Consider the following 53,776-nt stretch of genomic DNA (forward strand, 5'->3'; position numbering starts at 1 on the left):
AGCAGACCGATGCCGACGAGCTGATCTTCACCGGCGACCTCTACGACTTCGACGATCGCCTGCGCTCCTTCGAGCTGCTGGCCGAACTGCACCGGCGCGGGTGATCCGGGCTAGAACACCCCGCAGCGCAGTACCCGGCCGCGGGCCAGGACATTGCGCTGATCGTCGTACAGCCAGGCCTGGGCGCTGGTCACCATGGATCGGGCCTCCAGCAGATAGCGTTGGCCGGCGGCGAAGTCGGCGTAGCGCACGCGAATCTCGCAGGTGCGCTGGATCGGCTCGGCCATGACGTTGATGCCGCCACCACCGGGCACCTCGAACTGGAAGCGGCTGATCAACTCGTGGGCGCCGGGCGTCACCTGGAAGTAGCGGCCGTCGTCGAGGCGTTTGCCGTCCAGTTTGTCGGCCATCAGCAGGTCGCTGGGCGGGGTGTACAGCTCGACCCAGGCCAGTCCCGGATCGTGGGCCGGCAACGGCGAGGCGCAGGCACCGAGGAGGGACAGGCTGGCGATCAGGGCGAGACGACGCATGAGGGGCTCCGCAATCGAATGGTGGGATGCAGCCTACGCCGATCCCGGGGTGGAGGCAGCCGCCGCGATGCGCTAGCGTGGACGCCATGACCCAAGGCCGCACTCCCTACTCTATCGACTCCCCGGCCTGGCGCTGGGTTCCGCTGCTGGCGGCCCTGCTGTTGGGGGGGTGCAGCACCCTGGACTACTACGGCCAGCTGGCCGCCGGCCAGTTCGAGCTGCTGCGGGCGCGCCAGCCCGTCGAGGATCTGCTGGCCGATCCCGCCACCGCCGCGCCGCTGCGTCAGCGCCTGGCCCTGGCGCTGCAGGCGCGGTCTTTCGCCAGCGCCGAGTTGGCCCTGCCGGACAACCGCAGCTATCGCCTGTACGCCGATCTGGGGCGACCCTATGTGCTGTGGAACCTGTTCGCCGCCGCCGAGTTCTCGGTGGAACCCGAGACCCACTGCTTCCCCATCGCCGGTTGCGTGGCCTACCGCGGCTACTACCGCCAGGGCCGCGCCCGCGGCGCGGCGGCGCTGTTGCAGCAACGGGGCTTGGATACCTACATCGGCGGCGTCGAGGCCTACTCGACCCTGGGCTGGTTCGACGACCCGCTGCTCAACACCATGCTGGCCTGGAGCGACGAGCGTCTGGCGGCGGTGATCTTCCACGAGCTGGCCCACCAGCGGCTGTATGTGCCCGGCGACACGGCCTTCAACGAGTCCTTCGCCACCTTCGTCGAGCGCGAGGGGCTGCGCCGTTGGCGCGCGGCCCGCGGGCTGCCCGAGGCCGAGGCGGCGCTGCTGCGCCAGCGCGAACAGTTCAGCGCCCTGGTACTGGCCAGCCGCGAGCGCCTGCGCGCCTTGTATGCCCGCGACCTGCCGGCGCCGGCCATGCGCGCCGCCAAGCAGGCCGAGTTCGCTCGCTTACGCCGCGACTACCGGGCGCTGCGCGATCGCCAGTGGGGCGGCGTCGGCCGCTACGACGCCTGGATCGAGGCGCCGCTGAACAACGCCAAGCTGCTGCCGTTCGGCCTGTACGACAGCTGGGTGCCGGCCTTCGCTGCGCTGTACGCCGAGGTGGGCGGCGACTGGCCGGCCTTCTACCGCCGCGCCGCCGCCCTCGGTCGCCTGCCGGCGCCGCAGCGAGGCGCGGCGCTGCAGGCCTTGCAGGGCGCCGAGCAGAACTTGCCCGCCACGCCATGGGTCCAACCCTAGGAGTCTCGCGACCAGAGGCGATGGACCATGAACAGATGGATGCTGCTAGCCGTACTGGGCCTGCTGAGCGCCGCCGCGCTGGCGCAGCCCAAGCCCTGCGAGGAGTTGAAGCGGGAGATCGAGGTGAAGATCCAGGCCGCCGGGGTGATCAGCTACACCCTGGAGATCGTGGCGAACGACGAGGTGCACGACCCGAGCATGGTGGTCGGCAGCTGCGACAACGGCACCAAGAAGATCATCTACCAGAAGAACGGTTGAGCCCGGCTCTTCCTGACGCACCGGGCATTGCGGCGCCGACCCCGTCCTAGGCGGCGAAGGCCCGGCGCAAGTCGCCCAGGGTGGCGAAGTGGTAGGTCGGCGCCTCGGCCTGCAGCTCCTCGGCGCTGCCGAAGCCATAGCCCACCGCCGCCGCGTCCAGGCCGTTGCGCCGGGCGCCGATCAGGTCGTGCTTGCGGTCGCCGATCATCAGCGTGTCCCGCGCCGCGAGGCCTTCCTCCGCCAGCAGATGGCCGATCAGCTCGGCCTTGTCGGTGCGGGTGCCGTCCAGCTCGCTGCCGTGGATCGCCTGGAAGTGCCGGGCGAAGTCGAAGTGCGCGGCGATCCGCTCGGCGAACAGGGTCGGCTTGCTGGTGGCGATATACAGCCTGCGGCCCTGGCCATTGAGGGTCTCCAGCAGCGCTTGGATGCCGTCGAACACCCGGTTCTCGTACAGCCCGACCGCGGCGAAGCGCTCGCGGTAGTGGCCGACCGCCTGCCAGGCCGTGGCCTCATCCAGGTCATAGCTGTGCATAAAGCACTGCAGCAAGGGCGGGCCGATGAAGTGTTCCAGGCTGGCAGGGTCCGGTGCCTCGATGCCCAGGCGGACCAGGGCGTGTTGCACCGAGCGGGTGATGCCCTCGCGCGGGTCGGTGAGGGTGCCGTCGAGGTCGAAGAGGAGGTTCTGGTAGTGCATGGACAACCTTGTGCGGGGCGGGATCAGTTGGAGGAGAAGCCTTCCATCAGGTGCTGGTCCTTCAGGCGCACGTAGTTGTCGGCGCTGTAGCGGAAGTAGCTGCGTTCCTCCTCGGTCAGCGCGCGGGCCTGCCTGGCCGGGCTGCCGACATAGAGGTAGCCGCTCTGCAGGCGCTTGCCCGGCGGCACCAGGCTGCCGGCGCCGAGTACCACCTCGTCCTCGATCACCACGCCGTCCATGACGATGCTGCCCATGCCGACCAGCACCCGGTTGCCGATGCTGCAGCCGTGCAGGATGACCTTGTGCCCGACGGTCACATCGTCGCCGATGTTCAGCGGGTAGCCGCCGGGGTTGAAGGGGCCGGCGTGGGTGATGTGCAGCACGCTGCCGTCCTGCACGCTGGAGCGCTCGCCGATGCGGATGCTGTGCATGTCGCCGCGGATCACCGTCAGCGGCCAGACCGAGCTGTCGTCGCCGATCTCCACGTCGCCGAGGACCACGGCGGAGGCGTCGACGAACACCCGCTCGCCGAGTTGCGGGGTGAACTGCTGATAACTGCGAATCGCCACGATAGAAACCTCTTAAGCTGCGGTGAGCGGTGATTGTAATTAAGATAGCCGGCAAATCCGCTGAAACCCGTCTTTGCAGGCTATTTGCCAGCGCCGGGCCAGCATGAAACTCCCTTGGTTACAGGTGCCTCAGTCGTGACTGCGAACAACCCCCTGCTGCAAGACTTCGACCTGCCACCCTATTCCGCCATCCGCCCGGAGCATGTCGAGCCGGCCATCGACGCCATCCTCGCCGACAGCCGCGCGGCCATCGCCGAACTCCTCAAGCAACAGTCTGGCACACCGAGCTGGGACGGCCTGGTGCTGGCCCTCGACGAGCTGCACGCGCGCCTGGGCCGCGCCTGGGGCCCGGTCAGCCACCTCAACGCGGTGTGCAACAGCGCCGAGCTGCGCCAGGCCTACGAGGCCTGCCTGCCCAAGCTGTCCGAGTATTGGACCGAGCTGGGCCACAACCGCGCGCTGTACCAGGCCTACCAGGCTCTGGCCGACAGCCCCGCGGCCGCCGGCTTCGAGGTGGCGCAGAAGACCATCCTCGAGCACGCCCTGCGCGACTTCCACCTGTCCGGCATCGACCTGGCGGAGGCCGACAAGCAGCGTTTCGGCGCCATCCAGAGCAAGCTCGCCGAGCTCGGCAGCCGCTTCTCCAACCAGCTGCTGGATGCCACCCAGGCCTGGACCAAGCACGTCACCGACGAGACCCAGCTGGCCGGCTTGACCGAGTCGGCCAAGGCGCAGATGCAGCAGGCCGCCGAAGCCAAGGGCCTGGATGGCTGGCTGATCAGCCTGGAGTTCCCCAGCTACTACGCGGTGATGACCTACGCCGACCACCGCGCGCTGCGCGAGGAGGTCTACGCCGCCTACTGCACCCGCGCCTCCGACCAGGGGCCGAACGCCGGCCAGCACGACAACGGCCCGGTGATGCAGGAAATCCTCGACCTGCGCCAGGAGCTGGCCAGGCTGCTGGGTTATGCCAACTACGCCGAGCTGAGCCTGGCGACCAAGATGGCCGAGTCCGGCGAGCAGGTGCTGAGCTTCCTGCGCGACCTGGCGGTGCGCAGCAAGCCGTTCGCCGCCCAGGATCTGGACGAGCTGCGCGCCTTCGCCCTTGAACAGGGCTGTGCGGACCTGCAGAGCTGGGACGTCGGCTACTACGCCGAGAAGCTGCGCGAGCAGCGCTACAGCATCTCCCAGGAGATCCTGCGGCCCTACTTCCCCATCGACAAGGTGCTAAGCGGCCTGTTCGCCATCGTCGAGCAGCTCTACGGCATCCAGATCGAGGAGCTCTCCGGCTTCGACACCTGGCACCCGGACGTGCGCCTGTTCGAGATCAAGGAGAACGGTGCGCACGTCGGGCGCTTCTTCTTCGACCTCTACGCCCGCGCCCACAAGCGCGGCGGCGCCTGGATGGACGGCGCCCGCGACAAGCGCCGCAGCGCCAGCGGCGAGCTGATCAGCCCGGTGGCCAACCTGGTGTGCAACTTCACCCCGGCAGTCAACGGCAAGCCGGCACTGCTGACCCACGACGAGGTCACCACCCTGTTCCACGAGTTCGGCCACGGCCTGCACCACCTGCTGACCCGGGTCGAGCAGGCCGGCGCCTCGGGCATCAACGGCGTGGCCTGGGACGCCGTCGAGTTGCCCAGTCAGTTCATGGAGAACTGGTGTTGGGAGCCCCAGGGCCTGGCGCTGATCTCCGGCCATTTCGAGAGCGGCGAGCCGCTGCCCCAGGACCTGCTGGACAAGATGCTGGCGGCGAAGAACTTCCAGTCCGGGCTGATGATGGTGCGCCAGCTGGAGTTCAGCCTGTTCGACTTCGAGCTGCACGCCCACCATGGCGACGGCCGCAGCGTGCTGCAGGTGCTCGAGGGCGTGCGCGACGAGGTCTCGGTGCTGCGTCCGCCGGCCTACAACCGTTTCGCCAACGGTTTCGCGCACATCTTCGCCGGCGGTTACGCGGCCGGCTACTACAGTTACAAGTGGGCCGAGGTGCTGTCCGCCGACGCCTTCTCCCGCTTCGAGGAGGAGGGTGTGCTCAATGGCGACACCGGCCGTGCCTTCCGCGAGGCGATCCTCGCCCGCGGCGGTTCCCAGGAGCCGATGGTGCTGTTCGTCGATTTCCGCGGCCGCGAGCCGCGTATCGACGCCCTGCTCCGTCACCTCGGCCTGAGTCAGGAGGCCGCTTAAGCGGATCGCCTATGAGCCATGCCAAGAAACGCTTTATCGCCGGTGCCGTGTGCCCGGCCTGCAGCGAGATGGACAGCATCAAGATGTGGGACGAGGACGGCGTGCCGCACCGCGAGTGCGTGCGCTGCGGCTATGCCGACACCCTGGATGCGCGCGGCAATTCGATGGTCAAGGAGCTGCCGACCCGGGTCAATGTCGGCGCCCTCAAGCCCAAGGCCGCCGACCCCAAGGTCAAGTCGGTGCAGTTCTTCCCCAATCCCAAGTTGCACAAGCCCGGCGAGTAAGGCGTAGGCCGAGGAGGGAGCATGTGGCACCTGGTATGCGGCGATGCGGCGGTGCCAGGTGTCACCCTGGTCCTCGGCCGGGCCCGGGCCGACGATGCGCTGCGGGTGTTGCGCGACGACCTGGCGGTGGGACCTCTGGCGGATATCGAGCAGCCCCCGTGCGCCGCCCGCGTGGCCTACTGGCAGGCGCTCTGGCCCCAGGCCATGCTGGTGCCGGATTTTCACGGCGGCCTGAATGACGATGCCCGCTGGCTCGCCGCCCTGGCGCAGCAGGAGCGTCCGGTCACGGTCTGGCACGGCGACAGCGCTTGCGAGCAGCTGCTGCTGGCGCGGGTGGCCGCGGCGCTGGAGGGCACGGGCCTGGGCTTGTGGGAGGTGTCCTGCGGCACGGGCGACAGCGGCGTGGCCAGTCGCCGCTCGGTGACCATGGTCGAGCCCGCAGACCTGCCCGCGCTCTATCGACCGCAACCGATCGAGGCGCAACGGCGGCGGCAGCTGGCCGCCCAGTGGCGGGCGACGCTGGCGGAAAGCGCGCCGATCCGCCGCTGGCGCGACGGCGCCTTCCAGGGCGAGGACCACGACGCCATCGACGCCAGTCTGGTGCAATGGTGCTCGGTCCAGTGGCAGCCGTTGCTGCGCGTGCTGGCCGAGGTCATGGCCCGTTGCGACGGTTTCTTCCCCACCGACATGTTCCTGTTCTGGCGCGTGCGCGAGCTGGCCGCCAGCGGCCTGCTCGAACTGGCCGGCGGGACCCATGTCAGCGATACCGGCGAGCTGCGGGTCAGGCGCCGCTACGGTGCCTGACCCGGGACGCCGGCGACGGCTGGCCGAGGCATGGCCGGACAGTGAACGGCAGGAGGTCGTGCATGCAGGGACCCGATCCGCGTAATCCCTTCCCCATGGCCGGGTTTCCCCAGGTCTGCTTCATCAAGAATGTGGTGAGCAACCCGCAGATCGAGATCGGCGATTACAGCTACTACGACGACCCGGACGGTGCCGAGAACTTCGAGCGCAACGTGCTCTACCTCTTCCCCTTCATCGGCGATCGTCTGGTGATCGGCAAGTTCTGCGCCCTGGCCCGCGGGGTCAAGTTCATCATGAACGGCGCCAACCACAAGCTCTCCGGCTTCTCCACCTACCCCTTCCAGATCTTCGGCGGTGGCTGGGAGCGCCACGCGCCGGCGGCGGACGAATTCCCCTACAAGGGCGACACGCGGATCGGCCACGACGTGTGGATCGGCTACGACAGCCTGATCATGCCGGGTGTGCAGATCGGCCACGGCGCCATCGTCTCCGCGCGCTCGGTGGTCACCCGCGACGTGCCGCCCTACTGCATAGTCGGCGGCAACCCGGCCGCGCCGCTTAAGCGGCGTTTCGCCGACGAAGTGGTCGTGCGCCTGCTGCGAGTCGCCTGGTGGGACTGGCCGGTGGAAAAGATCGGTCGTCACCTCGCCGCCATCATGGCCGCCGACATCGACGCGCTGGAGCGCTGCGCCGCCGAGGATTGAGAGCGCCATCCGGCGGAAGGCGAACGATGGCGGGAAAAGCCGCATATACTGTATATAAATACAGTTAATGGAGCCCCGCCATGCCTGCATCCCTCCCGCCCCGCGGTCGCGGCACTGCCAGCAATCCGCACAACCGCTTCGCGCCGACCCGCGCGGTGGCCGAGGACGACGGCTGGTTCCAGGAGGTGCCGCCCAGCCGCGCCACCGAGGTGCGCGCGGAAACCGCCAAGAGCATCATCACCCGCAACCAGTCGCCGGACCTGCCGTTCGACCGCTCGCTCAACCCCTACCGTGGCTGCGAACACGGCTGCATCTACTGTTACGCGCGGCCCAGTCACGCCTACTGGGATCTGTCGCCGGGCCTCGACTTCGAGACCCGGCTGATCGCCAAGACCAACGCCCCGGCGCTGCTCGAGCAGCAGCTGAGCCGGCCCGGCTATGTCTGCGCGCCGATCAACCTGGGCTCCAACACCGACCCCTACCAGCCGATCGAGCGCCAGCAGCAACTGACCCGACGCACCCTGCAGGTACTGCTGGACTACCGCCACCCCGTGACCATCGTCACCAAGGGCGCGCTGATCCTACGCGACCTCGACCTGCTCGCGGAGTTGGCGCGCCAGCGCCTGGTGGCGGTGATGATCAGCCTGACCACCCTGGACGACGAACTCAAACGCATCATGGAGCCGCGCGCGGCGGCCCCGGCGGCGCGCCTGCGGGCGATCCGCGTACTGCGCGGCCACGGCATCCCGGTGGGGGTGCTCTGCTCGCCGATGATTCCGATGATCAACGACATGGAACTCGAGCGTCTGCTCGAGGCTGCCGGGGACGCCGGGGCGCAGAGCGCCGCCTATATGTTCCTGCGCTTGCCCCGGGAGGTTGCGCCGCTGTTCGAGGAGTGGCTGCGGGCGCATTATCCGCAGCGTGCCGAGCACGTCCTCAGCCTGGTGCGCCAGAGCCGCGGCGGCGCCCTGTACGACAGCCGCTTCGTTACGCGCTTTCGCGGCGAGGGCGCCTTCGCCGAATTACTGGCGCGGCGCTTCGCCGTGGCCAGCAAGCGCCTCGGCCTGCAGCGCCGGGAGGGTTTCGAACTGGATTGCTCGCGCTTCTGCCCGCCGGGCGGTCAGCTGGCATTGCTGTAAATTGTGACTCGTCGAGGCTGGCGGCTGTCCGCATGGCAGACCGATAATCTTCACCTTCGCCACCGCGCGACCGTTTCCGCAGGAGGTAGCTGCAATGCCCTACAAGCACAACGCCATTCCCTTGAAAGCACGTACCGCGCCGGAGAGCGCCGACGAGGCGCTGAATGCCATAGTCGGCGGTTTCAAGCGCTTCCGCCACGAGGTCTTTCCGCAGCAGGAGGAGCTGTTCAAGGCACTGGCCACCGCGCAGAACCCGCGCGCCATGTTCATCACCTGCGCCGACTCGCGCATCGTTCCCGAGCTGATCACCCAGAGCGCCCCGGGCGACCTGTTCGTCAGCCGCAACGTCGGCAACGTGGTGCCGCCCTACGGGCAGATGATGGGCGGGGTTTCCACCGCCATCGAGTACGCCGTGCTGGCGCTGGGCGTGCAGCACATCATCGTCTGCGGCCACTCCGACTGTGGCGCGATGAAGGCGGTGCTGGCGCCCGAGAGTCTGGAGCGCATGCCGACGGTCAAGGCCTGGTTGCGCCACAGCGAGGTGGCGTTGCGGGTGGTCGAGGAGAACTGCGGCTGCGGCGGCCATGAGACCCTCGGCATCCTCACCGAGGAGAACGTGGTGGCCCAGCTCAACCACCTGTCCACCCACCCCTCGGTGGCGGCCAAGCTGGCCAGCGGTCAGCTGTTCATCCACGGCTGGGTCTATGACATCGAGACCTGCGCCATCCGCGCCTACGACGCCGAGCAGGGCGAGTTCCGCCCGATCGACGATGGCCCCCTGCCGATGGCCACGCCGCGCGCCCGTTACCCCCAGGGCTGAACTGCGGCGGCGTGCTAGGCGGAGGTCAGCTGGCGGCGCGGGAGGGGTCCAGCACCAGCTCGACCCCCAGTTGCCCGGACAGGCAGGGCCAGCGCTGCCAGGCCGCCTCGGTCTGCGGGTCGCTCAGGCGCTCGCGGTAGGCGCGCACCGAGGCCTGGCTGAAGCTGTCCGCGTCGAGCATGCCCTCCACGGCATGGTGCACGGCTCCGTCCAGCTGGTTGGCGAAGGGCTCGCCGATCAGCTGGTGGGCGATCAGGTTGGCCACCGTGGTATCCAGCGGAATCAGCGGCCGGCCCAGGTGGGCGCTATAGCGGTCGTTGACCTCCTCGACCAGGCGATGGGCCAGGTAGGCCTCGTCCAGCAGGCCGTCGAGGCCCTCGTGCCCCTGCATCAGCGCCGGCGGCTGCAGGAAGAACTCTTCGGCGACCTTCAGTACCGGCTTGATCCGCTCCTCGATACCGGCTTCGCGGGCCACCTGTTGGGCGGCGTCCAGCACGTCCGGCACCTGCTCGATATAGGCCGCCACGAAGCGCGTGAGAACGCCCAGGGCATCCTGGCTCGGCAGGCGAATGGAGGGGTGCAGACGGTCGAGTTGGGCTTGCAGCTGACGTGCCAGCTGGCCGCTGGCGGCTTCGTGTTGGTGGGCGCGTTGTATCAGGTCGCGCAAGGCGGCTGTGTTCATGACTGCTCCTGATGTGAGGACATGGACGTGAACCTTAGCTGGCCGGAAGCGGCAGCTCAGATGCAATTGTCATAATTTTTTAATCCTTATGCGAGCGAGCTATATCCGCTCGGGGCCGATTGCGCCCGGCCATTGGCCGCCCGTGGCGTTTAGCACAAGGCTTCGGACATTTTCCTCGGCGCGTTGCGAGCTAGAAGTCGCCGTCTATACTCGAACCCGAAAGGCTGTATCTGATGGAACCGGACGGGCTTCGGCACGGAGAGGTTTCGACAGTTGTCGCCAGCAGTTATGGCAGTCGATCCCTTTGCCGCAGGCTTTGCCGGCGGGATAACAAGAACCATAAGGGGAACCCGCAATGATGCGACATCCACGAGTCTGGATGGGCCTCCTGCTGTGGTTGGCGATGGGCTCGGCGCAGGCCGAGTGGGGCGTGAACATAGCGCCCGGTGCCACCGAGGTCAGCCGCTCAGTCTTCGATCTGCACATGACCATCTTCTGGATCTGCGTCGTCATCGGCGTGTTGGTGTTCGGCGCCATGTTCTGGTCGATGCTGGTGCACCGCCGTGCCGCGGGACAGAAGCCCGCGCACTTCCACGAGAGCACCACGGTGGAGATTCTCTGGACCGTGGTGCCGCTGGTGATCCTGGTGCTGATGGCCATTCCGGCGACCAAGACCCTGATCGACATCTACGACAGCAGCGAGTCCGAGCTGGATGTCCAGGTCACCGGCTACCAGTGGAAATGGCACTACAAGTACCTGGGCCAGGACGTGGAGTTCTTCAGCAACCTGACCACGCCGGCCGAGCAGATCAACAACCAGGCCGAGAAGGGACCGCACTACCTGCTGGAGGTCGACGAGCCGCTGGTGGTGCCGGTCGGAGCCAAGGTGCGCTTCCTCATCACCTCCGCCGACGTCATCCACTCCTGGTGGGTGCCGGCGCTGGCGGTGAAGAAGGACGCCATCCCCGGCTTCGTCAACGAGTCCTGGACGCGCATCGACGAGCCCGGCATCTTCCGCGGCCAGTGCACCGAGTTGTGCGGCAAGGATCACGGCTTCATGCCGGTGGTGGTCGAGGCCAAGTCCAAGGAAGACTTCGCAATCTGGCTGGCCGAGCGCCAGCAGGCCGCCGCCGCCGAGAAGGAGCTGACCAGCAAGCAGTGGACCCTCGAGGAGCTGATGGCCCGCGGCGAGAAGGCCTACGCCACCAGCTGCGCGGCCTGTCACCAGGCCAGCGGCGAGGGCCTGCCGCCGATGTTCCCGGCCCTCAAGGGCTCGGCCATCGCCACCGGTCCCGCCGACGGCCATATCGGCATAGTGGTCAACGGCAAGCCCGGCACCTCCATGGCCGCCTTCGGCAAGCAACTGTCGGAAGTCGATCTCGCCGCCATCATCACCTACGAGCGCAATGCCTGGGGCAACAAGCTCGGTGACATGGTCACCCCGCAGGACATCGTCGCGTTCAAAAAGGCTCAGGAGTAAGGACATGAGTGCAGTGATCGACCAGGGTCATGCCGCGCATGACCACCACCATGGCCCGGCCAAGGGCCTGATGCGCTGGGTACTGACCACCAACCACAAGGACATCGGCACGATGTACCTGTGGTTCAGCTTCGCCATGTTCCTGCTGGGCGGGTCGATGGCCATGGTGATCCGTGCCGAGCTGTTCCAGCCCGGCCTGCAGATCGTGCAGCCGGAGTTCTTCAACCAGATGACCACCATGCACGGCCTGATCATGGTCTTCGGCGCGGTGATGCCGGCCTTCGTCGGCCTGGCCAACTGGATGATCCCGCTGATGATCGGCGCGCCGGACATGGCCTTACCAAGGATGAACAACTTCAGCTTCTGGCTGCTGCCGGCGGCCTTCGGCCTGCTGGTCAGCACCCTGTTCAGCGCCGGCGGCGGACCCAACTTCGGCTGGACCTTCTACGCGCCGCTGTCCACCACCTATGCGCCGGAGAGCGTCACCTACTTCATCTTCGCCATCCACCTGATGGGCATCAGCTCGATCATGGGGGCGATCAACGTCGTCGCCACCATCCTCAACCTGCGCGCCCCCGGCATGACCCTGATGAAGATGCCGCTGTTCGTCTGGACCTGGCTGATCACCGCCTTCCTGCTGATCGCGGTGATGCCGGTGCTGGCCGGCTGCGTGACCATGATGCTGATGGACGTGCACTTCGGCACCAGCTTCTTCAGCGCCGCCGGTGGCGGCGACCCGGTGCTGTTCCAGCATGTGTTCTGGTTCTTCGGCCATCCGGAGGTGTACATCATGATCCTGCCGGCCTTCGGCGCGGTCAGCTCGATCATCCCGGCCTTCGCCCGCAAGCCGCTGTTCGGTTACACCTCGATGGTCTACGCCACGGCGTCCATCGCCTTCCTGTCGTTCATCGTCTGGGCCCACCACATGTTCACCGTGGGCATCCCGCTGACCGGCGAGCTGTTCTTCATGTACGCCACCATGCTGATCGCCGTGCCCACGGGGGTGAAGGTGTTCAACTGGGCCAGCACCATGTGGCAGGGCGCGATGACCTTCGAGACGCCGATGCTGTTCTCGGTGGCCTTCGTCATCCTCTTCACCATCGGCGGCTTCTCCGGGCTGATGCTGGCCATCGCCCCGGCGGACTTCCAGTACCACGACACCTACTTCGTGGTGGCCCACTTCCACTACGTGCTGGTGCCCGGGGCGATCTTCGGCATCTTCGCCTCGGTCTACTACTGGTTGCCCAAGTGGACCGGGCGCCTGTACGACGAGACCCTCGGCAAGCTGCACTTCTGGATGAGCTTCATCGGCATGAACCTGGCGTTCTTCCCCATGCACTTCGTCGGCCTGGCCGGCATGCCGCGGCGCATTCCCGACTACAACATGATGTTCGCCAACTTCAACATGGTCTCCTCGATCGGCGCCTTCATGTTCGGCGCGACCCAGTTGCTGTTCCTGTTCATCGTCATCAAGTGCATCAGAAGCGGCGCACCGGCGGCGGCCAAACCCTGGGATGGCGCCGAGGGGCTGGAGTGGAGCGTGCCGTCGCCGGCGCCCTATCACACCTTCCAGACCCCGCCGGACGTGAAGTAGGAGCAGACGCATGAGCGAAGCCATGGGAACCCGTCGCCTGGTCCAGCGCCTGCTGCTGGTGGTGTTGGCCATGTTCGGCTTCGGCTTCGCCCTGGTGCCGATCTACGACGTCATGTGCCAGGCCTTCGGCATCAACGGCAAGACCGCCGGCGCCTACCAGGGCGCCCAGGTGGTGGACGAGCGGCGCCAGGTGCGCCTGCAGTTCCTCGCCACCAACGCCGCCGGCATGTCCTGGGAGTTCCGCCCGCTGGCCGATGAGCTCACGGTGCACCCGGGAGCGAGCAACGAGATGCGCTTCGTCGCCCACAACCCCACCGACCGGCCCATGACCGCCCAGGCCGTACCCAGTGTGGCGCCGTCCAAGGCGGCGGCCTATTTCCACAAGACCGAGTGCTTCTGCTTCACCCAGCAGGTGCTGCAGCCCGGCGAGCGCATCGAGATGCCGGTGCGTTTCATCGTCGACCGGGACCTGCCCGAGGACGTCAAGCACCTGACTTTGGCCTACACCCTGTTCGATATCACTGCGCGTAAATCGCCTGTCGCCCAGGCGACCCTTGTCCGGGCGACTCCATAAGGAGCACAACAATGTCGAGTCACGAGCAGTACTACGTTCCGGCCCAGAGCAAGTGGCCGATCATCGCGACCCTCGGCCTGCTGATCACCGTCTATGGTGTCGGCACCTGGTTCAACGACCTCAAGGCCGAGCGAGCGGACTCCAACGGCCCGCTGATCTTCTTCATCGGCAGCCTGTTCCTGGCCTACATGCTGTTCGGCTGGTTCGGCAACGTGATCAAGGAGAGCCGCGCCGGCCTGTACAGCGCGCAGATGGACCGCTCCTTCCGCTGGGGCATGAGCTGGTTCATCTTCTCCGAGGTGATGTTCTTCGCCGCCTTCTTCGGCGTGCTGTTCTATGTGCGCACCTTCGCCGGGCCCTGGCTCGGCGGCGAGGGCGACAAGGGCATCGCCAACATGCTGTGGCCGGGTTTCGAGTACACCTGGCCGCTGCTCAACAATCCGGACCCCAAGCTCTATCCCGCGCCCAGCGACATCATCAGCCCCTGGCAACTGCCGCTGCTCAACACCGTGCTGCTGGTCACCTCCAGCTTCACCCTGACCTTCGCCCACCATGCCCTGCGCAAGAACCAGCGCAAGCCGCTGAAGCTGTGGCTGGCGCTGACCATCCTGCTCGGCGCGGCCTTTCTGGTGTTCCAGGCCGAGGAGTACATCCATGCCTACAACGAGCTGGGTCTGACCCTGGGCTCGGGCATCTACGGCGCGACCTTCTTCATGCTCACCGGCTTTCACGGCGCCCACGTGACCCTGGGTGCCCTGATGCTGACGGTCATGCTGGTACGCATCCTGCGTGGGCACTTCAGCCCCGACCAGCACTTCGCTTTCGAGGCGGCGGCCTGGTACTGGCACTTCGTCGACGTGGTGTGGATCGGCCTGTTCACCTTCGTCTATGTGCTGTGAACCGGCTACCAGGTGACCTGGGAGCCCAGCTGGCCGCTGTAGAAGCCCCAGGCGATCAGGCCGATTGTCAGCGCGGTGAGCGTCACCCGTACGGTCAGGGCGTTGACCAGGCGCGAACTGCGCCCCTCGTCCTTGACCAGAAAGAACAGGCCGCTGAACAGGCTGACCAGGGTGGCCAGCAGCAGGATGACGATCGCGACCTTGAGCATAGGGAACTCCGGGGAAGGGCAATGCGCGGTAGAGGCAGTATACCCAGCTTGATCGGTACATTTGCGGGGTGGCCATGAACGCCTTTCGCCCCGGCCTGCTGCCCAGCCTGCTGGTTCTGGCACTGCTACCGTCGCTGCTGGGATTGGGCTTTTGGCAGCTGGCGCGAGCCGAGCAGAAGCGCGAGCTGCTGGCCGTGCATCAGGCTCGCCGGCTCGCCGTACCCATCGAGGTAAACCAGTTGGAGCGCCGGGCAGACTGGGCCTATACCCGGGTCCGTCTGAACGGGCGCTTCGATGCGCGGCACATCCTGCTGCTGGATAACCGCATCCGCGACGGCCGGGCCGGGGTGGAGGTGCTGCAACCCTTCTACGACCAGCCCAGCGGCCTGTGGCTGCTGCTCAACCGCGGCTGGCTGCCCTGGCCGGACCGCCGCGTCGCACCCGCTTTCAGCACCCCCGAAGACAGGCTGAGCCTGACCGCCTGGGCCTATGTGCCGCCGGGCGAGCCTTTCCAGCTTGGCCGTGGGCAGGGACCGTCGGGCTGGCCGCAGCTGATCACCCAGGTCGAGCCCGAGGCCCTGTGGCAACGCCTGGGACGCGCCGGCCTGCGCCATGAGCTGCGCCTGGAGCCAGGCCCCGCGGCCTTCCAGGCCGACTGGCCGGTGGTCGCCATGAGCCCGGACAAGCACCTGGGCTATGCCGTGCAATGGTTCGCCCTGGCGGCGGCCCTGCTCGGCCTGTTCATCTATTTCGGTCTGCATAACGCGCGGGAGACTCGCCATGAACCCAGCCATCGCCCTGCCTGACGCCAAGACTGGCCGCCGCTGGCGCGGCCGCCTGCAGCTGCTGCTGATCCTCGCCGTGGTGATAGGCCCGATGATCCTGGCCAGCGCCATGTACCAGTGGCGTTTCTGGGTGCCGGAGACGCGCAGCTACCACGGCGAGCTGATCGGCACCGGCCTGACCCGCGCCGACCTGGGGGTGACGGCCGAGGAGGGTCGTTGGCAGCTGCTGGTGACCACCCCCGATGCCTGCGGGCAGGACTGCCAGCAACTGGTGTTCCTCGCCCGGCAGATCCACATCGGCCTCAATCGCGACGCCACGCGGGCCGCTCATGGGCTGGCCAGTGGCGAGGGACTGGACGCGGAGCTGGATGCCAGGCTGCGCCGCGAGTATCCGCAGCTGGATCGCTACCGCGTGCAGCTGCCGGTCTATCGGCAGGCCACCGGCGGCAGAGCAGGCGCCCAGCTGTGGATAGTCGACCCCCACGGCAACCTGGTGCTGCGTTACGACGGCCGCAGCAAGGGCAAAGCCATCCTCGACGACCTACGCTATCTGCTGAAGATCTCGCAAATCGGCTAAGGATTCGCCATGCGCAAACCCGGATACCCCCTGGCCCTGTTCGCCACCCTGCTGGCCCTGCTGGTGGTCATGCTCGGGGCCTATACCCGGCTCAGCCACGCCGGCCTCGGCTGCCCGGACTGGCCCGGTTGCTACGGTTTTCTCGGCGTGCCGATGAGCGAGCAGAGCCAGGCCCTGGCCGAGGCGCGCTTTCCCGAGGCGCCGCTGGAGGTGGCCAAGGGCTGGTACGAGATGATCCACCGCTATTTCGCCGGCAGTCTCGGCCTGGTGATCCTCGCTTTGGCCGTGCAGGCCCTGCGTCGGCGCGGCGAACCCGGCCAGCCGCTGCGGCTGCCGTTGCTGCTGCTCGGCCTGGTGCTGATTCAGGCGGCGTTCGGCATGTGGACCGTGACCCTCAAGCTCTGGCCGCAGGTGGTCACCGCTCACCTGCTCGGCGGTTTCGCCACCCTCAGCCTGCTGTTCCTGCTGACCCTGCGCCTGTCCGGAGCGGTCGCGCCCGTGCAACGGCCGCCCGCGGCATTGCGCGGCCTGGCCACATTGGCCCTGACCCTGGTGATCGGTCAGGTCGCCCTCGGTGGCTGGGTCAGCAGCAACTACGCGGCTGTCGCCTGCGTCGACCTGCCGACCTGCCACGACCAGTGGTGGCCGGCCATGGACTTCGCCAACGGCTTCCACCTGACCCAGCACATAGGCCCGAACTACCTCGGCGGCCAGCTCGACAGCGATGCGCGCACGGCCATTCATATGAGCCACCGCCTGGGCGCCCTGCTGGTCAGCCTCACCCTGCTACTGCTGGCCTGGCGCCTGCGTGTCGCCGGCGCGCCGCGCCTGGCGGGCCTGCTGCTGCTGGCGCTGGGCCTGCAGCTGGCGCTGGGCATCGGCAACGTGCTGCTGCATCTGCCGCTGGCCGTGGCGGTGGCGCACAACGCCGGCGGCGCCGGGCTGTTGCTGTGCCTGGTGCTGATCAACTACCGCCTGCACCCGGCCGCGTTGGCGGCTGCCGCGGCCCGTGTCCGGACGGCTCCGCCGCCGCCCAGCCACGGGCTGAGCGCGCTGCCGAACGAATAAGAAGAACGATCGAGGAGAGAAGCGATGGCTACCCTATTGCGCAAGCAACACGCCCAAGCCGGCTGGCGCGACTACCTGGAGCTGACCAAGCCGCGGGTGGTGCTGCTGATGCTGATCACGTCGCTGGTCGGCATGTTCCTCGCCACCCGTGCCGGGGTGCCCTGGCAGGTGCTGCTGTTCGGCAACCTGGGCATCGGCCTGTGCGCGGGCGCGGCGGCGGCGGTCAACCACGTGGTGGACAGGCGCATCGACTCGCTCATGGCGCGCACCCACAAGCGGCCGTTGGCCGAAGGCCGCGTCTCCCCGGTCGCGGCGCTGAGCTTCGCCCTGCTGCTGGCGGTGGCGGGCATGGCGCTGCTGCTGGCCTTCACCAACCCGCTGGCGGCCTGGCTGACCCTAGCCTCGCTGCTCGGTTACGCGGTGATCTACACCGGCTTTCTCAAGCGCGCCACGCCGCAGAACATCGTCATCGGCGGCCTGGCCGGGGCCGCGCCGCCGCTGCTCGGCTGGGTCGCGGTGACCGGGCATATGAGCGCCGAACCCTTGCTGCTGGTGCTGATCATCTTCGCTTGGACCCCACCGCACTTCTGGGCCCTGGCCATCCATCGCAAGGCCGAGTACGCCAAGGCCGATATTCCCATGCTGCCGGTGACCCACGGCGAGCACTACACCAAGGTGCACATCCTGCTCTATACCTGCGTGATGTTCGCGGTCACCCTGCTGCCCTACGCCATCCACATGAGCGGCCTGCTCTACCTGGTCTGCGCCGTCGGTCTGGGCCTGCGCTTTCTGCACTGGGCCTGGGTGTTGTACCGTGACAGCCGGCCGCACGCGGCGATCAGCACCTTCAAGTACAGTATCTGGTACCTGTTCCTGTTGTTCATCGCCCTGCTGGCCGATCACTACCTGCTGCTCAACCTGTAAACGTTGGTGCCATGACCCGTACCCAGAAGACCGTTTTCATCCTCGTCGCCGTGGTCGCCTTGATCCTCGGCCTGACCGTCAACAAGGTGCTGACCAGCAAGGGCCAGGCCGACCCCACCGCGCTGCTGGATGCCGGCATCGTGCTGCTGCCGCAGAGCCGCGATCTGCCCGAGCTGAGCCTAATCGACCAGGACGGCCAGGCGTTCAGGGTCGACCGGCTGGAGAACCAGTGGAGCCTGCTGTTCTTCGGCTACACCTTCTGTCCGGACATCTGCCCGGCCACCCTCGCCGAGCTGCGTCAGCTGCGTACCCTGCTGCCCGAGGCGGCCAGGGACAACCTGCGGGTGGTGCTGGTCAGCGTCGACCCCCATCGCGACACGCCGGAGCAGTTGAAGAAATACCTGGGTTATTTCGATGCCGACTTCATCGGCCTGACCGGCGAGCTGGATGCCATTCAGAAACTGGCGAACGCCGTGAGCATTCCCTTTATCCCGGCCGACACCAGCGAAGAGAACTACACGGTGAACCACAGCGGCAACCTGGTGATCGTCGGCCCGGATGGCACCCAGCGCGGTTTTATCCGCGCGCCGCTGAAGAACGCCAAGCTCGCCACGCAGCTGCCCGATCTGCTTAAGCCGGCCGGCTGAGCCCGCCGCGACTGCCCGGCCGGCTATTTAGCGAACAGCTGGCCGATATCCTTGAACGCCTTGAACTCCAGGGCGTTGCCGCAGGGGTCGAGGAGGAACAGGGTGGCCTGTTCGCCGACCTGGCCCTGGAAACGCACATGGGGCTCGATGACGAAGCGGGTGCCCCTGGCGACCAGGCGATCGGCCAGGCGCTGCCAGTCGTCCCAGGCCAGCACCACGCCGAAGTGCGGCACCGGCACCTCGTGGCCGTCCACCGGGTTGCCGTGCGCCGCCTCCTGATACGCCATCTGCGGCGCCTGGTGGATCACCAGCTGGTGGCCGAAGAAATCGAAGTCCACCCATTGCTCGCTGCTGCGGCCCTCGGCGCAGCCGAACAGCTCGCCATAGAAGTGCCGGGCGGCAGCCAGATCGAAGACGGGAATGGCCAGGTGGAAGGGCGCGAGTGACATGGTGAGGCTCCTGTAGGGGCGATGTCCGCTCCATTCTAGTAACGGCGAAATCGATTGAAAGCGAATATCCTTGTGCGCGAGCACAAATAAAATCGATCAATCGAGGCGGCCATGCTGCGTGAGCTGAAAACCTTCCTGATGGTCGTGCGTCACGGCACCTTCGCCGCCGCCGGCCAGCACCTGGGGCTGACCCAGTCGGCGGTCAGCGCGCAGATGCGCGTGCTGGAGCAGCACCTCGGCGTGCGCCTGTTCGATCGCAGCGGCCGCGCCGCGGTGCTCAACGCCGCCGGCCGGCATGCCCTGCCGCTGGCCGAACAGATACTCGCGCTCTATGGGCAGATGGCGCAGCCCACGGCCCTGGCCGAGTGGCAGGGCGAGTTGCGCATCGGCGCCATCGCCACGGTGCAGACCGGCCTGCTGCCCCAGGCCCTGCCGCGCTTTCGCGCCGCCGCGCCGCGGGTCGAGTTGAAGCTGGTGCCGGGGGTGTCCCTGCAGTTGCTGAGCCAGGTGGATGCCGGCGAGCTGGACCTGGCGCTGCTGATCCGGCCGCCGTTCGAGTTGCCCAAGGAACTGCTGCAAGTCGGCCTGGCCCGGGAACCCTTCGTGTTGATCGCACCCCAGGGGATCGAGGGCGACGAGCCCCTGCGCCTGCTCGCCGAGCAACCCTTCGTGCGCTACGACCGCAGTTCGTTCGGCGGCCGGCGGGTCAGCCAGTTCCTGCGCGAGCAGCGCCTGGAGGTGCGCGAGGCGCTGGAACTGGACGAGCTGGAGGCCATCGTACGCATGGTCGAGTGCGGCCTCGGGGTGTCGCTGATTCCGCGGGCCGGCCTGTGGCTGCAGCGGCCGACCCAGCTGCGGGTGATCGAGCTGGGGCCGCTGACCTTCCACCGCGAATTGGTCGCGGTCATGCACCGGGCGCAGCGCCAGCCGGCGCTGGACTGCCTGCTGGATTGTCTGCGGGCGCAGGTGGCCGGCGAGGGGGCGGCGGTTTGCGTCTAGATCAGTGCCTGCTCGGCGCACACGCAGAGAATCTGCTCGCGCAACCAGACGGCGGCGGGGTCCTGATCCTGGGCGCGGGACCAGAACAGCTCCAGGGAGAACTCCGGCAGTCCCGCAAGCGGGCTGGCGAGGGTGCGGGGGTCTCCCAGGTGGGCATAGATCCGCCCCGGGAGCATCAGCAGCAGCGGACTGTGCGGGATCAACTGCAGTGCCGCCAGGTAGTTGCTGGTGCGCGCCGCCACCTGGCGGGCAAGGCCTTGCTCCTGTAGCCAGCCATCGACCATGTTGCGCGCCGAATCCCAGGGGGTGGGGAATACCTGGCGCCGCTCGCAGAAGTCCTGAAGATCGCGTATCGCGGGGGCGGCAGCATCGCGCACGCACAGCAGTTCGTCCTTGAACAGGGCCAGGCCGACCAACTCGGGATGGGCGCGGTGCAGGTGGGGGCCGAAGCCGATGGCGAGATCGAGGTTGCCCTGGGTCAGCTCATCGGCGGGAATCTCCCCGGCCAGGCGCTGGATCTCCAGGTTGACCGGATAGTTGTGGGCACTGAGTCGGCGCAGCAGCGGCGGCAGGATCAGCAGCTCGAAGTACTCGGGCGCGCATAGCCGAAATGTCCGCGGCGCCTGCAGCGGATCGAAGGCGCTGGCCTCGCTGTAGCAGCGATTGATCGACTCGACCATGGCCAGTGCATGGGGACGTATCGCCTGGGCCTTGTGCGTGGGGAGCATGCCGCTGCGGGTGGCGATGAACAGCTCGTCGGCGAAGCTGCCGCGCAGTTTCTTCAGGCTGTAGCCGACGCTCGACGCGCTGAGGCTGAGACTCTCGGCCACCTCGCCGAGGTGGCGCCGCTGGCAGATCTCGAGGAACACCAGCAGGTCCTGGATATCGATCTTGCGCAGACTGTTGGCGAGCAGCATGGGGCGCTTCCTGTGGCCGGGGGCCCCATCAGAACCGCTGGCGGCAGCGGCGGCAAGCTCGACTTGCGATTCTGCTAGCCGGCCGGCACGGTTTGGCCGCCATCATTGCGGAAGTGTCTGGCGTAGTCCCGGGGTGCGAAGCGCCAGGAGGCCAGCAGCAACAGCAGCATGATCCCCGCCAGGGCCAGCCAGGCGGCGCTGAAACTGCCCAGGGCATCGCGCAGCAGCCCCGCCAGCCAGGGCGAGAGGCCGGCGATCAGGTAGCCGATGCCCTGTACCCAGGCGGTCAGCCCGCCGGCTTGATGTGGATCGTCGAGGTGGTCGAGGCAGAGGATCAGGCTCAGCGGGAACAGCCCGCCGATGCCCAGGCCCAGCAAGGTCGCCCACAGCCAGGGCGCGGCCAGCGGGGCCAGAACCAGCCCCAGCAGGCCGCCGCAGATCAGCGACAGCAGGCCGCCGAGCACGGCGCGGCGGTCGTTGCTGCGACTCGCCAGCCACGGCGACAGCAGCCCCGAGAGCACCTCCATGCCTGTCAGGAAGGCGAGCAGAAGCCCGGCCCGTTGGCTATGCCAGCCCAGTTCGATGAAGTAGGGCGCCAGCCAGGCCAGCACGCAGGTATAGCCGGCGGTGCCCAGGCCGAAGAACAGCGCGAGCAGCCAGGCCCGGGGGTAGCGGGAAAAGCGCAGGCGCGGCTCGTCGGCGTTCCGGGACGCGTCGCCCAGGCGCGTCAGCCCTGACGGCAGGCTCAGCCACAGCGGCAGCGCCAGCGCGGCGAGCAAGGCCCAGATGCCGAGGCCGGCGCGCCAGCCGCTGCCGAACTCGGCTACGCTCGGCGCCAGGCCGGCCGCCAGGGCCGCACCGGCCATGATGGCGGTGACATACAGCCCCATCGGCAGGGCCACCTGCTGGCCGTAGCGTGCCTTGAGCAGCGCCGGCAACAGCGCCTGGATCTGGGCGATGCCCAGGCCGGCCGCGCAGGCGCTGAGCAGCAGGTCGAGCACGCCGACGCTGAACAGCCGGGCGAGGCTGGCCGAGCCGAGCAGCAACAGCGCCAGGCCGATGGAGCGGCGCACGCCGAAGCGCCGGGCGATGTCCAGGCCGACGAACATCGCCAGGCCGATGCTCATCACCGGCAACAGGGTCAGCAGTGCGGCGCTGGCGAAGCTTATGCCCAGTTCGCCGCGCAGTTCCGCCAGCAGCGGGCCGACGGCGGCCATCGACGGGCGCAGGTTGAGGCCGATCAGGATCACGCAGGCGCTCAGCCAGAGTCGTGCGCGTCCTACTGGAGGGTGTAGTGGATGCATCCTGGGCTCCAACCGTGGGCGGGCGGTCATTGCGCCAGGCCTGGCGGGAAGGGACAACTCAAAAAACCGTGGACCCCTGCGGAAAATTGCGGCGCGGCGATGGCCGCCCAGAAACGACGAACCCCGCACAGGGCGGGGTTCGGCATGGCGCGGGAGGTGCAGCCGGCTTAGAAGGCCGGCACCACGGCGCCCTGGTACTTCTCGGCGATGAAGGCCTTCACTTCGGCGCTGTTCAGCGCCTTGGCCAGCTTCTGCAGGGCCGCGCCGTCCTTGCTATCGGCGCGGGCCACCAGGATGTTGACGTAGGGCGAGTCGCTGCCTTCGATGGCCAGGGCGTCCTGGGTCGGCTTGAGGCCGGCTTCCAGGGCGTAGTTGGTGTTGATCAGCGCCAGGTCGACCTGATTCAGCACCCGCGGCAAGGTCGCCGCTTCCAGCTCGCGCACCTTGATGGCCTTGGGGTTCTCGGCGATGTCCTTGGGCGTGGCGAGGATGTTGCCGGCGTCCTTGAGTTTGATCACCCCGGCCTTCTGCAGCAGCAGCAGGGCGCGGCCGCCGTTGGTGGCGTCGTTGGGGATCACCACCTGGGCACCCTCGGGCAGTGCGTCCAGGCTCTTGTGCTTGCTGGAGTAGGCGCCGAAGGGCTCGACGTGCACGCCGGCGACGCTGACCAGCTCGGTGCCGCGACTCTTGTTGAACTCGTCGAGGTAGGGCTGGTGCTGGAAGAAGTTGGCATCCAGGCGTTGCTCGGCCACCTGCACATTGGGCTGCACGTAGTCGGTGAACACCTTGATCTCCAGCTCGACACCGTCCTTGGCCAGGGCCGGTTTGACGAACTCGAGGATCTCGGCGTGAGGCACCGCGGTGGCGGCGACGGTCAGGCTTTCCGCTTGGGCGGACAGCGCGGCGAAGGCCGCGGCGGCAACTAGCAGTTTTTTCATGAAGGGCTCCTTGTGGGATCGGCGAGCGGCAGCGGGTTGGCTGCCTTATTTTCTGGAGAAGTGCACCACCAGCTTGTCGCCGGCGCTTTGCAGTATTTGCACGAGGACCAACAGCAGCACCACGGTGACCAGCATCACGTCCGGCTGGTAGCGCTGGTAGCCGTAGCGCACCGCCAGGTCGCCGAGGCCGCCGCCGCCGATCAGGCCGCTCATGGCGGTGTAGGACACCAGGGTGATGGCGGTGACGGTCACCGCCGCGACCAGGCCGGGCAGAGCCTCGGGCAGCAGGGCGTTGGTGATGATCTGGCGGGTGGTCGCGCCCATCGCCTGGGTCGCCTCGATGATGCCGCGGTCCACTTCGCGCAGGGCGGTCTCCACCAGGCGGGCGAAGAAGGGCGTGGCGCCCACCACCAGCGGCGGGATGGCGCCGGCCACTCCCAGGGAGGTGCCGGTGACCAGCACGGTGAGCGGGATCATCAGGATCAGCAGGATGACGAAGGGCACCGAGCGCAGCACGTTGACCAGCAGCGACAGCACGGCATACAGCGCCTTCTGCTCGAACAGCTGGCGCGGTCCGGTGAGGAACAGCAGCACGCCCAGGGGCAGGCCGAGCAGCACGGTGAACAGCAGCGAGCCGCCGAGCATGCTCAGGGTATCCAGGCTGGCCTGCCCGATTTCCAGCCAGTCGACGTTGGGAAACAGTGCGTCCATCAGCGCAGCACCTCCAGGTGCACGTCCGCCGCCTCGAAGCGGGCGATGGCGGCGTCCAGGTCGCCGCCGGTCAGGGCCAGGGTCAGCTGGCCGTAGGGGGTGTCTTTGATCCGGTCGATGCGCCCGGCCAGGATGCTGTAGTCGACCCCGGTGTCCCGCGCCACGGTGCCGAGCAGCGGCGCGTAGGTGGCCTCGCCCTGGAAGGTCAGGCGCAGGATGCGCCCGGCGACATGGGCGAAGTCGTCGCGCTGCTCGTTCTCGTCGACGTGCTCGGATTCCAGCACGAAGCGCTGGGTGGTGGCGTGCTGCGGGTGCAGGAAGACCTCGGCCACCGGCCCCAGTTCGACTATCTGGCCGGCGTCCATCACCGCCACGCGGTCGCAGACGCGGCGGATCACGTCCATCTCGTGGGTGATCAGCACGATGGTCAGGCCCAGCTCGCGGTTGATCTCGGCCAGCAGTTGCAAGACCTGCGCGGTGGTCTGCGGGTCGAGGGCGCTGGTGGCCTCGTCGCATAGCAGGATCTGCGGCTCGGTGGCCAGGGCGCGGGCGATGCCGACCCGCTGCTTCTGGCCGCCGGACAGCTGCGCCGGGTACTTGCCCGCGTGGTCCTGCAGGCCGACCCGCGCCAGCAGCGCGGCGACCCGCCGGTCGATGTCGCGGCGCGACAGTTCGCCGGCCAGCTTCAGCGGCAGGGCGACGTTGTCGGCCACGGTCTTCGACGACAGCAGGTTGAAGTGCTGGAAGATCATCCCCACCCGCTGGCGGAAACGGCGCAGGCCATCGGCATCCAGGGCGGTGGTGTCGAGGCCGTCGACCAGGATGCGTCCGCCGGAGGGTTCCTCCAGACGGTTGACCAGGCGCAGCAGCGTGCTCTTGCCGGCGCCGGAGTGGCCGATGATGCCGAACACCTCGCCGCGGGCGATGTGCAGGTCGGTCGGCTGCAGGGCCGGGATGGCGCGTCCGGCGACGTGGTACGCCTTGTGGACAGAGTGGAATTCGATCACGCGGGAAACCTTTTGGGTTCGTCGAGCTGGCGGGTAGGCCGTGAAGGGCGGCTAGTCTACCGGGGGTTGTTTAGGTCGCGAAAATCTTTGTAGACCTATGTTTATAGCGAAATTGCATTACTGAATGGGCTCCACACGGCCGGGCGAGCCCGGCCGTGCCCTGCCTCGCGGCCGCTTAGGGTCGGCGGGTCGGGCTGAGCACCAGCTGCGGCACCTGTCCCGGCTTGAGCACCTGGGTCAGGCGCGGGCTGAAGGCCGGGTCCAGGCGCTTGACCCGGGCGTTGAGCAGGGCGGCGACCCACTGGTAGTCCTTGGCCTGGCGCACCTCGATGCGCACCGCGCAGCGGAACGCCACCACGTCCTCGGCGACCCGGTCGAGCAGGTTGCGCAGGCCTTCGTTGTCCTGCCGGTCGAGCATCGGCAGCGGTACCGCGCTGCTGGCGGCGCTGGGGTCGATCAGCCGGGCCCGGGAGGGCGCGAACTCGCTCGGTGTATTGGGCAACTCGGTCGCCTGGATGGCCGCGGCCTGGCGTTCGGCGGCCAGGCGCAGCTGGCGCGCCTGTTCCTGGCGCGCCTCCGCGGCCCGTGCGGCGGCCTGTTCGGCGGCGCTGCGGGCACGGTCGGCGGCATCCAGTTCGGCGTCGCGGGCCTGGGCGATGGCGCCGTCCAGGCCGGTGGTCAGGGCCGGGGCCTGGGGCATCAGGCGGCGGGCATGGCTCAGGGCCGTGGTGGCACTGTCCAGATCGCCACTCTGCAGGGCCTGCTGGCCTTTCTGCAGGTAGGCCTCGGCCAGTTGCCGCTGGTACTGCTCCAGGCGGGTATCGCCGTCGGCCCGCTGTTGCAGGGCCGCGAGCCGGGCTTCGGCGGCTTCCAGCTGGCCTTTCGCCAGGCTCTGGTCGAGTTGGCGAAAGGCGCTGACCAACTCGTCGGTCGGCATATCGGCGACTTGCGGAGCCTGTTGGCAGGCGGTCAGCAGCCAGCCAGCCGCGATCAGGACCAGGCAACGTGAGGCGAACGACTTCATGGCTGAGAGTCTCGAGTTGTGCAAAAAGTGCGCAAGTCTACACCGCCCGACCGGCAGGCACCAAACCGTGTCGCGGCCGGGTTCAGGCCATGCGCCGCGGCCAGGCCAGGCTCAGTAGGAACAGGCTGGCCGCGGCGACCACGATCGACGGGCCGGCCGGGGTGTCCTGGAACCAGGACAGGCTGAGCCCGCCACACACCGCCAGGACCCCCAGCAGGCTGGCGCCCAGGGCCATCTGCTCCGGGGTGCGGGCATGGCGCTGGGCGGCGGCGGCGGGAATGATCAGCAGCGAGGTGATCAGCAGCACCCCGACTATCTTCATCGCCACGGCGATCACCACGGCGATCAGCAGCATCAGGGCGAGACGGATCGCCGCCACCGGCAGGCCCTCGACCCGGGCCAGTTCCTCGTGCACGGTGATGGCCAGCAGCGGCCGCCACAGCAGGCTCAGCAGCAGCAGCACCAGGGCGCTGCCGGCGAGAATCCAGGCCAGGTCGACCGGGCCGACGGCCAGCAGGTCGCCGAACAGGTAGCTCATCAGGTCGATGCGCACCTCGCGCATAAAGCTCAGCACCACCAGGCCGAGGGACAGGGTGCTGTGGGCGAGGATGCCCAGCAGGGTGTCGGAGGCCAGCGGCTGGCGGGTCTGCAGGGTCACCAGCAGCACGGCCAGGAGCACGCAGCCGACCGTCACCGCCAGGGTCGGGCTGACGTCCAGCATCAGGCCCAGGGCCACCCCGAGCAGGGCGGCGTGGGACAGGGTGTCGCCGAAGTAGGCCATGCGCCGCCACACCACGAAGGAGCCCAGGGGGCCGGCCACCAGAGCCAGGGCCAGGCCGGCGAGCAGGGCGTTGAGCAGAAAATCAGCCATGGTTGCAGCCATCCCCGTGCACGTGCGGCTTGAGCGGGCCCTGGATCGTCAGGCCGCCGCGCGCCTCGATCACCGCGCCGTGCAGGTCGTGTTGGTGATCGTGGTGGTGGTGGTAGACCGCCAGGCTCTGGGCATCCTGGCCGAACAGCTCGACGAAGGCCGGGTCGAAGCTGACCTGCTCGGGGTGGCCGGAGCAGCACACGTGGCGGTTGAGGCAGACCACCTGGTCGGTGGTGCTCATCACCAGGTGCAGGTCGTGGGAGACCATCAGCACGCCGCAGCCATGGCGGTCGCGCAGGCGGGTGATCAGGCGGTACAGCTCGGCCTGCCCGGCGACATCGACGCCCTGCACCGGCTCGTCCAGCACCAGCAGCTCGGGCTTGCGCAGCAGCGCCCGGGCCAGCAGCACGCGCTGCAGCTCGCCGCCGGAGATGCCCTGCACCGGGCTGTCGAGCACCTGGCTCGCGCCGACCTCGGCCAGGGCGGCCTGGGCGCCGGCGCGGTCGACCCCCGGCACCAGGCGCAGGAAGCGCAGCACCGAAAGCGGCAAGGTGGCGTCGACGTGCAGCTTCTGCGGCATGTAGCCGATGCGCAGCTTCGGCTTGCGCCAGACGTTGCCGCGGTCGGGCTTGAGCAGGCCGAGCACGGTGCGCACCAGGGTGGTCTTGCCGGCGCCGTTGGGGCCGATCAGGGTGACGATCTGCCCCGGCTCGACGGCCAGCTGCACGTCCTGCAGCACGTTCTGCCCGGCGAAGCTGACGCCGACGCCGTCCAGGCGGATCAGGGGCTCGTTCATGCAGCCTCCCGGCAGCCGGCGCACAGGCCGACCACTTCCACGGTCTGGCTGTCGACGCTGAAGCCCACGGCGGCGGCGGCCGCGACTATGGCCTGGCTGATCGATGTCTGCTCCAGCTCGATGGCCGCGTGGCACTGGCGGCAGATGAGGAACTGGCCCTGGTGCGCGTGCTCGGGCTGGTTGCAGCCGACGAAGGCGTTGAGCGAGGCGATGCGGTGCACCAGGCCGTGCTCCAGGAGGAAGTCCAGGGCGCGGTAGACGGTCGGCGGCGCGGCGCGGCGGCCGTCGGCCTCGCTCAGCACGGCGAGGATGTCGTAGGCGCCGAGCGGCTTGTGGCTTTGCCAGACCAGTTCCAGCACACGCTTGCGCAGCGCCGTCAGGCGCAGGCCCTGGCGACTGCAGATGGTCTCGGCCTCGGCCAGGGCCTGGCTGACGCAGCGGGAATGGTCGTGGGGGCGCGAGGCCAGCGGGGTGAGGATCATGGGCGGCGACAGCCTTGCGGTAGAGACGTTATTATATTACCTGTTTCTTCCAGCCCGAGTATTCGCCGTGCCGCGTCTTTTTTCCGCCGTCAGCCTGCTGTTCGCGACCCTCTTCCCCAGTGTCAACGCCCAGGCCGAGGTGCGCCTGCTGACCTCCATCAAGCCGCTGCAGCTGATCGCCGCGGCGGTGCAGGATGGCGTCGGCAGCCCCGAGGTGCTGTTGCCGCCGGGCGCCTCGCCGCACCACTATGCGTTGCGTCCCTCCGACGTGCGCCGGGTGCGCGAGGTGGAGCTGTTGTACTGGGTCGGCGCCGATCTGGAGAGCTTCCTGCCGCGGGTGCTGGAGGCGCGGGACAAGCCCAGCGTGGCGGTGCAGGACCTGCCCGGCATGCAGCTGCGGCATTTCGGCGACGCACACGACGACCACGCGGGTCACGACGAGCACGAGGGACACGCTGGCCATGACGAGCACGAGGATCACGCCGACCGGGAGGCCGCGGCGGACGAGCACGACCACGCCCACCGCCCCGGCAGCCTGGATGCCCACCTGTGGCTGGCGCCGGCCAATGCCCGGGTGATCGCCGCGCGCATGGCCGCCGACCTGGCCGCCGCCGATCCGGCCAACGCGCCGCGCTACGAGTCCAACCTGGCTGCCTTCGAGGCGCGCCTGGCGGCTCTCGACCGGCGCCTGCGCGCACGCCTGAGCGGCATCGCCGGCAAGCCCTATTTCGTCTTCCACGAGGCCTACGATTACTTCGAGGCGGCCTATGGCCTGCGTCACGCCGGGGTGTTCAGCCTCGGCGGCGAGGTGCAGCCGGGGGCGCGTCACGTGGCGGCGATGCGGGCGCGCCTGGCGCAGGCCGGCCCGAGCTGCGTGTTCAGCGAACCGCCGCTGCGTCCGCGTCTGGCCGACACCCTGAGCGCCGGCCTGCCGGTGACCCTGGCCGAGCTGGATGCCATGGGCGGCGCCCTGGCGGTCGAGGCCGGTGCCTACGAGCGGCTGCTCGAACAGCTGGGCGAGAACCTGGCGGGCTGCCTGGAGCGCCTGTAGCGCCGCGCGGCGATCGGCGCGCCGTCACGACCGCCGTGCAGGGGCTAAGGTAGAAGTCAGCGGCCCCGTGGTTGCAGGCCGGCGAGCGATGCGCCGCCTGCCGCCGACCCCGGTCAGGGCCGCGTGCTCGGCGACGGGAGGACGGCAATGGCCAAGCGCGGCACGACCCCATCGACGGCGGCCCCGGTGATCCCGCTGCAGGCCGCCGCCCTGGACATCTGGGCGCACAAATACTGCCTGCGCGATGCCGGCGGCACTGCGCTGGACGCCAGCGTCGAGCAGACCTGGCAGCGCATCGCCCGCGCCGTGGCCGCCGTGGAGGCGCCCGAGCGCCGCGAGCACTGGTACCGGGAGTTCCTCTGGGCGCTGCGTCACGGCGCCATCCCCGCCGGGCGCATCGTCGCCAACGCCGGTGCCAGCGAGCACAAACCGGCCACCTCGACCATCAACTGCACCGTCTCGGCGACCCTCGAGGACTCGATGGAGGCGATTCTCGGCCGCCTGGTCGAAGCCGGGCTGACGCTCAAGGCCGGCTGCGGCATCGGCTACGAGTTCTCCACCCTGCGCCCGCGCGGCGCCCGGGTGTCCGGTGCCGGGGCGCAGACCAGCGGGCCGCTGTCGTTCATGGATATCTACGACAAGATGTGCTTCACCGTCAGCTCGGCCGGCGGCCGCCGTGGCGCGCAGATGGCCACCTGCGACATCGCCCACCCGGACGTGCAGGCCTTCATCGAGGCCAAGCGCGAGGACGGCCGCCTGCGCCAGTTCAACCTGAGCCTGCTGGTCGGCGACGACTTCATGCAGGCGGTCGAGCAGGACGCCGACTGGCCGCTGCTGTTTCCCGTGCATGCCCAGGAGCGCGCCGGGCTGGACCTGGACGATCCGGCCCAGGTGCGCTGGCGCGACTGGCCGCTGCAGCAGGGCTACTGCGTGGACGCGGCCGGCCGGGTGGCCTGCAAGGTTCATGGCAGCCTGCCCGCCCGCGAGCTGTGGGACCGCTTGATGGCCGCCACCTACGACTATGCCGAGCCGGGCTTCATCCTCATCGACCGGGTCAACCAGTGGAACAACAACTGGTGGTGCGAACATATCCGCGCCACCAACCCCTGCGGCGAGCAGCCGCTGCCGCCCCATGGCTCCTGCCTGCTCGGCTCGATCAACCTGACCCGCTTCGTCCTCGACCCCTTCGGCGCCGCGGCGCGCTTCGACTGGGAGGCTTTCCGCCGGGTGGTGCGCATCTTCACCCGGCTGCTGGACAACGTGGTGGAGATCAACGGCCTGCCGCTGGCCGAGCAGCGTGCCGAGATACTCGGCAAGCGCCGCCACGGCATGGGTTTCCTCGGCCTGGGCTCGGCCCTGGCGTTGCTCAAGCTGCGTTACGGCAGCGCGCAAGCCTGCGTGTTCACCGAGGAGGTGGCCCGGGAAATGGCCCTGACCGGCTGGCAGGTGGCCCTGGAGCTGGCCGAGGAGAAGGGCCCGGCGCCGCTGTTGGCCGAGGACTTCGAGGTGACCGCGCGGATGCTGCGTCTGCGCCCGGAGATGGCGGCCGACGGCTACCGGGTCGGCGACAGGCTGCCCGGGCGGGTGCTGCACGCCAGGTACTCGCGCTACATGCAGCAGCTGGCCGAGCAGGCCCCCGAGCTGGTGGCGGCCCTGGCCGAGCGCGGCGCGCGCTTCACCCACCACAGCTCCATCGCCCCCACCGGCACCATCAGCCTGAGCCTGGCCAACAACGCCTCCAACGGCATCGAGCCGAGTTTCGCCCAGCACTACTGGCGCAACCTGATCCGTCCCGGGCGCAAGAGCAAGGCGCGGATCGAGGTGTTCAGCTACGAGCTGCTGGCCTACCGCGCCCTGGTCAACCCGCGGGCCCTGCCCGGCTCGGCGGACCCGGCCGAGCGCCTGCCCGACTACTTCGTCAGCAGCGAGGACATCGGCCCCACCGAGCACGTGGACATCCAGGCGGCGGCGCAGAAGTGGATCGACTCGTCGATCTCCAAGACCGCCAATGTGCCCGCCGATTACCCCTTCGAGGCGTTCAAGGACATCTACCTGTACGCCTGGCGCCGGGGCCTTAAGGGCTGCACCACCTTCCGCTTCAACCCGGCGGCGTTCCAGGGTGTGCTGGTCAAGCAGGCCGATCTGGCGCGCACCCGCTACCGTTTCGAGCTGGCCGACGGCAGCCAGATCGAGCTGCAGGGCGACGAGGAGGTCGAGTACGACGGCCAGCTGCACAGCGCGGCCAACCTGTTCGAGGCGCTGAAGGAAGGCTACTACGGCAAGTACTGAGCGGCGCTGCGCCAGTCCTGGGCGGCGCGATGGAGGCGAGCATGGCGGTGAAGATCGAACAACGCATCACGGGTTTCCAGCTGGTGGACGAGGCGCCGGCCTCGCCGCCCGCCGAGGCGACGCCGGCGCCGGTGCAGCTGGACGAGACCCTGCAGCGTCCCGAGACCCTGTTCGGGGTGACCTACAAGATCAAGTCGCCGCTGTTCGAGCATGCCCTGTACGTCACCATCAACGACATCCTGCTCAACGCTGGCACGCCCCACGAGCAGCGCCGGCCCTTCGAGATCTTCATCAACTCCAAGGGCATGGAGCACTTCCAGTGGATAGTGGCGCTGACCCGGATCATGTCGGCGGTGTTCCGCAAGGGCGGCGACTGTACCTTCCTGGTCGAGGAGCTCAAGGCGGTGTTCGACCCCCGCGGCGGCTACCTCAAGCGCGGCGGGGTGTACATGCCGTCGCTGGTGGCGGAGATCGGCGCGGTGCTGGAGCGCCACCTGAGCGCCATCGGCCTGCTCGAAGGCCACGAGCTGGACGCCCAGCAACGGCGTCAGCTGGCGGAGAAGTGGGCGGTCTACCAGGCCAGTCAGGACGCCGCGGCGCTGGAGCCCGGCGAGGGCTTCCCGCCCGGCGCCCGGCTGTGCGGCAAGTGCCAGACCCAGGCGGTGGTGCAGCTGGAGGGCTGCGCCACCTGCCTCAATTGCGGCTATTCCAGGTGCGGCTAGCTAGAGGGCGAACGGCAGGGGCAGGTCGACCCGCTGGCGCCGGGCCAGGCGGCGGAGGAACTCGTTGGGGTCGTGGATCAGCACTTCCTGGCCGGCGAAGGACTCGGCGGCGATCAGCCGCGAGAGCCAGAAGCGCACGCAGGCCACGCGCAGCAGGGTCGGCCACAGCTCGGCCTCGGCGGCGCCGAACGGCCGCAGCGCGGCATAGGCGCCGAGCAGGGCCTGGGCGCGGGCGTGGTCGAGGCTGCCGTCGGCCTCCGAGCACCAGTCGTTGAGGGTGATCGCCAGGTCGTAGAGCATCGGCCCCGAGCAGGCGTTGTAGAAGTCGATCACCCCGGTCAGGTGGTTGCCGTCGAACAGCACGTTGTCGCGGAACAGGTCGGCGTGCAGGTTGGCCCGCGGCAGGGCGAGGATCTTCGCCTTGAGCGCGGCGATCTCGGCCAGGGCGTCGCGCAGCAGCGGCAGGTCGGCTTCCGGCAGCTTCAGGGCCAGGCTCGGCCCCTCGGCGAGCATCCAGTCCAGGCCGCGATCGCTCCTGCGCTCCAGGGTATGGCCGCGGGTGGCCAGGTGCAGGTGGGCCAGCAGGCTGCCGACCTCGGCGCAGTGATGGGCGTTGGGGTGGCTGATGTGCTTGCCGGGCAGGCGCGGCTGCAGCAGCGCGGGCTTCTCCGCCAGTTCGCGCAGGGCCTCGCCGCTCTCGGTGCGCAGGGCATAGGGCACCGGCAGGCCGGCCTCGTGGAGCACGTCGAGCAGCTCGATGAAGAACGGCAGGTCGGCGCTGGGGCCGCGCTCGATCAGGGTCAGGACGAACTCGCCCTGTTCCAGGCTGACGAAGAAGTTGCTGTTCTCGCTACCGGCGGCGATGCCCTGGAAGTCGCGCAGGCGACCGAGCCCGTAGGGCGCGAGAAAGGCTTCCAGTTCATGGCGTTCGAGGGGGGTGAAAACCGACATATCAGGATCGCTTTACCATTTGAAGATTTCCCACGCCGGAATCAGCATGTCCGGATGGTCGGAGCGCACGAAGTTGCCATCGCTGCCATCGGCACGCACCAGGAAGTAGGGTTTGCCGCCTTTCGGCGTGACCTTGATCGCATAGAGGAAGCCATTGACCCGGTACTCCTGGATGGTCTTGTCGCCCTCCTGGCGGATGGTCACGTCCGGTTCGCCGGACACCGGTTCCTCGGCCAGAACCGCGGCCGGGGCGAATGCCAGCAGACTGGCCAGCAACAGGCGATTGACTGTGCGCATGATAACCTTGTCCCTTTGTCGTCAATGGTGCAGTCATTCTAGCGCTGCACCCGTCGAAAAGCTTGATCTGGACGGGCATCGCGCGCCGTCGCACTGAAGGAAGCAACTCATGACTGGCCGCACTGCCCCCCTCGTCCTGGTCGACGGGTCCTCGTACCTGTACCGCGCCTTCCACGCCCTGCCGCCGCTGACCACCTCCAAGGGCCTGCCCACCGGCGCGGTCAAGGGGGTGCTGAACATGCTCAAGAGCCTGCGCAAGCAGTACCCGGACAGCCCCTTCGCGGTGGTCTTCGACGCCAAGGGCGGGACCTTCCGCGACGAACTCTACGCCGAGTACAAGGCCAACCGGCCGTCGATGCCCGATGACCTGCGGGTGCAGGTCGAGCCGCTGCACGCCAGCGTCCGGGCCCTGGGCCTGCCGCTGCTGTGCGTCGAGGGCGTGGAGGCCGACGACGTGATCGGCACCCTGGCCCGCCAGGGCGCCGGCGAGGGCCGCGACGTGGTGATCTCCACCGGCGACAAGGACATGGCGCAGCTGGTCTGTCCGCACGTTACGCTGGTCAACACCATGACCGGAAGCGTCTACGACGTGGATGGCGTGAAAGAGAAATTCGGCGTCGGTCCCGAGCTGATCATCGACTACCTGGCGCTGATGGGCGACAAGGTCGACAACATTCCCGGCGTGCCCGGGGTCGGCGAGAAGACCGCCCTGGGCCTGCTGGTCGGCCTCGGCGGCGGCCTCGACGTGCTCTACGCCAACCTCGACAAGGTGCCGGAACTGCCGATCCGCGGCGCCAAGTCGCTGCCGGCCAAGCTCGCCGAACACCGCGAGATGGCCTACCTGTCCTACGAGCTGGCGACCATCAAGCTCGACGTGCCGCTGAACATCGAGATCGACGCCCTGCAGCCGGGCGAGCCGGATCGTGCGGCGCTGCTCGAACTGTACGCCGAGCTGGAGTTCAAGAGCTGGCTGGACGAGTTGCAGCGCCAGGACAAGCAGCCGGTGGCGCAGGCGGAAGGCGGCCTGTTCGCCGCGCCCGCCGCCGAGGCGGCAGATGAGGCCGCCGCCGTCGAGACGAGCTACCAGATCGTTCTCGAACAGGCACAGTTCGACGCCTGGCTGGACAAGCTCGCGGGCGCCGAGCTGATTGCCTTCGACAGCGAGACCACCAGCCTCGGCGCCCAGCAGGCGCAGCTGGTCGGCCTGTCCTTCGCGGTCAGCGCCCGGGAGGCGGCCTATATTCCCCTGGCCCACTCCTATATGGGCGTGCCGGCCCAGCTGGATCGCGACGCGGTGCTGCAGGCGCTCAAGCCGATCCTCGAGGACCCGGCCAAGGCCAAGGTCGGCCAGCACGCCAAGTACGACATCAACGTCCTGGCCAATGCCTCCACGCCGATCCAGGTGCAGGGGGTGGCCTTCGACACCATGCTCGAGTCCTACGTGCTGGACGCCACGGCGACCCGCCACGACATGGACAGCCTGGCGCTCAAGTACCTGGGCCACAGCACCGTGCGCTTCGAGGACATCGCCGGCAAGGGCGCCAAGCAGCTGACCTTCGACCAGATCGCCCTGGAGCAGGCCGGGCCCTACGCGGCCGAGGACGCCGACATCACCCTGCGCCTGCACCAGTGCCTGTGGGCCAAACTCGAGGCCGAGCCGTCCCTGGCCAAGGTGCTGCGGGAGATCGAGATGCCGCTGGTGCCGGTGCTGGCACGCATCGAGCGCCAGGGCGCGCTGGTCGACGCCAAGCTGCTCGGCCAGCACAGCCAGGAGCTGGGCGACAAGCTGGTGGAGCTGGAGCGCCAGGCCTTCGCCATCGCCGGCGAGGAGTTCAACCTGGCCTCGCCCAAGCAGCTCGGGGTGATCCTCTACGAGAAACTGGGCCTGCCGATCCTCAGCAAGACCGCCAAGGGCCAGCCGTCCACCGCCGAGGCGGTGCTCGCCGAGCTGGCCGAGCAGGACTTCGAGCTGCCCAAGGTGCTGATGCAGTACCGCAGCCTGAGCAAGCTCAAGAGCACCTACACCGATCGCCTGCCGGAGCAGATCAACCCGCGCACCGGGCGCATCCACACCAGCTACCACCAGGCGGTGGCGGCCACCGGGCGGCTGTCCTCCAGCGACCCGAACCTGCAGAACATCCCGATCCGCACCGCCGAGGGCCGGCGCATCCGCCAGGCCTTCGTCGCGCCCGAGGGCTACAAGCTGCTGGCCGCCGACTATTCGCAGATCGAGCTGCGCATCATGGCCCACCTGGCCAAGGACGCCGGCCTGCTGGACGCCTTCCGCCATGACCGCGACGTGCACCGCGCCACCGCCGCCGAGGTGTTCGGCGTGGCCCTGGACGAGGTGACCACGGACCAGCGGCGCAGCGCCAAGGCGATCAACTTCGGCCTGATCTACGGCATGAGCGCCTTCGGCCTGGCCAAGCAGATCGGCGTCGACCGCAAGCAGTCCCAGGCCTATATCGACCGCTATTTCGCCCGCTATCCCGGGGTGCTCGCCTACATGGAGCGCACCCGCGAGCAGGCCGCCCAGCAGGGCTATGTGGAGACCCTGTTCGGCCGCCGCCTGTACCTGCCGGAGATCCACGCGAAGAACCCGGCGCTACGCAAGGGCGCCGAGCGCACCGCGATCAACGCGCCGATGCAGGGCACCGCGGCGGACATCATGAAGCGCGCCATGGTCGCGGTGGACACCTGGCTGGGCGAATCCGGGCTGGACGCCAGGGTCATCCTGCAGGTGCACGACGAACTGGTGCTGGAGGTGCGCGAGGACCTGGTCGAGCAGGTCGGCGAACGGATCAAGGCGCTGATGGGCGGCGCGGCGCAGCTGGAGGTGCCGCTGCTGGTCGAGGTCGGGGTGGGCGACAACTGGGACGAGGCGCACTGAGGTCGCGGGCTGGCGCTCGACCGGCTGCGCCGCGGCGTAGCTGGGTTGGGCCTTTTAGCTCTTTTGGAGCTTACAGGTTAACTTTTTATTACCAATAGATTTTAAAAGGCCGATGAACTTTGCGATTAACCGGGCAGTCAGAGTCTAGGAACGGCCACTAAAGCCTTCGATGCTCCTGTGTTAAGTGTTGGCAGACATCTGAACCCCGCCCTAGCGGTTCAGACCCTTAAACCCCGAACTTCTCCCTCCCCATACGAAGCTCGGGGTTTTTTTTGCCCGCAGAAAAGTCGCCGGTGGCGCCGGGGTAGGCCGCCGCCCGCCCCGCCGGCCTTCCTCAGTATTCGGCTTCTGCTTCCGCGGGCTGGCCCAGCTCCAGCCACTCGGCCAGCACCGCCTGGGCCTCTTCCACGCCCTGGCGCTTGGGCGCGGAGAACAGCTGGATGCTGACGCCCTCGCCCCAGCCCTTGCGAATCTCCTGCTGGACCTTGAGCAGCGCGTTCTTCGCCGCGCCGAAGGCCAGCTTGTCGGCCTTGGTCAGGAGGATGTGCATGGGCATCTGGCTGGCGCCGGACCAGTCCAGCATCAGGCGGTCGAACTCGGTCAGCGGATGGCGGATGTCCATCATCAGGATCAGCCCGCGCAGGCTCTCGCGGCTGCCCAGGTAGGCTTCCAGGTGCTTCTGCCAGTGCTGCTTGAGTGGGATCGGCACCTTGGCGTAGCCGTAACCGGGCAGATCGACCAGGCGGCGCTCGTCGTCCAGGCGGAAGAAGTTGAGCAGCTGGGTGCGCCCCGGGGTCTTCGAGGTGCGGGCCAGGCTGGCGTGGGTCAGGGTATTCAGCGCGCTGGACTTGCCGGCATTGGAGCGTCCGGCGAAGGCCACTTCATAGCCCTGGTCGTCCGGGCACTGGTCGACCTTGGCGGCGCTGATGAGGAAGCTGGCCTGTTGGCACAGGCCGATAATGGGGTTCTTGGCTTGCATCGGGCATCCGTTGAGGGCGGGCGTGGGGGCGTGTTGCGAGGCGCGGCCCTTGCGACAATTGCGCGCATCCTGCCGGGCATGGCGCCGCACGGCAAGTGGCGTCGTTTCCGTTTCGGCGGCGCCAGTATATAATGCCGCAGATTTTGTGTGCGCTTTGTCCCACCCGTTGGATAAGTGTTCACGGGAGCGATATAGACCATCTGCCCGTAGAAAGCAGGACGCTCCCCTCCGCGATGAGGCCGATCTCATGAAGAAAATACTGCTCGCTGCCGCTGTGTCGATGTTGTCGTTCCAGGCTCTCGCCGCCCAGGATCCGGAAGCCGTGTACGCCCGCGCCTGCGCGGCCTGCCACAACGGCCAGCTGCCGATGGCGCCGCAGCGCGGCGATCAGGCCGCCTGGGAGCCGCGTCTGGCCAAGGGCATGGACGTGCTGGTACAGAGCGTCACCAATGGTCTCAATGCCATGCCGCCCCGCGGCCTGTGCATGGACTGCACCGCCGAGGATTACCAGGCCGTCATCGAATTGATGTCCAAGTGAGCCCGACGCAAACCCTCTTCTCTCTTAGCCGTAGTTGGATTAGCTGATGAACAAAGTACTCGTGAGTCTGCTGTTGACCCTGGGCATCACCGGCCTGGCCCACGCCGCGGGTGACCTGGTCGCCGGCCAGAACAAGGCGGCCGTGTGTGGCGCCTGCCATGGTGCCGACGGCAATAGTGCCGCACCGAACTTCCCGAAACTGGCTGGCCAGGGCGAGCGCTACCTGCTCAAGCAGCTGCAGGACATCAAGTCCGGCAATCGCCAGGTGGTGGAAATGACCGGCCTGCTGGACAACCTCAGCGACCAGGACCTGGCCGACATCGCCGCTTACTATGCCAACCAGAAGATGAGCGTCGGCGCGGCCGATCCCAAGCTGGTCGAGCGCGGCGAGGCGCTGTTCCGCGGCGGCAAGCTGGAAGAAGGCATGCCGGCCTGCATCGGTTGCCACGCCCCCAATGGTCGAGGCCTCGATGCCGCGGGCTTCCCGCAGATCGGTGGCCAGCATGCGGCCTATGTGGCCAAGCAGCTGACCGACTTCCGCGAAGGCAATCGCACCAACGACGGCGACAGCTTGATCATGCGCTCGATCGCCGCCAAGCTGAGCAACAAGGACATCGAAGCGCTGTCCAGCTACGTGCAAGGCCTGCACTGATACTGCAACAGCTTGCAACGCTGTGGCGTGGTAAAGGGTGGCTTCGGCCACCCTTTTTCGTTGGCCGCGCCGCTACAATGGCTGGAACCCGCACTTGCGCCACGGGTCGAACGCTGGCTGCCCCCGGGCACCGCTCAATCCTCAAGGAGTCACACATGCGTAACCTGATTCTCAGTGCCGCCCTCGCCGCCGCCGGCCTGTTCGGTATGGTCGCCCAGGCCGAGCCGATCGAGGCCGGCAAGCAGTACGTCGAACTGACCAGCCCGGTGCCGGTGTCCAAGCCGGGGCAGATCGAGGTGGTCGAACTGTTCTGGTACGGCTGCCCGCACTGCTATCAGTTCGAGTCGACCATCAATCCCTGGGTCGAACAGTTGCCGGAAGACGTCAACTTCGTGCGCATCCCGGCGCTGTTCGGCGGCGTGTGGAACGTGCACGGCCAGGCGTTCATCACCCTGGAAAGCATGAAGGTCGAACAGAAGGTGCATGACGCGGTGTTCGAAGCCATTCACAAGCAGGGCAAGAAGCTGGCGTCCCCGGAGGAAATCGCCGAGTTCCTGGTCGGTCAGGGCGTCGACAAGGCCAAGTTCCTCAGCACCTACAATTCCTTCGCCGTGAAGGGCCAGATGGAGAAGGCCAAGAAGCTGGCGATGGCCTACCAGATCAGTGGCGTGCCGGTGATGGTGGTCAATGGCAAGTACCGTTTCGACATCGGTAGCTCCGGTGGCCCGCAGCAGGCGCTGCAGGTGGCCGACTACCTGATCGACCGGGAGCGCGCCGCGCAGTAAGCGGCCGCGGCGAGCGCCGAGCATGCTGCGCCGATGGTCCAGCGGCCGCCAGGCCGGCCTGTGCGACCCGCGGGTCAACCCGGGCTGCCCGGCGGCCGGCGACTGGCCCAGGGACGGGCGCTTGCGCCTGCTCAGTTTCAATATTCAGGTCGGCATCAGCACCGAACGCTATCGCCACTACCTGACCCGCGGCTGGCAGCACCTGCTGCCGCACCCCGGCCGCGCCGGCAACCTGCAGCGCATCGGCGCGCTGCTCGGCGACTACGACCTGGTGGCGCTGCAGGAGGCCGATGGCGGCAGCCTGCGCTCCGGCTTCGTCAATCAGGTCGAACACTTGGCCCACCTCGGGGGCTTCCCCTACTGGTACCAGCAGCTCAACCGCAACCTCGGCCGCCTGGCCCAGCACAGCAACGGCCTGCTTAGCCGGCTGCGTCCCAGCCTGCTGGAAGACCACCCCTTGCCCGGCCCGCCCGGTCGTGGCGCGATGCTGCTGCGCCTGGGCCAGGGCGCCGACGCCATCGCGGTGGTGATGATGCACCTGGCTTTGGGGGCGCGCACCCGCACCCGCCAGCTGGCCTATATCCGCGAGCTGATCGGCGACTACCGCCATCAGGTGCTGATGGGCGATATGAACACCCATGCCCTCGACCTGCTGCAGCACTCGCCGCTGCGCGACCTCGGCCTGCTGGCGCCGCAGCTCGAGGCGACCTTCCCCAGCTGGCGGCCACAGCGCTGCCTCGATCACATCCTGCTCAGCCCCGAGCTGCAGCTGGAGCGTTTCGAGGTGCTGCCCCTGCCGATCTCCGATCACCTGCCGGTGGCGGTGGAGATCCGTCTGCCGCACTCCCCGGAACAGCACCGCCCGCCGGCGCTGACGGGGACACCGCGAGGAGGCCTGGCATGAGCGAAGACGCGCAGCGCTGGCGCAACAAGTACCTGGCCAGCCTCGAGCAGCAGGAAAGCCTCGAGCGTCGTTGGGCCGAGCGCGTCGACCTGTTGCGTCGCGGCCTGGTGCGCAGCAGCCTGGCAGCCGAGGGGGCGGACAAGACGGTCGACAGGTGCATGCAGGAGTTGCGCGAGATCCTCCGCCGCGACGACATGGACGGCGGCCTCGCGGCGCTGATTCCGCGCCTGGAAAAGGCCGTGCTGGGCTCCGAGCAGCAACGCCGGCAACGGATCGCGCAGCTCGCCGCTGCCCTGACCGGCCTGGTCGATCCCCTGCTCGAACTGGAGCTGCCGCGGGAGGTGCGCAAGCCGCTGAAGAGCCTCGCCAAGCGCCTGAGCAGCCACGCCGAGCAGGTGCGCGAACTGCCGGCCCTGCTCGTCGAACTCGGTCAGCTGCAGCAGCAGGCATTGGCCGAGCTCGGCCAGCTTGGGGGCGAGCGCCCGGGGTTGCTGCAGCGCCTGTTCGGCGGGCGCGACGGCGCTGGGGCCACGGCCGCCGTGGAGACAGCGGCCTCGCCGGAGCCTATTGCCCTGGAGACCGGGCAGACCGGACAGACCGAGCCCCAGGCGGTTGTGGAGCCGCCCGCCGCGGCCGCCGTGCAGCCTGCGGTGGCCGACCCAGAACCGGCTGCCGCGCCGTCGCGTCGGCCAGGCACAGGGTCGGCCCCGCTGGACAGCCTGCCGGCGCCTGCCGAGCTGCTGGCGCGGGGGCCTGAGCCGCGCTTGGCGCCGGAGTCCGAGGGGGATCAAGGCGTGGCGGCCGATGCCGCGGCAGACGAGCCGGCGGCGGACCCCGAGTACGCCCTGCCCTCGCCGCCGGAGCCCGGTTACAGCGCCATCGCCAACCATGTCGAGGCCACCCTGCTGCGCCTGCTGGACGAGTTGCCGCTGCCGGAGCGCCACCAGGCTCAGGCCGACGTGCTGCGTGAACGCATCCAGGCGGGGCTGAACCTCTACGAACTGGTGCCGGTGCTGGACGACCTGGCGGTATTGATGCTGGCCATCGCCGACGTCGGCCAGCGTGATTTCGAGGTCTATCTCAAGCAGCTCAACGAGCGTCTGGCGACCTTCCAGAGCTCCCTGCAGGACGCCCACGAGGGCTATGCCGACTCGCTCAGTGCGGCCCGCGAGCTGGACAGCGAGCTGCGCCAGCAGGTCGACGGCCTGCACAGCAGCGTGCAGCAGGCCACCGACCTGGGCAGCCTGAAGGACCTGGTGGAGAACCGCCTCGAAGGCCTGCTCGCCACCATGCAGCAGTACCAGAGCCAGCGCGACGAGCGCGAGCAGCTGGTGGGCGGGCGCCTGCAGGCCCTGGTCGAACGGGTGGCGCACATGGAGCAGGAGGCCAAGGGCTTTCGTCAGCACCTGGAGGAGCAGCGGCAGAAGGCCCTGCTCGATCCGCTCACCGGGCTGCCCAATCGCGCGGCCTGGGGCGAGCGTCTGGACCTGGAGCTGGCCCGCTGGCAGCGCTACGGCGGCGAGCTGCTGCTGGCGATGGTGGACATCGATCACTTCAAGCGGATCAACGACGCCTACGGTCACCTGGCCGGCGACAAGGTGCTGAAGATCATCGCCGGCGAGCTGCGCAAGCGCCTGCGCAAGATCGACTTCATCGCCCGTTTCGGCGGCGAGGAGTTCGTCCTGCTGCTGCCCTCCACGCCGCTCGCGGGCGGCTTGCAGTTGCTGGAGACGCTGCGGGAGGGCATCGCCGCCTGCCCGTTCCACTTCCGCGGCGAGCGGGTGAGCATCACCCTGTCGGCCGGGATCAGTGCCTTCGCCGCCGGTGAGCGCAGCGATCAGGTCCTGGAACGCGCCGACCAGGCGCTCTATCGCGCGAAGCGCGGCGGCCGCAACCGCATCGAGCGGGGCTAGCCGCGCGGCTACGCTGTTCCGGGTTCAGGCCGCTTCGGGCAGGTAGGGCCGCCAGGTCTTGGGAATCTGCTCCAGGCGCGGGTAGTTCAGCGCCTGCAGCTGCAACTGCGGCAACAGGAAGGGCGTGTGCCGCATGTGCTGCGGCAGATGGCGCAGTTCCGGCAGCCAGAGGCTGACGTAGGCGCTGTCGGGGTCGTAGGCGCGGGCCTGGCGCAGGGCGTTGAACAGATGGCCGAGCTGCGGGTCGCTGGCGACACCGGCGAGGTAGGCCCAGTTGCCCCAGTTGCTGGCCGGGTCGTAGTCGATCAGATGTTCCTCGAACCAGGCGGCGCCATGTCGCCAATCCTGTTGCAGGTCGTTGATCAGGTAGCTGGCGACCACTTGGCGACCGCGTCTGGACATGAAGCCGGTGGCCGCCAGTTCGCGCATGTTGGCGTCCACCAGGGGCAGTCCGGTGCGGCCGTGGCACCAGCGCTGGAAGCGCTGGTCGAGCTGGGTCGGCGCCCGCGCGGTGGCTTTCACGCCGCCGGCGCGGAACAGCGCTCCGCCATGGCGCACCAGGGTCCAGCGGAAGAACTCGCGCCAGAGCAGCTCCAACCACAGGGCATGGGTCGAGTCGTTGCGTCCGGCCTGGGCCTCGTGGCGGCGCAGTTCGGCCACTACCCGGCGTGGCGACAGGCTGCCGTTGGCCAGCCAGGGGGAGAGTTTCGAGGAATATTCGCTGCCGATCAGCTGGTTGCGGGTTTCGCTGTAGTGGCGCACGGCCCGGCTGTCCCACAGGTAGTCGCGCAACCGTGCCTGGCCCGCCGCCTCGCCGCCAGAGAAGGGGAAGGCGCTGGCCGGCACGCTGAGCGGTTCGCCCAGGCCCAGCTGGGACAGGCTCGGCAGCGGCTGCAGCAGCGCCTCGGCGCCTTCGGGCAGCGAGGGCAATCGGCTCGGCGCCGGCTGCGGCTGGAATACCTGCAGGCGCTGTTCGACCTGCTCGCGGAACTGGCTGTAGACGCTCGGCAGCCGCTCGACCGCGCAGGGCAGTTCCTCGCGGCGCAGCAGGCCGTTGCCTTCCAGCTGTTGTAGCGGCACATCGCCGAGGGCCTGGCCCACGCGTTCGACCTCGGCCCGCTCGTGCGGGGCGATTTCTTCCAGGCTCAGCACCCGCTCCAGGCCCAGGCGGCTGACCAGTTGCGGGATCACCTGTTCCGGGCGGCCCGGCAGCACCAGCAATTGCGAGCCGCGTTGACGCAAGGCGCCGTTCAGCGCCGCCAGGCTTTCCAGGAGGAAGCGCGCGCGGTGCACGCCGAGGCGGCGGGTGCCGAATTCGCCCGGCTGCAGCTGTGCCGGGTCGAGGACGAACAGCGGCAGCAGGCGTTCGGCCTGCAGGGCGGCCTGCAGGGCCGGGTGATCGTCGAGACGCAGATCCTGTTTGAACCAGAGCAGGGCGTGCATGGCGGGCTCCTCGGAAACCTGGCGATGCCCGATGGAATCTACTGCCGGGGCCCCGTCACTGTGGCCCAGGTCGGCGGCAGATGTCAGCCCCCGACTGACGGACGACGCCGTTCTGTCCGCCGAAGGGCGCTTTGCCGACAGACGGACGCCGCGCATCCCATTAGACTGTGGCGATTCGTCGAGGAGTTTGGCATGGATATTTTCGGCATCGCCGCGTTGATTTTTCTGGTCACCGACCCCTTCGGCAACATCGCCATCTACATCGCCGCCCTGAAGAACGTCGCGCCCAAGCGTCGCCTATGGGTGGCCGGCCGCGAGCTGCTGTTCGCCCTGGCCCTGCTGCTGCTGTTCCTGACCTTCGGCGACAAGCTGCTCAGTGGCCTCGGCCTGTCGCGCGAGGCCACCGCGATCGCCGGCGCCATCATCCTCTTCGTCGTCGCCATGCGGCTGATCTTCCCCAGCCCCCAGGGCCTGCTCGGCGACCTGCCGGACGGCGAGCCGATGCTGGTGCCGCTGGCCACCCCGGCGGTGGCCGGGCCCTCGGCCCTGGCGGTGCTGATGACCCTGCGCAACACCCACGAGGGGGCGCTGTGGGAGCTCTACCTGGCGGTCATCCTGGCCTGGGCGGCGACCGCCTGCATCCTGCTGCAGGCCTCCTTCCTGCAGCGCTTCCTCGGTGCCCGCGGCCTCACCGCGGTGGAGCGGCTGATGGGCATGCTGCTGATCATGCTCAGCGTCGACATGCTGTTGGACAACCTGCAAAGCGTGCTGCATATCGTCCCATGAGAACCCTCTGCCTCGTCGTGCTCCTCATCCTGCTCGCCGGCTGTACCCGCGGCCCGCGCATCGACACCCAGTACAGCGCCGCCGGCCAGAGCAGCCGGGTGCAGTACATCGTCCTGCACTACACCTCGACCGACCTGTCGCGCTCGCTGCGCCTGCTGACCGAGGGCGACGTCAGCAGCCACTACCTGATCGGCGACACCCCGCCGACCATCTACCGCCTGGTCGACGAGGACCGCCGCGCCTGGCACGCCGGCGACAGCCGCTGGCGGGGGCGGACCTGGCTCAACGGCACCACGATCGGCATCGAGCTGGTCAACCGGGGCTATGCCGAGGGGCCCGACGGCCGCACCTGGCAGGCCTATCCGCCGAAGCAGATCGATGCCCTGATCGAACTGCTCGAGGACATCATGCGCCGCCACGACCTGGCCCCCGGCAGCATCCTCGGCCACAGCGACGTCGCGCCGCAGCGCAAGGTCGACCCGGGGCCGCTGTTCCCCTGGCGGCGCCTGGCCGAAGCCGGCCTGGTGCCCTGGCCGGACGCCCAGGCGGTGGCGCGCCAGCAGGCGCTGTTCGCCGTCAGCCTGCCGAGCGTGGCCTGGTTCCAGGCGCAGCTGGCCCTGCAGGGCTACGAGGTGCCCCGGCATGGCGAGCTGGATGAGGCCACGCGCAACGTGCTGGCGGCCTTCCAGATGAAGTACCGGCCGGCGCGCCACGACGGCGCGGCGGATGCCGAGACGGCGGCGCTGCTGCTGGTGCTCAACAGTCGCACCTGAGCGGCCTGGCGCGATGATCCCCGCTGCGCCCTGGCGCCTGCCGCCCGCCGGCGCGCTATCATCCGCCGCATCGATTCGGGGGGATGAAGCATGCTCAACGGCCTGTGGCTGAGTTTTTTCCTGGTGGCGGCGCTGGCCGGCCTGTCGCGCTGGTTGTTCGGCGACGATCCGGCGGTGTTCGCCGCCATGGTCGAGAGCCTGTTCGCCATGGCCAAGCTGTCGGTCGAGGTCATGGTGGTGCTGTTCGGTACCCTGACGCTCTGGCTCGGCTTTCTGCGTATCGCCGAGAAGGCCGGCCTGGTGGATTTGCTGGGACGCGCCCTGGGCCCGCTGTTCGCGCGGCTGATGCCCGAGGTGCCGCGGGGCCATCCGGCGCTGGGGTTCATCACCCTCAACTTCGCCGCCAACGGCCTGGGCCTGGACAACGCCGCCACGCCGATCGGCCTCAAGGCCATGCGCGCACTGCAGGAGCTGAATCCGAGCCAGACCGTGGCGAGCAATGCGCAGATCCTCTTCCTGGTGCTCAACACCTCGTCCCTGACCCTGCTGCCGGTGAGCATCTTCATGTACCGGGTGCAGCAGGGCGCGCCCGACCCGACCCTGGTGTTCCTGCCGATCCTCCTGGCCACCAGCGCCTCGACCCTGGCGGGCTTGCTGGCCGTGGCCCTGGTGCAGCGTCTGCGCCTGTGGGACCCGGTGGTGCTGGCCTACCTGATCCCCGGCGCCCTGGCCCTGGGCGCCTTCATGGCGCTGCTCGCCGGGCTGAGCGCCACGGCGCTGGCGGCGCTGTCCTCGCTGCTCGGCAACCTGACCCTGTTCGGGCTGATCCTGCTGTTCCTGCTGGTCGGCGCGCTGCGCCGGGTGGCGGTCTACGAGCAGTTCATCGAGGGCGCCAAGGAGGGCTTCGACGTGGCCAAGAGCCTGCTGCCCTATCTGGTGGCGATGCTCTGCGCGATCGGCGTGCTGCGCGCCTCGGGCGCACTGGACCTGGGGCTCGATGGCATACGCGCGCTGGTGCAGGCGCTCGGCTGGGACAGCCGTTTCATCGACGCCCTGCCCACCGCCCTGATGAAGCCCTTCTCCGGCAGCGCGGCGCGCGCGATGCTCATCGAGACCATGCAGAACTTCGGCGTGGACAGCTTTCCGGCGCTGCTTGCGGCCACGGTGCAGGGCAGTACCGAGACCACCTTCTACGTGCTGGCGGTGTACTTCGGGGCGGTGGGCATCCAGCGCGCGCGTCACGCCGTGGGCTGTGCCCTGCTGGCCGACCTGAGCGGCATCCTCGCCGCCATCGCGGTGTGCTACTGGTTCTTCGGCTGAACCGGCAGCACCAGGCCCACGCTGGCCGCGGCGTCCTCGTGCCGTTCGCTGGCGGCCTCGGTCGCCTCCGCCGCGAGCACGCGGAAACGCAGCACGCCGATCATCTGCCCGGCCTCGGTGAGCACCTGGACCTGCCAGCGGCCTGCCGCGTCGGCGGGGAAGTTCTGCTTGTGGCTCCAGGCGCGGTAGCCCTGCTTGCGGCCGCCATGGATGGACAGGGCGATGCGCTCGACTTCGCGACCCTCGTGGCGCCAGACATGGTAGATGCGCTCGTTCAGCCCGCGCGGGGCACTGATCGCGGTGTAGGCGTACAGGCCCTGGCGACGTAGCCGGTCGGCGTCGAGCTGCTTCAGGCGCTGGCCGGGGCTGCGGCGGTAACCGTCGAACTCGGCAGACAGCGCCGCCTCGGTCAACCACAGGGTCGCCGGCGGCACCCAGACCCGCGTCAGCCAGCCGCCGACGCCGAGCGCCAGGCACAGGCCGAGCAGCAACAGGCCGCGCCACCCGCGCGCCACGTTGATGCTGCCCAGCAGGCTGGGCAGCGACAGCAGCACGGCGATGGCCAGGGCCAGCCGGTAACTCTGCGGCGTGGTCAGCTTGAGGATGAGCGGCAGCGCCGTGAGCAGCACGGCGAACAGCGTCAGGCAGTGGAAGCTGAGGAACAGCCAGCGCCGCGGCGCCAGCCAGCGGTAGTACAGCGGGTCGATGATCGAGACCAGCGCGGCCGCGCCGAGCAGGCCGCTGAACAGGGCCTGCCCGCTGTTCCAGGTGGTGGTGATGAAGAAGAACGGCAGGACGAAGAACAGGCTCTCCTGGTGGATCAGCTGGGTCGCGTAGCGCAGCAGCGGCGGCGGCAGTTCGAAGCCGAAGCGGCGGGCGATGCGCTCGCGCAGCAGGTTCTCCAGGATCAGCCACAGCCAGCTGACCAGCATCACCAGGGCCAGCACGCTGGCCAGCCCGGCCTGGCGCTCGACCAGCAGGAAGCTCGCCAGGCCGGAGGCGAAACCGAAGATCGCCACCAACCAGGGATGGCGGCGGATCAGGGCGGCGAGTCGCAGCAGCAGGGCGCGGGGGAAAGCAAGGCTGGGCAAGGACGGACTCAGGGCAACGGCAGTGCGGGGTGGCAGAGGATACTCCCACAGCCGGGTCCCTGGGGCCTTGCTCGTCAGCGACAGCGCCGTCGCCCCCAGAACTGCTCGGCCAGACCTTGCAGGCGCTCGGCCAGGGCGGCGACCTGGTCGGCGCTGGTGCGGCTCTGGCGGCTGGCTACCACGTTGCTATCGCCGGCCTGACGAATGCCGCAGAGGTTGCGCTGGATGTCGTCGCCGACCGCACTCTGCTGCTCCACGGCGGCGGCGATCTGCAGGTTCATCTCGCTGATCCGGCCGACCCGCTGGTTGATCTCCTGCAGCGCCACGGCGGCTTGCCGGGCTTGCGCCACGCTGGCTTGGGCCTGAGTCTGGCTGCGGTTCATCGCCGTCACGGCCTCGCCGGTGCCCTGTTGCAGGTTGCTGACGATGGCGTGGATTTGCGCGGTGCACGCCTGCGTGCGCGAGGCCAGCGCGCGCACCTCGTCGGCCACCACGGCGAAGCCGCGACCGGTCTCGCCGGCCCGCGCCGCCTCGATGGCGGCGTTGAGGGCCAGCAGGTTGGTCTGCTCGGCGATGCTCTGGATCACCTCCAGAGCCTGGTTGATATCCTGGCTGTGGTGCTCCAGTTGATCGATGACCCGGCTGCTCTGCTGCACCTCCTCGGCCAGGGCGGCGATCGAGTGGCGGGTCTGCTCGACCAGGCACAGGCCGTTGTCGGTCTCCAAGTCGGCCTCACTGGCCGCGCTGGCACTGAGCTGGGCGTGGCGGGCCACCTCTTGCACGCTGCTGGCCATCTGTCCGATGGCACTGGCGACCTGATCGGTTTCGCCCTGCTGCTGCAGCGTCGCCCGGCTGCTGTTGTCCACCGCGGCGACCAGCTCACTGGCCTCGCAACTGAGTTGCCGCGCCGAATCGGCGATCCGCCCGGCCACCGCCCCAGCCTCGGCCTGCTGACTGCGTAGGGCGAAGGCGATCTGGCCGAAACAGTCACGGCGGCCGGTGTACAGCCACTGGCTGAGGGGGTTGTCGGCCAGCGCACGCGCCTGGCGGGTCAGCGTCGCCAGCGGTTGCAGCTGCCAGTGCAGCAGCCCGGCCAACAGGACGCCGAGCAGGCCGGCGCCAGCAAGGGCCGGTAGCAGAGGCAGTGCGCCGGCGAAGCCGAGGCCACTACCGACCAGCAGCAGCGCGGCGGCCTGTAACAGACTCAGGCGTTGGGGCAGACTCAGCCGCGGCGAGCGCAACTGACGCGGCGTTTTGCCGGCGCGCAGCAGCGCGTACAACTGTTCGGCGCGCTCGATTTCGCCGGCATCGGCCCGGGTGCGTACCGACTGGTATTCCACCACTTCGCCGTTGCGCACCACCGGGGTGACATAGGCGCTGACCCAGTAATGGTCGCCGCTCTTGCAGCGGTTCTTCACCAGGCCCATCCACGAGCGCCCGGCCTTCAGGGTGGTCCACAGATGAGCGAAGGCCGCGGGCGGCATGTCCGGGTGGCGAACGATGTTGTGATTGTGGCCGAGCAGCTCGTCCCGGTCGAAGCCGCTGATGGCGATGAAATCCGGGTTGACGTAGCTCACCACCCCTTTGAGATTGGTGGTGGAGAGGATGTTGACCTGGGTGCCTACGTCGATGGCTCGACCCGTGAGGGGCAGGTTCAGCTTCATGGCATGGCTCTCGTGGCTTGTTGTTCGGGAGGCGTGGGGACGGCACGAGGCGGTGACTCGAGCAGACACCAGCGGCCCTCGAAGCAATCTGCGTCGCTAAACAGACGCTCCAGTTCGGCCGGCGGCCGCGGTCGGCTGAGCCAGTAACCCTGGGCCAGGCGACAGCCTTCGGCGTGGAGGAAGTCGAGATGCTCGGCGCGCTCCACGCCCTCGGCCACCACCTCCAGGCCGAGGCTGATGCCCAGGCCGATGATGGCGCGGCTGATTACCCGCGAGTCGCTGTCCTCGGGAGCGGTGCTGATGAAGCTCTTGTCGACCTTGAGGATGTGCAGCGGGAAGCGCTTGAGGTAGCCGAGCGAGGAATAGCCGGTGCCGAAGTCGTCCAGCGCCAGCTGGATGCCCAGGCTGGCCAGCTCGCGCAGGCAGGCCAGGGTCTGCGCGCTGTCCTCCATCAGCTGGCTTTCGGTGATCTCCAGCACCAGGCTGGCCGGCGGCAGGCCGGTTGTGCGCAGAATGTCGGCCACCCGAACGGCGAAGTCGGCCTGTAGCAACTGGCGACTGGAGAGGTTGACCGAGCAGCGCAGCTGCTGTTGCCCGGCCAGTTGCCAGCGGCGCACCTGGATGCAGGCCTGGCGCAGCACCCAGGCGCCGACTGCCAGAATGGCCCCGGACTCTTCCAGGCAGGGAATGAACTCCAGCGGCGAAACCGCCTGACCCTTATGCTGCCAGCGCAGCAGGGCTTCGACTGCCACCAGGTAGGGCCGCCCTCGGTCCAGCTGGCAGATCGGCTGGTAGACCAGGCCGAACTCGTCGCGGCTAAGGGCCCTGCTCAGTGCGCCCTGCAGTTCCAGCTGGTGCTGGGCCTGACTCTGCAGTTCGGCGCTGTAACGGGCGAATTGCGCCTTACCAGCCGCCTTGGCGCGATACAGGGCGAGGTCGGCGGCCTGCAGCGAGTCGAGCCCGGCGTTCTCCTCGCTGAGCGCGGCGATGCCGATGCTGATGCTGACCACCAGCTGGTGGTCCTGTACCTGCAGGGGCGGTTGCAGGCTGTCGAGCATGCGCTGGGCGACTCGCTCGGCATCGGCAACATGGGCGAGGTCGTCGAGCAGGACCACGAACTCGTCGCCACCGAAGCGGACCAGGTGGTCGCCGGGGCGCAGGCAATGGCTTAGGCGCCTCGCCACCTCCACCAGCACCCGATCGCCGATCTGATGGCCGAGACTGTCGTTGATCAGCTTGAAGCGATCTAGATCGATGAACAGCAACGCCGCTTCGCGGGCACCCGGTCGCTGGGAACGCTGCGCCACCTGACGCAGCAACTCGTCCAGGCGGGTGCGATTGGCCAGACCGGTCAACGGGTCGTGACGGGCGGCATGCTGCAGTTGCTCCTGGGCGGCGCGCCGCTGGCTGATGTCGCTCTGCGACCCGGCCATGCGCCGTTGTCCAGGCGCGACCTGCTCGGCCACCCCGCGCGTTAGCACCCAGAGGTAGCTGCCGTCCTGACGGCGAATACGGTACTCATGGTGCAGCGAGGCCGTGGCGCCCTGCAGGTGCGCCTCGATGGCTCTGCGCAGGCCGCCGAGGTCATCCGGATGGACCCGGGCAAACCAGGCGGCGCTGCCGCTGCCGAGCTGGTCGCGGTGCAACTTGAGCATGCTCGCCCAACGCTCCGAGAGGTACAGCTGGTCGTGATCGATGTGCCAGTCCCAGAGACCGTCGTTGGCCCCGCGCAGGGCGCGGGCGAAGCGCGCTTCGCTGTTCTCCAAAGCCTTGCGTTGGGCCGCGCTATAGGTGTCCAGAGCCAGGCCGATGTCGAAGAACACCGCCTTGAGCAGGCTGGAAAAGGTGGCGCTGGTAGGCTGCTCGCCGAGCAGGCTGTCGAGCATCTCCTGCAGGTACAGGCGATAGGCGCCCAAGTACCACTTGAGGTCGACGCCGATCTTCTGGTGTACCCAGCCGATGCGCAGGCGGTTGCGCACATAGTCCTGGTCGTGAGGGCCGTGCCAGAGTCGCTGGTAGTAGTCGCTCTGGCTGTGTTTGAGTCGAGTGACGGTCGTCGGGTTATCGAGGATCGCCGCAGTCGAGGGGAAGTCGCCGAGGCGCCGGTACAGATGATCGAGAAAGCGCGTGTGCGCGGGTTGCAGGGTGCGGCCATGCAAGCCCAGGCGCTTGATGTCGGCGTGGCCCCAGTCGAGAAAGTCCAGGCGTTGGCAGATTTCTGCCTGGTCGAGGCCAATCTGCTGGAGCAGTTCTTGGAGTTCTTGTTCGTTGTCCATGGCAATTCCCTAACGTTTCCCAGGGCAAAAAAAAGCGCCGGGGCCAGTCATCTCGACGAAATGACTGGCCCCGGCGCTCTGTCTTGCAGGCCCGTACGTCCTGCCCGGCAAAGCCGGTCTCCGCCTAAGCGAAGTCCACAACTAGAGTAGGGTTTTACTCGATTGAGGTGGCTCCGACAAGTCCTTCAGCGCGTTTTCAAGGGTGCTGCGCAGCGTCGCCAGTTGGGCCGACTTGAATGCCTGACGGCTGCGCTCCAGCGCTTCCACCGCATCGCTGAGCAGTGCCTGGACTTCCCCTATCTGGGTCGTCGACAGCTCCTGCAGCCACCGACATAAAGCGGCCTGGCTGCAATCGCGCGGTTCATCGATCACCTCGCAGCCAGGTACCTGGCTATTCAGCAGGTGCTTGGCGCGGCAGGCCGACTTCGGGTCGGTCAGGGTCACGAGCAGGCGGGTCTTGGGCATGGCTATATGGATATGGCTAATTGCTACTAAATCTAGTGCATATGCTCAACAGGTCCTTTGACCGGAGTCAGTGTCGGCCGGCTTTGCGGTTCAGGCCTGGCGCACCGCCGCCAACCGGGGATGGCGGCGGATCAGGGCGGCGAGGCGCAGTGCCACGGGGCCCGGTGGCCTATGCTGTCCGCATGCGCAGGCGCCCGTGTGCAGTAGCTCGCCGGTGCCGCGGGGGCGTCAGGGAGGGGGAGGTGCATGCGCGTCTTGATCACCGGTGCCGCGGGCTTCATCGGCCAGCAGGTGCTGGCCGAACTGGCGATCCAGCACCCCAAGTGGATGCTGATCGCCGCCGATATCCGCCCCGTCAGCCTGCAGGGCTTGCAGCTCAACGTGGAGCCGGTGCGGCTGGATATCAGCCGCCCCGCCCAGGTTCAGGACTGCGTCGGCGAGTGGAAACCGCAGGCCATCCTGCACCTGGCCGCGGTGGTCAACCCGCCCCCCGGCATGAGCGAGGCGCGCCTGCACGCCATCGAGGTGGGCGGCACGCGAGCGCTGCTCGAGGCGGCATTGGCCCATGCTGTCGAGCACCTGATCGTCACCAGTTCCGGCGCGGCCTATGGCTACTGTCCGGGGCATGCCGAGTGGATCGATGAGGAGCAGCCGCTGCGCGGGCATGGGTCGTTCGCCCATGCCCGGCACAAGTGCGAAATCGAGGAGCTGCTGGCCGTCGCCCGCGCGCGGCAGCCGCGGCTCCGGCAACTGGTGTTGCGGCCCAGCAGCATTCTCGGCAAACGGGTCGACAGTCGCATCGGCGAGCTGTTCAGCCGCCGCACTGTGGTGGGGCTCAGGGGCCATGACAGCCGCTTCGGCTTCGTCTGGGACCAGGATGTGGTGAATGTCATACGCCAGGGGCTGGAGCGGGGTAGCGCCGGCATCTTCAACCTGGCCGGCGATGGGGCGTTGTCGCTGCAGGAAATCGCCGCCCTGCTGGGCAAGCCCTACCGGCCCCTGCCCCTTGGCCTGCTGCGCACGGCGTTGCGCCTGTTCAAGCCCCTCGGCCTGAGCCGGCACGGTGTCGAGCAACTGGATTTCCTGCGTTATCGGCCGGTGCTGGCCAATCGGCGACTGAAGGAGGTCTTCGGCTACACCCCGCGCTACAGCAGTCGCGAGGCGTTCCTGGCCTTTCTCCAGGCCCAGGGCATTCGGCCGTGCTGCTGAGTTCGGCTAGCTGTCGTGCAAATCGGCCTCGACGGGTTAGTCTTTGCATATCCGGCGCAGCCCAGCAGGCGCGACCGTTCGTAAATCCAGAAATTAAGGAGAGTTCCCATGAAAGGCCAACCCCTCGCCTGGGTCCTGTCGGCTGTTCTCGCAGGAGGCGTCCTGGGCGGCGTGGCGCAGGCCGAGGAGAGGCCCGTGATCATCGGCACCGGCGGTGAGACCGGCATCTACTACGTCGCCGGCCAGGCGATCTGCCGCTTCTTCAACGGCGCCATGGGCGAACAGGGCCGCGGCTGCAAGGCCCCGGCCAGCGGCGGTGGCGTGGCCAACGTCAGGGGCCTGCGCAGCGGCGCATTCGACTTCGGCCTGATGCAGGCGGATCACCAGTTCAAGGCGCTCAAGGGCCAGGCGCCGTTCGAGGCCGAGGGGGCGATGAAGGACATTCGCGCGGTATTCTCCCTGCAGGATGAAGTCTTCACCCTGCTCGCCCGCCGCGACGCCCGGATCGCCACCCTCGACGACCTGCAGGGCAAGCGGGTGAACCTCGGCAACCCGGGCTCCGGGCAGCGCAACACCCTGGAAGAGCTGATGCGGGTGAAGGGCTGGGACAGCACGGTGTTCGCCCTGGCCGCCGAGCTCAAGCCCGCCGAGCAGGCGTC

At 68.3% G+C, this 53,776-nt stretch carries 56 protein-coding genes and 1 pseudogene (2 of these 57 only partly in view); 33 read left to right on the top strand and 24 right to left on the bottom strand.

The annotated features are described in order from the left end of the window. On the top strand, nucleotides 1-104 hold the final stretch of the coding sequence (locus tag ACSX1C_RS15910; RefSeq protein ID WP_439886935.1) for an LLM class flavin-dependent oxidoreductase. It extends 901 nt beyond the left edge of the window; 104 of the gene's 1,005 nt are visible here — the last part of the coding sequence; the start codon falls outside the window, past its left edge; the stop codon is at nucleotides 102-104. A 6-nt stretch (nucleotides 105-110) separates the two neighbouring features. Here the strand turns inward: ACSX1C_RS15910 and ACSX1C_RS15915 are convergent, their stop codons facing one another. Next, nucleotides 111-530 carry a PA0061/PA0062 family lipoprotein gene (locus ACSX1C_RS15915; RefSeq protein WP_439886936.1) on the bottom strand — a complete coding sequence of 140 codons (420 nt, stop codon included), beginning with the start codon at nucleotides 528-530 and terminating at the stop codon, nucleotides 111-113. An 86-nt stretch (nucleotides 531-616) separates the two neighbouring features. On the opposite strand from ACSX1C_RS15915, the gene ACSX1C_RS15920 reads away from it, so the two are divergent. Together ACSX1C_RS15920 and ACSX1C_RS15925 are read left to right on the top strand one after the other, a co-directional pair. Next, nucleotides 617-1,726, top strand: coding sequence for an aminopeptidase (locus ACSX1C_RS15920; protein ID WP_439886937.1), 1,110 nt, complete (start codon nucleotides 617-619; stop codon nucleotides 1,724-1,726). A gap of 27 nt (nucleotides 1,727-1,753) precedes the next feature. After that, a complete protein-coding gene (locus ACSX1C_RS15925) occupies nucleotides 1,754-1,984 on the top strand; it encodes a DUF1161 domain-containing protein (protein ID WP_439886938.1) in 231 nt (76 codons plus the stop codon). 46 nt (nucleotides 1,985-2,030) lie between these two features. Here ACSX1C_RS15925 and ACSX1C_RS15930 read toward each other — a convergent pair whose 3' ends face one another. Both ACSX1C_RS15930 and ACSX1C_RS15935 read right to left on the bottom strand, forming a co-directional pair. Beyond that, entirely contained in the window at nucleotides 2,031-2,678 is a 648-nt protein-coding gene (locus ACSX1C_RS15930; RefSeq protein WP_439886939.1) for an HAD family hydrolase, read from the bottom strand. A gap of 23 nt (nucleotides 2,679-2,701) precedes the next feature. Beyond that, nucleotides 2,702-3,247 (bottom strand): gamma carbonic anhydrase family protein, encoded by a 546-nt coding sequence (locus ACSX1C_RS15935; RefSeq protein ID WP_439886940.1) that lies wholly within the window; start codon nucleotides 3,245-3,247, stop codon nucleotides 2,702-2,704. A 135-nt stretch (nucleotides 3,248-3,382) separates the two neighbouring features. Here ACSX1C_RS15935 and prlC point away from each other — a divergent pair, with 135 nt between their 5' ends. From prlC to ACSX1C_RS15965, 6 genes are all read left to right on the top strand, one after another. Next, nucleotides 3,383-5,431, top strand: a complete 2,049-nt coding sequence (gene prlC, locus ACSX1C_RS15940) for an oligopeptidase A (protein WP_439886941.1) — start codon at nucleotides 3,383-3,385, stop codon at nucleotides 5,429-5,431. Nucleotides 5,432-5,442: 11 nt separating this feature from the next. Continuing rightward, a complete protein-coding gene (locus ACSX1C_RS15945) occupies nucleotides 5,443-5,715 on the top strand; it encodes a YheV family putative zinc ribbon protein (RefSeq protein ID WP_439886942.1) in 273 nt (90 codons plus the stop codon). Nucleotides 5,716-5,736: 21 nt separating this feature from the next. Then, on the top strand, nucleotides 5,737-6,519 hold the full coding sequence (locus tag ACSX1C_RS15950) for a DUF3658 domain-containing protein (RefSeq protein WP_439886943.1): 783 nt from the start codon (nucleotides 5,737-5,739) through the stop codon (nucleotides 6,517-6,519). Between the two features lie 62 nt (nucleotides 6,520-6,581). After that, a complete protein-coding gene (locus ACSX1C_RS15955) occupies nucleotides 6,582-7,223 on the top strand; it encodes a Vat family streptogramin A O-acetyltransferase (protein ID WP_439886944.1) in 642 nt (213 codons plus the stop codon). Between the two features lie 80 nt (nucleotides 7,224-7,303). Further along, nucleotides 7,304-8,362, top strand: a complete 1,059-nt coding sequence (locus ACSX1C_RS15960; RefSeq protein ID WP_439886945.1) for a PA0069 family radical SAM protein — start codon at nucleotides 7,304-7,306, stop codon at nucleotides 8,360-8,362. Between the two features lie 94 nt (nucleotides 8,363-8,456). After that, a complete protein-coding gene (locus tag ACSX1C_RS15965) occupies nucleotides 8,457-9,182 on the top strand; it encodes a carbonic anhydrase (protein WP_439886946.1) in 726 nt (241 codons plus the stop codon). A gap of 25 nt (nucleotides 9,183-9,207) precedes the next feature. On the opposite strand, the gene ACSX1C_RS15970 is transcribed toward ACSX1C_RS15965, so the two are convergent. Next, nucleotides 9,208-9,864, bottom strand: a complete 657-nt coding sequence (locus tag ACSX1C_RS15970; protein ID WP_439886947.1) for a hypothetical protein — start codon at nucleotides 9,862-9,864, stop codon at nucleotides 9,208-9,210. Between the two features lie 355 nt (nucleotides 9,865-10,219). On the opposite strand from ACSX1C_RS15970, the gene coxB reads away from it, so the two are divergent. The 4 genes from coxB to ACSX1C_RS15990 are packed head-to-tail and all read left to right on the top strand — an operon-like array spanning nucleotide 10,220 to nucleotide 14,411. After that, a complete protein-coding gene (gene coxB / locus ACSX1C_RS15975) occupies nucleotides 10,220-11,344 on the top strand; it encodes a cytochrome c oxidase subunit II (RefSeq protein ID WP_439886948.1) in 1,125 nt (374 codons plus the stop codon). Between the two features lie 4 nt (nucleotides 11,345-11,348). Next, a complete protein-coding gene (gene ctaD, locus ACSX1C_RS15980) occupies nucleotides 11,349-12,938 on the top strand; it encodes a cytochrome c oxidase subunit I (protein WP_318644227.1) in 1,590 nt (529 codons plus the stop codon). A gap of 10 nt (nucleotides 12,939-12,948) precedes the next feature. Beyond that, nucleotides 12,949-13,512, top strand: a complete 564-nt coding sequence (locus ACSX1C_RS15985; protein ID WP_439886949.1) for a cytochrome c oxidase assembly protein — start codon at nucleotides 12,949-12,951, stop codon at nucleotides 13,510-13,512. An 11-nt stretch (nucleotides 13,513-13,523) separates the two neighbouring features. After that, nucleotides 13,524-14,411 carry a cytochrome c oxidase subunit 3 gene (locus ACSX1C_RS15990; protein WP_439886950.1) on the top strand — a complete coding sequence of 296 codons (888 nt, stop codon included), beginning with the start codon at nucleotides 13,524-13,526 and terminating at the stop codon, nucleotides 14,409-14,411. Between the two features lie 5 nt (nucleotides 14,412-14,416). Here the strand turns inward: ACSX1C_RS15990 and ACSX1C_RS15995 are convergent, their stop codons facing one another. Beyond that, entirely contained in the window at nucleotides 14,417-14,620 is a 204-nt protein-coding gene (locus ACSX1C_RS15995) for a twin transmembrane helix small protein (protein ID WP_439886951.1), read from the bottom strand. 74 nt (nucleotides 14,621-14,694) lie between these two features. On the opposite strand from ACSX1C_RS15995, the gene ACSX1C_RS16000 reads away from it, so the two are divergent. From ACSX1C_RS16000 to ACSX1C_RS16020, 5 genes are read left to right on the top strand one after another with little or no spacing between them, the layout of a single operon-like run. After that, complete coding sequence (locus tag ACSX1C_RS16000) at nucleotides 14,695-15,426, top strand: SURF1 family protein (RefSeq protein WP_439886952.1); 732 nt, start codon at nucleotides 14,695-14,697, stop codon at nucleotides 15,424-15,426. Next, nucleotides 15,401-15,982, top strand: coding sequence for a hypothetical protein (locus ACSX1C_RS16005; protein WP_439886953.1), 582 nt, complete (start codon nucleotides 15,401-15,403; stop codon nucleotides 15,980-15,982). Before ACSX1C_RS16000 ends, ACSX1C_RS16005 begins: the two co-directional genes overlap by 26 nt. Nucleotides 15,983-15,991: 9 nt before the next feature. Beyond that, nucleotides 15,992-17,050 (top strand): COX15/CtaA family protein, encoded by a 1,059-nt coding sequence (locus tag ACSX1C_RS16010; RefSeq protein WP_439886954.1) that lies wholly within the window; start codon nucleotides 15,992-15,994, stop codon nucleotides 17,048-17,050. 24 nt (nucleotides 17,051-17,074) lie between these two features. After that, a complete protein-coding gene (gene cyoE / locus ACSX1C_RS16015; protein ID WP_439886955.1) occupies nucleotides 17,075-17,974 on the top strand; it encodes a heme o synthase in 900 nt (299 codons plus the stop codon). Between the two features lie 11 nt (nucleotides 17,975-17,985). Next, nucleotides 17,986-18,621: an SCO family protein gene (locus ACSX1C_RS16020; RefSeq protein WP_439886956.1), complete on the top strand. Its 636-nt coding sequence runs from the start codon at nucleotides 17,986-17,988 to the stop codon at nucleotides 18,619-18,621. Nucleotides 18,622-18,644: 23 nt separating this feature from the next. Here the strand turns inward: ACSX1C_RS16020 and ACSX1C_RS16025 are convergent, their stop codons facing one another. Beyond that, entirely contained in the window at nucleotides 18,645-19,070 is a 426-nt protein-coding gene (locus ACSX1C_RS16025; RefSeq protein WP_439886957.1) for a VOC family protein, read from the bottom strand. Between the two features lie 111 nt (nucleotides 19,071-19,181). Here ACSX1C_RS16025 and ACSX1C_RS16030 point away from each other — a divergent pair, with 111 nt between their 5' ends. Continuing rightward, the gene (locus ACSX1C_RS16030) at nucleotides 19,182-20,069 is read left to right on the top strand and encodes a LysR family transcriptional regulator (RefSeq protein ID WP_439886958.1); all 888 of its coding nucleotides are present in this window, start codon (nucleotides 19,182-19,184) and stop codon (nucleotides 20,067-20,069) included. Here the strand turns inward: ACSX1C_RS16030 and ACSX1C_RS16035 are convergent. From ACSX1C_RS16035 to zur, 9 genes are all read right to left on the bottom strand, one after another. After that, nucleotides 20,066-20,986, bottom strand: coding sequence for a LysR substrate-binding domain-containing protein (locus ACSX1C_RS16035; protein ID WP_439886959.1), 921 nt, complete (start codon nucleotides 20,984-20,986; stop codon nucleotides 20,066-20,068). The genes ACSX1C_RS16030 and ACSX1C_RS16035 overlap by 4 nt on opposite strands. Before the next feature lie 74 nt (nucleotides 20,987-21,060). Further along, nucleotides 21,061-22,290, bottom strand: a complete 1,230-nt coding sequence (locus ACSX1C_RS16040) for a cyanate transporter (protein ID WP_439886960.1) — start codon at nucleotides 22,288-22,290, stop codon at nucleotides 21,061-21,063. A 167-nt stretch (nucleotides 22,291-22,457) separates the two neighbouring features. Beyond that, nucleotides 22,458-23,228, bottom strand: coding sequence for a MetQ/NlpA family ABC transporter substrate-binding protein (locus ACSX1C_RS16045; protein ID WP_439886961.1), 771 nt, complete (start codon nucleotides 23,226-23,228; stop codon nucleotides 22,458-22,460). A 45-nt stretch (nucleotides 23,229-23,273) separates the two neighbouring features. After that, a complete protein-coding gene (locus tag ACSX1C_RS16050) occupies nucleotides 23,274-23,939 on the bottom strand; it encodes a methionine ABC transporter permease (protein WP_439886962.1) in 666 nt (221 codons plus the stop codon). After that, nucleotides 23,939-24,946, bottom strand: a complete 1,008-nt coding sequence (locus ACSX1C_RS16055; RefSeq protein ID WP_439886963.1) for a methionine ABC transporter ATP-binding protein — start codon at nucleotides 24,944-24,946, stop codon at nucleotides 23,939-23,941. The genes ACSX1C_RS16050 and ACSX1C_RS16055 overlap by 1 nt, the downstream gene beginning before the upstream one ends. A 175-nt stretch (nucleotides 24,947-25,121) precedes the next feature. After that, a complete protein-coding gene (locus ACSX1C_RS16060; RefSeq protein ID WP_439886964.1) occupies nucleotides 25,122-25,970 on the bottom strand; it encodes a PA5502 family lipoprotein in 849 nt (282 codons plus the stop codon). Between the two features lie 82 nt (nucleotides 25,971-26,052). Then, nucleotides 26,053-26,841: a zinc ABC transporter permease subunit ZnuB gene (gene znuB, locus ACSX1C_RS16065; RefSeq protein WP_439886965.1), complete on the bottom strand. Its 789-nt coding sequence runs from the start codon at nucleotides 26,839-26,841 to the stop codon at nucleotides 26,053-26,055. Continuing rightward, nucleotides 26,834-27,637, bottom strand: coding sequence for a zinc ABC transporter ATP-binding protein ZnuC (gene znuC, locus ACSX1C_RS16070; RefSeq protein WP_439886966.1), 804 nt, complete (start codon nucleotides 27,635-27,637; stop codon nucleotides 26,834-26,836). The genes znuB and znuC overlap by 8 nt, the downstream gene beginning before the upstream one ends. Continuing rightward, a complete protein-coding gene (gene zur, locus ACSX1C_RS16075; protein ID WP_439886967.1) occupies nucleotides 27,634-28,119 on the bottom strand; it encodes a zinc uptake transcriptional repressor Zur in 486 nt (161 codons plus the stop codon). Before zur ends, znuC begins: the two co-directional genes overlap by 4 nt. 67 nt (nucleotides 28,120-28,186) lie before the next feature. Here zur and znuA point away from each other — a divergent pair, with 67 nt between their 5' ends. The 3 genes from znuA to ACSX1C_RS16090 all read left to right on the top strand — a co-directional run bounded on the left by znuA (nucleotide 28,187) and on the right by ACSX1C_RS16090 (nucleotide 32,181). After that, nucleotides 28,187-29,170 (top strand): zinc ABC transporter substrate-binding protein ZnuA, encoded by a 984-nt coding sequence (gene znuA / locus ACSX1C_RS16080; RefSeq protein WP_439886968.1) that lies wholly within the window; start codon nucleotides 28,187-28,189, stop codon nucleotides 29,168-29,170. A gap of 147 nt (nucleotides 29,171-29,317) precedes the next feature. Further along, nucleotides 29,318-31,459 (top strand): adenosylcobalamin-dependent ribonucleoside-diphosphate reductase, encoded by a 2,142-nt coding sequence (locus tag ACSX1C_RS16085; RefSeq protein ID WP_439886969.1) that lies wholly within the window; start codon nucleotides 29,318-29,320, stop codon nucleotides 31,457-31,459. A gap of 29 nt (nucleotides 31,460-31,488) precedes the next feature. Beyond that, a complete protein-coding gene (locus tag ACSX1C_RS16090) occupies nucleotides 31,489-32,181 on the top strand; it encodes a TSCPD domain-containing protein (RefSeq protein ID WP_439886970.1) in 693 nt (230 codons plus the stop codon). Here the strand turns inward: ACSX1C_RS16090 and ACSX1C_RS16095 are convergent, their stop codons facing one another. Further along, on the bottom strand, nucleotides 32,182-33,132 hold the full coding sequence (locus ACSX1C_RS16095) for a homoserine kinase (RefSeq protein ID WP_439886971.1): 951 nt from the start codon (nucleotides 33,130-33,132) through the stop codon (nucleotides 32,182-32,184). A gap of 12 nt (nucleotides 33,133-33,144) precedes the next feature. Beyond that, nucleotides 33,145-33,429 carry a DUF2782 domain-containing protein gene (locus tag ACSX1C_RS16100; protein WP_318644204.1) on the bottom strand — a complete coding sequence of 95 codons (285 nt, stop codon included), beginning with the start codon at nucleotides 33,427-33,429 and terminating at the stop codon, nucleotides 33,145-33,147. Nucleotides 33,430-33,538: 109 nt separating this feature from the next. On the opposite strand from ACSX1C_RS16100, the gene polA reads away from it, so the two are divergent. Then, nucleotides 33,539-36,319 carry a DNA polymerase I gene (gene polA, locus ACSX1C_RS16105; RefSeq protein ID WP_439886972.1) on the top strand — a complete coding sequence of 927 codons (2,781 nt, stop codon included), beginning with the start codon at nucleotides 33,539-33,541 and terminating at the stop codon, nucleotides 36,317-36,319. Between the two features lie 334 nt (nucleotides 36,320-36,653). On the opposite strand, the gene yihA is transcribed toward polA, so the two are convergent. After that, a complete protein-coding gene (gene yihA, locus ACSX1C_RS16110; protein ID WP_439886973.1) occupies nucleotides 36,654-37,298 on the bottom strand; it encodes a ribosome biogenesis GTP-binding protein YihA/YsxC in 645 nt (214 codons plus the stop codon). 247 nt (nucleotides 37,299-37,545) lie between these two features. Here yihA and ACSX1C_RS16115 point away from each other — a divergent pair, with 247 nt between their 5' ends. The 5 genes from ACSX1C_RS16115 to ACSX1C_RS16135 all read left to right on the top strand — a co-directional run bounded on the left by ACSX1C_RS16115 (nucleotide 37,546) and on the right by ACSX1C_RS16135 (nucleotide 42,090). Next, nucleotides 37,546-37,836 (top strand): c-type cytochrome, encoded by a 291-nt coding sequence (locus tag ACSX1C_RS16115; protein ID WP_318644201.1) that lies wholly within the window; start codon nucleotides 37,546-37,548, stop codon nucleotides 37,834-37,836. A 46-nt stretch (nucleotides 37,837-37,882) separates the two neighbouring features. Next, nucleotides 37,883-38,488, top strand: a complete 606-nt coding sequence (locus ACSX1C_RS16120) for a c-type cytochrome (protein ID WP_439886974.1) — start codon at nucleotides 37,883-37,885, stop codon at nucleotides 38,486-38,488. A gap of 155 nt (nucleotides 38,489-38,643) precedes the next feature. Further along, complete coding sequence (locus tag ACSX1C_RS16125) at nucleotides 38,644-39,273, top strand: thiol:disulfide interchange protein DsbA/DsbL (protein WP_439886975.1); 630 nt, start codon at nucleotides 38,644-38,646, stop codon at nucleotides 39,271-39,273. Between the two features lie 22 nt (nucleotides 39,274-39,295). Then, the gene (locus ACSX1C_RS16130; protein ID WP_439886976.1) at nucleotides 39,296-40,177 is read left to right on the top strand and encodes an endonuclease/exonuclease/phosphatase family protein; all 882 of its coding nucleotides are present in this window, start codon (nucleotides 39,296-39,298) and stop codon (nucleotides 40,175-40,177) included. Further along, nucleotides 40,174-42,090 (top strand): GGDEF domain-containing protein, encoded by a 1,917-nt coding sequence (locus ACSX1C_RS16135; RefSeq protein WP_439886977.1) that lies wholly within the window; start codon nucleotides 40,174-40,176, stop codon nucleotides 42,088-42,090. Before ACSX1C_RS16130 ends, ACSX1C_RS16135 begins: the two co-directional genes overlap by 4 nt. A gap of 24 nt (nucleotides 42,091-42,114) precedes the next feature. Here the strand turns inward: ACSX1C_RS16135 and ACSX1C_RS16140 are convergent, their stop codons facing one another. Further along, nucleotides 42,115-43,533: a DASH family cryptochrome gene (locus tag ACSX1C_RS16140; RefSeq protein WP_439886978.1), complete on the bottom strand. Its 1,419-nt coding sequence runs from the start codon at nucleotides 43,531-43,533 to the stop codon at nucleotides 42,115-42,117. A 192-nt stretch (nucleotides 43,534-43,725) separates the two neighbouring features. Here ACSX1C_RS16140 and ACSX1C_RS16145 point away from each other — a divergent pair, with 192 nt between their 5' ends. From ACSX1C_RS16145 to ACSX1C_RS16155, 3 genes are all read left to right on the top strand, one after another. Continuing rightward, complete coding sequence (locus ACSX1C_RS16145; protein WP_318644195.1) at nucleotides 43,726-44,319, top strand: MarC family protein; 594 nt, start codon at nucleotides 43,726-43,728, stop codon at nucleotides 44,317-44,319. Then, entirely contained in the window at nucleotides 44,316-45,092 is a 777-nt protein-coding gene (locus ACSX1C_RS16150; RefSeq protein ID WP_439886979.1) for an N-acetylmuramoyl-L-alanine amidase, read from the top strand. Before ACSX1C_RS16145 ends, ACSX1C_RS16150 begins: the two co-directional genes overlap by 4 nt. Before the next feature lie 90 nt (nucleotides 45,093-45,182). Further along, nucleotides 45,183-46,412 carry a nucleoside recognition domain-containing protein gene (locus ACSX1C_RS16155; protein ID WP_439886980.1) on the top strand — a complete coding sequence of 410 codons (1,230 nt, stop codon included), beginning with the start codon at nucleotides 45,183-45,185 and terminating at the stop codon, nucleotides 46,410-46,412. On the opposite strand, the gene ACSX1C_RS16160 is transcribed toward ACSX1C_RS16155, so the two are convergent. The 5 genes and pseudogenes from ACSX1C_RS16160 to ACSX1C_RS16180 form a co-directional block, all read right to left on the bottom strand. Next, complete coding sequence (locus ACSX1C_RS16160) at nucleotides 46,394-47,503, bottom strand: DUF5924 family protein (RefSeq protein WP_439886981.1); 1,110 nt, start codon at nucleotides 47,501-47,503, stop codon at nucleotides 46,394-46,396. The genes ACSX1C_RS16155 and ACSX1C_RS16160 overlap by 19 nt on opposite strands. 74 nt (nucleotides 47,504-47,577) lie before the next feature. Further along, complete coding sequence (locus ACSX1C_RS16165) at nucleotides 47,578-48,297, bottom strand: methyl-accepting chemotaxis protein (protein ID WP_439889432.1); 720 nt, start codon at nucleotides 48,295-48,297, stop codon at nucleotides 47,578-47,580. A 540-nt stretch (nucleotides 48,298-48,837) separates the two neighbouring features. Beyond that, nucleotides 48,838-49,167 (bottom strand): annotated as a pseudogene (locus ACSX1C_RS16170) (PAS domain-containing protein); the annotation flags it as partial. Then, complete coding sequence (locus tag ACSX1C_RS16175; RefSeq protein WP_439886982.1) at nucleotides 49,164-51,443, bottom strand: EAL domain-containing protein; 2,280 nt, start codon at nucleotides 51,441-51,443, stop codon at nucleotides 49,164-49,166. The pseudogene ACSX1C_RS16170 and the gene ACSX1C_RS16175, both read right to left, overlap by 4 nt. Nucleotides 51,444-51,584: 141 nt before the next feature. Continuing rightward, nucleotides 51,585-51,908, bottom strand: coding sequence for a hypothetical protein (locus tag ACSX1C_RS16180; protein ID WP_439886983.1), 324 nt, complete (start codon nucleotides 51,906-51,908; stop codon nucleotides 51,585-51,587). 246 nt (nucleotides 51,909-52,154) lie between these two features. Between ACSX1C_RS16180 and ACSX1C_RS16185 the strand changes: the two genes are divergently transcribed. After that, nucleotides 52,155-53,117: an NAD-dependent epimerase/dehydratase family protein gene (locus tag ACSX1C_RS16185; RefSeq protein WP_439886984.1), complete on the top strand. Its 963-nt coding sequence runs from the start codon at nucleotides 52,155-52,157 to the stop codon at nucleotides 53,115-53,117. 108 nt (nucleotides 53,118-53,225) lie between these two features. Further along, nucleotides 53,226-53,776, top strand: partial view of a TAXI family TRAP transporter solute-binding subunit gene (locus ACSX1C_RS16190; protein ID WP_439886985.1) — the 5' portion only. 424 nt of this gene lie beyond the right edge of the window; only the first 551 of its 975 coding nucleotides appear in the window; its start codon is at nucleotides 53,226-53,228; its stop codon lies beyond the right edge, outside the window.

Source organism: Pseudomonas sp. MBLB4123 (genome assembly GCF_051904775.1).
Classification (GTDB): Bacteria; Pseudomonadota; Gammaproteobacteria; order Pseudomonadales; family Pseudomonadaceae; genus Aquipseudomonas; species Aquipseudomonas benzenivorans_B.

Coding starts and splice junctions, on each gene's coding strand:
- ACSX1C_RS16120 (WP_439886974.1), top strand. CDS start 37,883: ATGAACAAAGTACTCGTGAGTCTGCTGTTGACCCTGGGCATCACCGGC.
- ACSX1C_RS15985 (WP_439886949.1), top strand. CDS start 12,949: ATGAGCGAAGCCATGGGAACCCGTCGCCTGGTCCAGCGCCTGCTGCTG.
- ACSX1C_RS16025 (WP_439886957.1), bottom strand. CDS start 19,070: ATGTCACTCGCGCCCTTCCACCTGGCCATTCCCGTCTTCGATCTGGCT.
- ACSX1C_RS16035 (WP_439886959.1), bottom strand. CDS start 20,986: ATGCTGCTCGCCAACAGTCTGCGCAAGATCGATATCCAGGACCTGCTG.
- ACSX1C_RS16095 (WP_439886971.1), bottom strand. CDS start 33,132: ATGTCGGTTTTCACCCCCCTCGAACGCCATGAACTGGAAGCCTTTCTC.
- ACSX1C_RS15925 (WP_439886938.1), top strand. CDS start 1,754: ATGAACAGATGGATGCTGCTAGCCGTACTGGGCCTGCTGAGCGCCGCC.
- ctaD (WP_318644227.1), top strand. CDS start 11,349: ATGAGTGCAGTGATCGACCAGGGTCATGCCGCGCATGACCACCACCAT.
- ACSX1C_RS16185 (WP_439886984.1), top strand. CDS start 52,155: ATGCGCGTCTTGATCACCGGTGCCGCGGGCTTCATCGGCCAGCAGGTG.
- ACSX1C_RS15990 (WP_439886950.1), top strand. CDS start 13,524: ATGTCGAGTCACGAGCAGTACTACGTTCCGGCCCAGAGCAAGTGGCCG.
- ACSX1C_RS16005 (WP_439886953.1), top strand. CDS start 15,401: ATGAACCCAGCCATCGCCCTGCCTGACGCCAAGACTGGCCGCCGCTGG.
- ACSX1C_RS16140 (WP_439886978.1), bottom strand. CDS start 43,533: ATGCACGCCCTGCTCTGGTTCAAACAGGATCTGCGTCTCGACGATCAC.
- coxB (WP_439886948.1), top strand. CDS start 10,220: ATGATGCGACATCCACGAGTCTGGATGGGCCTCCTGCTGTGGTTGGCG.
- ACSX1C_RS16135 (WP_439886977.1), top strand. CDS start 40,174: ATGAGCGAAGACGCGCAGCGCTGGCGCAACAAGTACCTGGCCAGCCTC.
- ACSX1C_RS16150 (WP_439886979.1), top strand. CDS start 44,316: ATGAGAACCCTCTGCCTCGTCGTGCTCCTCATCCTGCTCGCCGGCTGT.
- ACSX1C_RS16010 (WP_439886954.1), top strand. CDS start 15,992: ATGCGCAAACCCGGATACCCCCTGGCCCTGTTCGCCACCCTGCTGGCC.
- ACSX1C_RS15945 (WP_439886942.1), top strand. CDS start 5,443: ATGAGCCATGCCAAGAAACGCTTTATCGCCGGTGCCGTGTGCCCGGCC.
- ACSX1C_RS16175 (WP_439886982.1), bottom strand. CDS start 51,443: ATGGACAACGAACAAGAACTCCAAGAACTGCTCCAGCAGATTGGCCTC.
- znuB (WP_439886965.1), bottom strand. CDS start 26,841: ATGGCTGATTTTCTGCTCAACGCCCTGCTCGCCGGCCTGGCCCTGGCT.
- ACSX1C_RS16030 (WP_439886958.1), top strand. CDS start 19,182: ATGCTGCGTGAGCTGAAAACCTTCCTGATGGTCGTGCGTCACGGCACC.
- ACSX1C_RS15995 (WP_439886951.1), bottom strand. CDS start 14,620: ATGCTCAAGGTCGCGATCGTCATCCTGCTGCTGGCCACCCTGGTCAGC.
- ACSX1C_RS16050 (WP_439886962.1), bottom strand. CDS start 23,939: ATGGACGCACTGTTTCCCAACGTCGACTGGCTGGAAATCGGGCAGGCC.
- ACSX1C_RS16125 (WP_439886975.1), top strand. CDS start 38,644: ATGCGTAACCTGATTCTCAGTGCCGCCCTCGCCGCCGCCGGCCTGTTC.
- ACSX1C_RS16100 (WP_318644204.1), bottom strand. CDS start 33,429: ATGCGCACAGTCAATCGCCTGTTGCTGGCCAGTCTGCTGGCATTCGCC.
- ACSX1C_RS15955 (WP_439886944.1), top strand. CDS start 6,582: ATGCAGGGACCCGATCCGCGTAATCCCTTCCCCATGGCCGGGTTTCCC.
- ACSX1C_RS16165 (WP_439889432.1), bottom strand. CDS start 48,297: ATGGCCAGCAGCGTGCAAGAGGTGGCCCGCCACGCCCAGCTCAGTGCC.
- polA (WP_439886972.1), top strand. CDS start 33,539: ATGACTGGCCGCACTGCCCCCCTCGTCCTGGTCGACGGGTCCTCGTAC.
- cyoE (WP_439886955.1), top strand. CDS start 17,075: ATGGCTACCCTATTGCGCAAGCAACACGCCCAAGCCGGCTGGCGCGAC.
- zur (WP_439886967.1), bottom strand. CDS start 28,119: ATGATCCTCACCCCGCTGGCCTCGCGCCCCCACGACCATTCCCGCTGC.
- ACSX1C_RS16040 (WP_439886960.1), bottom strand. CDS start 22,290: ATGCATCCACTACACCCTCCAGTAGGACGCGCACGACTCTGGCTGAGC.
- ACSX1C_RS15950 (WP_439886943.1), top strand. CDS start 5,737: ATGTGGCACCTGGTATGCGGCGATGCGGCGGTGCCAGGTGTCACCCTG.
- ACSX1C_RS16060 (WP_439886964.1), bottom strand. CDS start 25,970: ATGAAGTCGTTCGCCTCACGTTGCCTGGTCCTGATCGCGGCTGGCTGG.
- ACSX1C_RS16090 (WP_439886970.1), top strand. CDS start 31,489: ATGGAGGCGAGCATGGCGGTGAAGATCGAACAACGCATCACGGGTTTC.
- ACSX1C_RS15915 (WP_439886936.1), bottom strand. CDS start 530: ATGCGTCGTCTCGCCCTGATCGCCAGCCTGTCCCTCCTCGGTGCCTGC.
- yihA (WP_439886973.1), bottom strand. CDS start 37,298: ATGCAAGCCAAGAACCCCATTATCGGCCTGTGCCAACAGGCCAGCTTC.
- ACSX1C_RS15970 (WP_439886947.1), bottom strand. CDS start 9,864: ATGAACACAGCCGCCTTGCGCGACCTGATACAACGCGCCCACCAACAC.
- ACSX1C_RS16180 (WP_439886983.1), bottom strand. CDS start 51,908: ATGCCCAAGACCCGCCTGCTCGTGACCCTGACCGACCCGAAGTCGGCC.
- ACSX1C_RS16145 (WP_318644195.1), top strand. CDS start 43,726: ATGGATATTTTCGGCATCGCCGCGTTGATTTTTCTGGTCACCGACCCC.
- ACSX1C_RS15930 (WP_439886939.1), bottom strand. CDS start 2,678: ATGCACTACCAGAACCTCCTCTTCGACCTCGACGGCACCCTCACCGAC.
- ACSX1C_RS16000 (WP_439886952.1), top strand. CDS start 14,695: ATGAACGCCTTTCGCCCCGGCCTGCTGCCCAGCCTGCTGGTTCTGGCA.
- ACSX1C_RS16155 (WP_439886980.1), top strand. CDS start 45,183: ATGCTCAACGGCCTGTGGCTGAGTTTTTTCCTGGTGGCGGCGCTGGCC.
- ACSX1C_RS15960 (WP_439886945.1), top strand. CDS start 7,304: ATGCCTGCATCCCTCCCGCCCCGCGGTCGCGGCACTGCCAGCAATCCG.
- ACSX1C_RS16045 (WP_439886961.1), bottom strand. CDS start 23,228: ATGAAAAAACTGCTAGTTGCCGCCGCGGCCTTCGCCGCGCTGTCCGCC.
- znuC (WP_439886966.1), bottom strand. CDS start 27,637: ATGAACGAGCCCCTGATCCGCCTGGACGGCGTCGGCGTCAGCTTCGCC.
- ACSX1C_RS16085 (WP_439886969.1), top strand. CDS start 29,318: ATGGCCAAGCGCGGCACGACCCCATCGACGGCGGCCCCGGTGATCCCG.
- ACSX1C_RS16130 (WP_439886976.1), top strand. CDS start 39,296: ATGCTGCGCCGATGGTCCAGCGGCCGCCAGGCCGGCCTGTGCGACCCG.
- ACSX1C_RS15920 (WP_439886937.1), top strand. CDS start 617: ATGACCCAAGGCCGCACTCCCTACTCTATCGACTCCCCGGCCTGGCGC.
- ACSX1C_RS15965 (WP_439886946.1), top strand. CDS start 8,457: ATGCCCTACAAGCACAACGCCATTCCCTTGAAAGCACGTACCGCGCCG.
- ACSX1C_RS16115 (WP_318644201.1), top strand. CDS start 37,546: ATGAAGAAAATACTGCTCGCTGCCGCTGTGTCGATGTTGTCGTTCCAG.
- ACSX1C_RS16020 (WP_439886956.1), top strand. CDS start 17,986: ATGACCCGTACCCAGAAGACCGTTTTCATCCTCGTCGCCGTGGTCGCC.